The sequence below is a fragment of the Nocardia sp. NBC_00416 genome (assembly GCF_036032445.1).
Taxonomy (GTDB): Bacteria; Actinomycetota; Actinomycetes; order Mycobacteriales; family Mycobacteriaceae; genus Nocardia.
The window spans coordinates 117844-173560 of sequence record NZ_CP107932.1 but is presented as its reverse complement, the minus strand read 5'-3'; the positions used below and the strand labels follow the sequence as shown (position 1 = coordinate 173560).

The 55717-nt window shown below is 68.2% G+C and carries 60 protein-coding genes (1 of these 60 cut by a window edge); 26 read left to right on the top strand and 34 right to left on the bottom strand.

All coding sequences use genetic code 11. The features are described 5' to 3' along the window. Nucleotides 1-19: 19 nt before the first annotated feature. Nucleotides 20-832 (bottom strand): enoyl-CoA hydratase/isomerase family protein, encoded by an 813-nt coding sequence (locus tag OG804_RS00855; RefSeq protein WP_328392813.1) that lies wholly within the window; start codon nt 830-832, stop codon nt 20-22. On the opposite strand from OG804_RS00855, the gene OG804_RS00850 reads away from it, so the two are divergent. The 4 genes from OG804_RS00850 to OG804_RS00835 all read left to right on the top strand — a co-directional run bounded on the left by OG804_RS00850 (nt 714) and on the right by OG804_RS00835 (nt 3401). After that, nucleotides 714-1484, top strand: a complete 771-nt coding sequence (locus OG804_RS00850) for a TetR/AcrR family transcriptional regulator (protein WP_328392811.1) — start codon at nt 714-716, stop codon at nt 1482-1484. The genes OG804_RS00855 and OG804_RS00850 overlap by 119 nt on opposite strands. Nucleotides 1485-1786: 302 nt before the next feature. After that, nucleotides 1787-2254, top strand: a complete 468-nt coding sequence (locus tag OG804_RS00845) for an ester cyclase (protein WP_328392809.1) — start codon at nt 1787-1789, stop codon at nt 2252-2254. Then, nucleotides 2251-2745 carry a DUF3237 domain-containing protein gene (locus OG804_RS00840; protein ID WP_328392807.1) on the top strand — a complete coding sequence of 165 codons (495 nt, stop codon included), beginning with the start codon at nt 2251-2253 and terminating at the stop codon, nt 2743-2745. Before OG804_RS00845 ends, OG804_RS00840 begins: the two co-directional genes overlap by 4 nt. Beyond that, nucleotides 2745-3401, top strand: coding sequence for a TetR/AcrR family transcriptional regulator (locus OG804_RS00835; protein WP_328392805.1), 657 nt, complete (start codon nt 2745-2747; stop codon nt 3399-3401). The genes OG804_RS00840 and OG804_RS00835 overlap by 1 nt, the downstream gene beginning before the upstream one ends. Before the next feature lie 16 nt (nt 3402-3417). Here OG804_RS00835 and OG804_RS00830 read toward each other — a convergent pair whose 3' ends face one another. The 6 genes from OG804_RS00830 to OG804_RS00805 all read right to left on the bottom strand — a co-directional run bounded on the left by OG804_RS00830 (nt 3418) and on the right by OG804_RS00805 (nt 9671). Continuing rightward, nucleotides 3418-4524, bottom strand: a complete 1107-nt coding sequence (locus tag OG804_RS00830; protein ID WP_328392803.1) for an acyl-CoA dehydrogenase family protein — start codon at nt 4522-4524, stop codon at nt 3418-3420. Next, entirely contained in the window at nt 4524-5720 is a 1197-nt protein-coding gene (locus OG804_RS00825) for an acyl-CoA dehydrogenase family protein (protein ID WP_328392801.1), read from the bottom strand. Before OG804_RS00825 ends, OG804_RS00830 begins: the two co-directional genes overlap by 1 nt. A gap of 82 nt (nt 5721-5802) precedes the next feature. Continuing rightward, nucleotides 5803-6582, bottom strand: coding sequence for an enoyl-CoA hydratase/isomerase family protein (locus tag OG804_RS00820; RefSeq protein ID WP_328392799.1), 780 nt, complete (start codon nt 6580-6582; stop codon nt 5803-5805). 6 nt (nt 6583-6588) lie between these two features. Beyond that, entirely contained in the window at nt 6589-7533 is a 945-nt protein-coding gene (locus OG804_RS00815) for an acyl-CoA dehydrogenase family protein (RefSeq protein ID WP_328398182.1), read from the bottom strand. A gap of 154 nt (nt 7534-7687) precedes the next feature. After that, nucleotides 7688-8923, bottom strand: coding sequence for an acyl-CoA dehydrogenase family protein (locus tag OG804_RS00810; RefSeq protein ID WP_328392797.1), 1236 nt, complete (start codon nt 8921-8923; stop codon nt 7688-7690). Between the two features lie 82 nt (nt 8924-9005). Beyond that, nucleotides 9006-9671: a TetR/AcrR family transcriptional regulator gene (locus OG804_RS00805; RefSeq protein ID WP_328392795.1), complete on the bottom strand. Its 666-nt coding sequence runs from the start codon at nt 9669-9671 to the stop codon at nt 9006-9008. Nucleotides 9672-9707: 36 nt separating this feature from the next. Here OG804_RS00805 and OG804_RS00800 point away from each other — a divergent pair, with 36 nt between their 5' ends. The 4 genes from OG804_RS00800 to OG804_RS00785 all read left to right on the top strand — a co-directional run bounded on the left by OG804_RS00800 (nt 9708) and on the right by OG804_RS00785 (nt 13850). Then, nucleotides 9708-11009: an acyl-CoA dehydrogenase family protein gene (locus OG804_RS00800; protein WP_328392793.1), complete on the top strand. Its 1302-nt coding sequence runs from the start codon at nt 9708-9710 to the stop codon at nt 11007-11009. Nucleotides 11010-11035: 26 nt separating this feature from the next. Then, nucleotides 11036-12028 (top strand): phosphotransferase family protein, encoded by a 993-nt coding sequence (locus OG804_RS00795; protein WP_328398180.1) that lies wholly within the window; start codon nt 11036-11038, stop codon nt 12026-12028. Between the two features lie 71 nt (nt 12029-12099). Further along, entirely contained in the window at nt 12100-12876 is a 777-nt protein-coding gene (locus OG804_RS00790) for an enoyl-CoA hydratase-related protein (RefSeq protein WP_328392791.1), read from the top strand. Between the two features lie 5 nt (nt 12877-12881). Then, entirely contained in the window at nt 12882-13850 is a 969-nt protein-coding gene (locus OG804_RS00785; RefSeq protein ID WP_328398178.1) for an NADPH:quinone oxidoreductase family protein, read from the top strand. Nucleotides 13851-13901: 51 nt separating this feature from the next. Here OG804_RS00785 and OG804_RS00780 read toward each other — a convergent pair whose 3' ends face one another. Further along, complete coding sequence (locus tag OG804_RS00780) at nt 13902-14297, bottom strand: nuclear transport factor 2 family protein (protein ID WP_328392789.1); 396 nt, start codon at nt 14295-14297, stop codon at nt 13902-13904. A gap of 83 nt (nt 14298-14380) precedes the next feature. Between OG804_RS00780 and OG804_RS00775 the strand changes: the two genes are divergently transcribed. Both OG804_RS00775 and OG804_RS00770 read left to right on the top strand, forming a co-directional pair. Beyond that, entirely contained in the window at nt 14381-14911 is a 531-nt protein-coding gene (locus tag OG804_RS00775; protein WP_328392787.1) for a TetR/AcrR family transcriptional regulator, read from the top strand. Nucleotides 14912-15148: 237 nt separating this feature from the next. Further along, complete coding sequence (locus tag OG804_RS00770; RefSeq protein WP_328392784.1) at nt 15149-16009, top strand: TIGR03619 family F420-dependent LLM class oxidoreductase; 861 nt, start codon at nt 15149-15151, stop codon at nt 16007-16009. 22 nt (nt 16010-16031) lie between these two features. Here the strand turns inward: OG804_RS00770 and OG804_RS00765 are convergent, their stop codons facing one another. The 12 genes from OG804_RS00765 to OG804_RS00710 all read right to left on the bottom strand — a co-directional run bounded on the left by OG804_RS00765 (nt 16032) and on the right by OG804_RS00710 (nt 28575). Beyond that, nucleotides 16032-16661, bottom strand: a complete 630-nt coding sequence (locus tag OG804_RS00765; RefSeq protein ID WP_328392782.1) for a hypothetical protein — start codon at nt 16659-16661, stop codon at nt 16032-16034. Between the two features lie 94 nt (nt 16662-16755). Further along, the gene (locus OG804_RS00760; RefSeq protein WP_328392780.1) at nt 16756-17904 is read right to left on the bottom strand and encodes an acyl-CoA dehydrogenase family protein; all 1149 of its coding nucleotides are present in this window, start codon (nt 17902-17904) and stop codon (nt 16756-16758) included. Between the two features lie 7 nt (nt 17905-17911). Beyond that, nucleotides 17912-19075, bottom strand: a complete 1164-nt coding sequence (locus OG804_RS00755; protein ID WP_328392778.1) for a thiolase family protein — start codon at nt 19073-19075, stop codon at nt 17912-17914. Further along, entirely contained in the window at nt 19076-19927 is an 852-nt protein-coding gene (locus OG804_RS00750) for an enoyl-CoA hydratase/isomerase family protein (RefSeq protein WP_328392776.1), read from the bottom strand. Beyond that, the gene (locus tag OG804_RS00745) at nt 19924-21141 is read right to left on the bottom strand and encodes a CaiB/BaiF CoA transferase family protein (RefSeq protein ID WP_328392774.1); all 1218 of its coding nucleotides are present in this window, start codon (nt 21139-21141) and stop codon (nt 19924-19926) included. The genes OG804_RS00750 and OG804_RS00745 overlap by 4 nt, the downstream gene beginning before the upstream one ends. Then, nucleotides 21141-21908 carry an SDR family NAD(P)-dependent oxidoreductase gene (locus OG804_RS00740; RefSeq protein WP_328392772.1) on the bottom strand — a complete coding sequence of 256 codons (768 nt, stop codon included), beginning with the start codon at nt 21906-21908 and terminating at the stop codon, nt 21141-21143. Before OG804_RS00740 ends, OG804_RS00745 begins: the two co-directional genes overlap by 1 nt. Beyond that, a complete protein-coding gene (locus OG804_RS00735; RefSeq protein ID WP_328398176.1) occupies nt 21908-23074 on the bottom strand; it encodes an acyl-CoA dehydrogenase family protein in 1167 nt (388 codons plus the stop codon). The genes OG804_RS00740 and OG804_RS00735 overlap by 1 nt, the downstream gene beginning before the upstream one ends. 225 nt (nt 23075-23299) lie before the next feature. Next, entirely contained in the window at nt 23300-23677 is a 378-nt protein-coding gene (locus OG804_RS00730) for a hypothetical protein (RefSeq protein WP_328392770.1), read from the bottom strand. Then, nucleotides 23674-24381, bottom strand: coding sequence for an ABC transporter ATP-binding protein (locus OG804_RS00725; protein WP_328392768.1), 708 nt, complete (start codon nt 24379-24381; stop codon nt 23674-23676). Before OG804_RS00725 ends, OG804_RS00730 begins: the two co-directional genes overlap by 4 nt. Next, nucleotides 24378-25091: an ABC transporter ATP-binding protein gene (locus OG804_RS00720; RefSeq protein WP_328392766.1), complete on the bottom strand. Its 714-nt coding sequence runs from the start codon at nt 25089-25091 to the stop codon at nt 24378-24380. The genes OG804_RS00725 and OG804_RS00720 overlap by 4 nt, the downstream gene beginning before the upstream one ends. Beyond that, nucleotides 25069-27195, bottom strand: coding sequence for a branched-chain amino acid ABC transporter permease (locus OG804_RS00715; protein ID WP_328392764.1), 2127 nt, complete (start codon nt 27193-27195; stop codon nt 25069-25071). Before OG804_RS00715 ends, OG804_RS00720 begins: the two co-directional genes overlap by 23 nt. Before the next feature lie 6 nt (nt 27196-27201). Next, entirely contained in the window at nt 27202-28575 is a 1374-nt protein-coding gene (locus OG804_RS00710) for an ABC transporter substrate-binding protein (RefSeq protein WP_328392762.1), read from the bottom strand. Nucleotides 28576-28918: 343 nt separating this feature from the next. On the opposite strand from OG804_RS00710, the gene OG804_RS00705 reads away from it, so the two are divergent. The 7 genes from OG804_RS00705 to OG804_RS00675 all read left to right on the top strand — a co-directional run bounded on the left by OG804_RS00705 (nt 28919) and on the right by OG804_RS00675 (nt 34729). After that, a complete protein-coding gene (locus tag OG804_RS00705; RefSeq protein WP_328392760.1) occupies nt 28919-29449 on the top strand; it encodes a carboxymuconolactone decarboxylase family protein in 531 nt (176 codons plus the stop codon). Nucleotides 29450-29453: 4 nt separating this feature from the next. Further along, the gene (locus OG804_RS00700) at nt 29454-30716 is read left to right on the top strand and encodes an aromatic ring-hydroxylating oxygenase subunit alpha (RefSeq protein WP_328392758.1); all 1263 of its coding nucleotides are present in this window, start codon (nt 29454-29456) and stop codon (nt 30714-30716) included. Further along, entirely contained in the window at nt 30706-31041 is a 336-nt protein-coding gene (locus OG804_RS00695) for a hypothetical protein (protein WP_328392756.1), read from the top strand. The genes OG804_RS00700 and OG804_RS00695 overlap by 11 nt, the downstream gene beginning before the upstream one ends. Before the next feature lie 2 nt (nt 31042-31043). Next, nucleotides 31044-32279, top strand: a complete 1236-nt coding sequence (locus tag OG804_RS00690) for a metal-dependent hydrolase family protein (RefSeq protein WP_328392754.1) — start codon at nt 31044-31046, stop codon at nt 32277-32279. Further along, complete coding sequence (locus OG804_RS00685) at nt 32263-32679, top strand: nuclear transport factor 2 family protein (RefSeq protein WP_328392752.1); 417 nt, start codon at nt 32263-32265, stop codon at nt 32677-32679. Before OG804_RS00690 ends, OG804_RS00685 begins: the two co-directional genes overlap by 17 nt. A 70-nt stretch (nt 32680-32749) precedes the next feature. Next, on the top strand, nt 32750-33853 hold the full coding sequence (locus OG804_RS00680) for an acyl-CoA dehydrogenase family protein (protein ID WP_328392750.1): 1104 nt from the start codon (nt 32750-32752) through the stop codon (nt 33851-33853). A 3-nt stretch (nt 33854-33856) separates the two neighbouring features. Further along, the gene (locus tag OG804_RS00675) at nt 33857-34729 is read left to right on the top strand and encodes an acyl-CoA dehydrogenase family protein (RefSeq protein WP_328392748.1); all 873 of its coding nucleotides are present in this window, start codon (nt 33857-33859) and stop codon (nt 34727-34729) included. A gap of 60 nt (nt 34730-34789) precedes the next feature. On the opposite strand, the gene OG804_RS00670 is transcribed toward OG804_RS00675, so the two are convergent. The 4 genes from OG804_RS00670 to OG804_RS00655 form a co-directional block, all read right to left on the bottom strand. Next, the gene (locus OG804_RS00670) at nt 34790-35341 is read right to left on the bottom strand and encodes a hypothetical protein (protein WP_328392746.1); all 552 of its coding nucleotides are present in this window, start codon (nt 35339-35341) and stop codon (nt 34790-34792) included. Nucleotides 35342-35675: 334 nt separating this feature from the next. Next, nucleotides 35676-36185, bottom strand: coding sequence for a hypothetical protein (locus OG804_RS00665; protein WP_328392744.1), 510 nt, complete (start codon nt 36183-36185; stop codon nt 35676-35678). Between the two features lie 197 nt (nt 36186-36382). Beyond that, the gene (locus OG804_RS00660; protein WP_328392743.1) at nt 36383-37171 is read right to left on the bottom strand and encodes an enoyl-CoA hydratase; all 789 of its coding nucleotides are present in this window, start codon (nt 37169-37171) and stop codon (nt 36383-36385) included. Between the two features lie 123 nt (nt 37172-37294). After that, entirely contained in the window at nt 37295-38293 is a 999-nt protein-coding gene (locus OG804_RS00655) for an acyl-CoA dehydrogenase family protein (protein ID WP_328392741.1), read from the bottom strand. Nucleotides 38294-38476: 183 nt separating this feature from the next. On the opposite strand from OG804_RS00655, the gene OG804_RS00650 reads away from it, so the two are divergent. The 4 genes from OG804_RS00650 to OG804_RS00635 are packed head-to-tail and all read left to right on the top strand — an operon-like array spanning nt 38477 to nt 41561. Then, entirely contained in the window at nt 38477-39133 is a 657-nt protein-coding gene (locus OG804_RS00650) for a TetR/AcrR family transcriptional regulator (RefSeq protein WP_328392739.1), read from the top strand. Between the two features lie 48 nt (nt 39134-39181). Further along, nucleotides 39182-40036: an acyl-CoA thioesterase gene (locus OG804_RS00645; RefSeq protein WP_328392737.1), complete on the top strand. Its 855-nt coding sequence runs from the start codon at nt 39182-39184 to the stop codon at nt 40034-40036. Between the two features lie 32 nt (nt 40037-40068). Beyond that, nucleotides 40069-41145 (top strand): NAD(P)H-dependent amine dehydrogenase family protein, encoded by a 1077-nt coding sequence (locus OG804_RS00640; RefSeq protein ID WP_328392735.1) that lies wholly within the window; start codon nt 40069-40071, stop codon nt 41143-41145. A gap of 2 nt (nt 41146-41147) precedes the next feature. Continuing rightward, a complete protein-coding gene (locus tag OG804_RS00635) occupies nt 41148-41561 on the top strand; it encodes a nuclear transport factor 2 family protein (RefSeq protein WP_328392733.1) in 414 nt (137 codons plus the stop codon). 56 nt (nt 41562-41617) lie between these two features. Here OG804_RS00635 and OG804_RS00630 read toward each other — a convergent pair whose 3' ends face one another. Then, nucleotides 41618-42568 (bottom strand): ArgK/MeaB family GTPase, encoded by a 951-nt coding sequence (locus OG804_RS00630; protein WP_328392731.1) that lies wholly within the window; start codon nt 42566-42568, stop codon nt 41618-41620. Beyond that, nucleotides 42565-43713, bottom strand: a complete 1149-nt coding sequence (locus OG804_RS00625; protein WP_328392729.1) for a thiolase family protein — start codon at nt 43711-43713, stop codon at nt 42565-42567. The genes OG804_RS00630 and OG804_RS00625 overlap by 4 nt, the downstream gene beginning before the upstream one ends. A gap of 101 nt (nt 43714-43814) precedes the next feature. On the opposite strand from OG804_RS00625, the gene OG804_RS00620 reads away from it, so the two are divergent. Together OG804_RS00620 and OG804_RS00615 are read left to right on the top strand one after the other, a co-directional pair. Then, a complete protein-coding gene (locus OG804_RS00620) occupies nt 43815-44579 on the top strand; it encodes an SDR family NAD(P)-dependent oxidoreductase (protein ID WP_328392727.1) in 765 nt (254 codons plus the stop codon). Continuing rightward, nucleotides 44576-45439 (top strand): SDR family NAD(P)-dependent oxidoreductase, encoded by an 864-nt coding sequence (locus tag OG804_RS00615; RefSeq protein ID WP_328392725.1) that lies wholly within the window; start codon nt 44576-44578, stop codon nt 45437-45439. The genes OG804_RS00620 and OG804_RS00615 overlap by 4 nt, the downstream gene beginning before the upstream one ends. 101 nt (nt 45440-45540) lie before the next feature. Here OG804_RS00615 and OG804_RS00610 read toward each other — a convergent pair whose 3' ends face one another. From OG804_RS00610 to OG804_RS00590, 5 genes are read right to left on the bottom strand one after another with little or no spacing between them, the layout of a single operon-like run. After that, entirely contained in the window at nt 45541-46128 is a 588-nt protein-coding gene (locus tag OG804_RS00610) for an NAD-dependent epimerase/dehydratase family protein (RefSeq protein ID WP_328392723.1), read from the bottom strand. A gap of 57 nt (nt 46129-46185) precedes the next feature. Next, a complete protein-coding gene (locus tag OG804_RS00605; RefSeq protein ID WP_328392721.1) occupies nt 46186-46953 on the bottom strand; it encodes an enoyl-CoA hydratase/isomerase family protein in 768 nt (255 codons plus the stop codon). Between the two features lies 1 nt (nt 46954). Continuing rightward, nucleotides 46955-48043 carry an acyl-CoA dehydrogenase family protein gene (locus OG804_RS00600; RefSeq protein WP_328392719.1) on the bottom strand — a complete coding sequence of 363 codons (1089 nt, stop codon included), beginning with the start codon at nt 48041-48043 and terminating at the stop codon, nt 46955-46957. Beyond that, a complete protein-coding gene (locus OG804_RS00595; protein ID WP_328392717.1) occupies nt 48030-48935 on the bottom strand; it encodes an acyl-CoA dehydrogenase family protein in 906 nt (301 codons plus the stop codon). The genes OG804_RS00600 and OG804_RS00595 overlap by 14 nt, the downstream gene beginning before the upstream one ends. Continuing rightward, complete coding sequence (locus OG804_RS00590; RefSeq protein ID WP_328392715.1) at nt 48913-50316, bottom strand: class I adenylate-forming enzyme family protein; 1404 nt, start codon at nt 50314-50316, stop codon at nt 48913-48915. Before OG804_RS00590 ends, OG804_RS00595 begins: the two co-directional genes overlap by 23 nt. Nucleotides 50317-50416: 100 nt before the next feature. Between OG804_RS00590 and OG804_RS00585 the strand changes: the two genes are divergently transcribed. Continuing rightward, complete coding sequence (locus tag OG804_RS00585) at nt 50417-51505, top strand: ferredoxin--NADP reductase (RefSeq protein WP_328392713.1); 1089 nt, start codon at nt 50417-50419, stop codon at nt 51503-51505. 104 nt (nt 51506-51609) lie between these two features. On the opposite strand, the gene OG804_RS00580 is transcribed toward OG804_RS00585, so the two are convergent. Both OG804_RS00580 and OG804_RS00575 read right to left on the bottom strand, forming a co-directional pair. After that, a complete protein-coding gene (locus OG804_RS00580) occupies nt 51610-52122 on the bottom strand; it encodes an anthrone oxygenase family protein (RefSeq protein ID WP_328392711.1) in 513 nt (170 codons plus the stop codon). Nucleotides 52123-52457: 335 nt separating this feature from the next. After that, nucleotides 52458-52937 (bottom strand): winged helix-turn-helix transcriptional regulator, encoded by a 480-nt coding sequence (locus OG804_RS00575; protein ID WP_328392709.1) that lies wholly within the window; start codon nt 52935-52937, stop codon nt 52458-52460. 85 nt (nt 52938-53022) lie between these two features. On the opposite strand from OG804_RS00575, the gene OG804_RS00570 reads away from it, so the two are divergent. Both OG804_RS00570 and OG804_RS00565 read left to right on the top strand, forming a co-directional pair. Beyond that, nucleotides 53023-54393 carry an MFS transporter gene (locus OG804_RS00570; RefSeq protein WP_328392707.1) on the top strand — a complete coding sequence of 457 codons (1371 nt, stop codon included), beginning with the start codon at nt 53023-53025 and terminating at the stop codon, nt 54391-54393. 28 nt (nt 54394-54421) lie between these two features. Then, nucleotides 54422-54886, top strand: coding sequence for a hypothetical protein (locus OG804_RS00565; RefSeq protein WP_328392705.1), 465 nt, complete (start codon nt 54422-54424; stop codon nt 54884-54886). Between the two features lie 322 nt (nt 54887-55208). On the opposite strand, the gene OG804_RS00560 is transcribed toward OG804_RS00565, so the two are convergent. Beyond that, nucleotides 55209-55717: the final stretch of a CaiB/BaiF CoA transferase family protein gene (locus OG804_RS00560; RefSeq protein ID WP_328392703.1), read on the bottom strand. Its footprint extends 538 nt past the window's final position; 509 of the gene's 1047 nt are visible here — the last part of the coding sequence; its start codon lies beyond the right edge, outside the window; it ends in the stop codon at nt 55209-55211.

The following is a 55717-nucleotide window of genomic DNA, read 5'->3' as shown; positions in this document are numbered from 1 at the left end:
GTAGTTCGCGTGTCGGATCCTAGACCTCGTGTGTGGTCATGCTCAGCAGTTGATGTGCGTAGTGGTCACGCAACTCGGTGACGAGGCGGCGCTGCCAGGCACGGGTCATCACCGCATGCGTGAGACGGCGAGCCGTGCGTGGCGCGGCCGCGATCTCGGCGGCCAGATCCAGTGCCCGAGTCAGTAACTCGGAGCGAGGAAGTACCTCGTTCACCAGACCGAGCCGGAGTGCTTCCTCGGCGCGAATGCGCTGCCCGGCGTAGACGATGTGGTTGGCGCGTTTGACACCGACGAGATCGCGCAACACCAGATACATGCCGTCGCCGGGGACCGAGCCGGCACGGAAGTTGCCGTCACCGAACGACACATCCGGTGTGCAGAGGGTCAGATCGCACAGCAGCGGCAGCTCCAGCCGCATCCCGGGCCCGTTGATCGCCGCGATGGTGGGGACATCGAGGTCGAAGACGAGCCTTTCCAGGATTCTGATGCCATCGTTGTACTGCTCGTGAACAAGGTCGGCACCCCATTGCGATAGCGGTTGGGCGAACGATTCGGCGTCGACTCCGCCGAGCCAGTCATCACCAGTGCCGGTGATGACCACGACCTCGTTGTCACGGTCGGCGCCGACCACCCCCAGCAGTAGATTCCACGCATTCAACAGGCCCCGGGACCAGCTGGCCGGCCCGTCGTGGTTGTGCATACGGACGACGAGGATGCCGTCGTGGCGCTCGAGCCGGAAATGCGGCGCGAATCGCGCTCGATATTCCTCGAACGATGTCGCGGGGATGAAGTCCCCCAGCCTGCGATCTCGTTCGGCGATCGCTTCGGACATGACAGCTCCTCGTTCCCGGATGGAACCCCATCCCTTAAGTGGGGTACTACCCCATTTATTCTGGAGAGAATATCAGGGAGGTGCTGTGGTGACAGACCGGCAACGTCGCGTTCGTTCGGACTCCAGAGCCAACCGAGATCGAATCGTGGACACGGCTACGCGCTTATTCGGGCAGCGTGGGGTGGACGTGCCCCTCGACGAGATCGCCGCCGCCGCGAACGTCGGCTCGGCGACACTGCATCGACACTTCCAGGGCCGAGTGGAATTGGTCCACGCCGTGCTGAATACCAGGGCCGACCGGCTCGTCGCACACTCGGGCCGGCTACTGGCGTCGTCCCCCACGGCGCAAACCGCACTGTGGGAATGGCTGCTGGAGTTGATCGGGTTCACCACATCGTTCCGAGGGCTCGCTGTCCTGCTCGCCAACCATGACGCCGACACCACACTCGAGGACCGGCATCGCGCAGTCACCTCAGCCTGCGCCCGGCTACTGACCGCCGCCCAAGCCGAGGGATATATACGGCCTGACATAGTTGCCGGTGATCTACTCAAACTCGCTCACGGCATCGCCGTGGCAGCGGCCGGGTCCTCGGCCGCTGCCGCACGCCTGCTCGATCTCCTCGCCGACGGACTGCGAATTCCAACCGCCTGACACCGCTACCAGGACCACCGGCGTGGATCGCCGAACGCTTCGCGCAGTGGACCGATCCCCGCACTTCGCCGCAATGGAGGTACAGGACCTGCTCGCGGCGGACGTGCGCGGTTTCTTCCTGTCGCTGAACTGATCACGGTTCGGTGCAGTGATCAGTACTTCCAGAATCTTCATCGTTCCCCGCGCACGATAACCGGTCGCGTACCGGGCACCGGCATTGATATTACATACGATCGTATGTAATGTTTGTCAGGCCGGGTCCTCATCCCACCGGCACGCACACCGATCGGAGGATGCCCACGATGGACGGTCACCGGATGTTCGAGCTGGCACAGGCCCTGGCGGTAGCGAAGAGCAACCAGGATCTACCCACGGCGTTACGCCTGCTGCACCCCGAGATGGTGCTGGAGGCCCCGGCGTTGGGGACCGCCGCCCGCGGGCGGATGGAGAACGAACGAGCCCTCACCCGGTTCTTCGCGACATTCCCGGACTATCACGTGGACCTGGCCGGGCACGCTGACGACGGCGCGACCCTGATCTGCTGGGGCATCGCGCGAATGACCATGACCGGCAACCGCTTCGGAGTCGAGCCGAACGGCCTCCGCGCCGCGGTGCCGGTGTTCATCGCCTTCACCTTCGCGGACGGCCTGATCGCGAGCGAACAATTCTTCTTCGATCTGGCGGACCTGTGCGCACAGTCGGGCGTATCCGCGGATACGGTGCGGGACAGACTGTTCGGGCAGGCGAGCACGGCGGGAGAACGGCGATGACGGTGGATGCGCGGGTGCGGCCGGTCGAGGGGATCAGGACGGCGCCGCTGTTCGATATGGTCGTGGAGCTGAACCCGCGACTCGACTTCGGCACCGACGGGCCACTCGGCCGAAGAGTTCTGTACGGAGCGGCGGGCGGATGGTTCGACGGGCCGGGACTGCGCGGCGAGGTGGTGGCCGGGGGCGGCGACTGGGCTCTGTACCGCCCCGACGGGACCATGCTGCTCGACGTCCGGCTGACCCTGCGCGCCGAGGACGAACTGGTGCACATGACATACCGGGGCCGCTGGGTGATCCCACCGGAGGCGCGGGCCGAGATGGCCGATCCGGCCACCCGGGGGCGAGTCGACCCGGGCCGCTATTACTTCCGGACCACCCCGCTGTTCGAGACCGGGTCGGCGCGCTACGCCTGGCTCAACGATATCGTCGCCGTCGGTACGGGTTATCCCGTCGAGGGCGGCGTGGCCTACCACGTGGAACGGGTACTGTGATGCCCGTATCCGGGCGCGATGCGCCCGATCACGACACCGCCCGGGCCGGTACCGCGCAATCGGGCGATCGGCGCCGGGAGCGCGGAACTCGCTCACGCCGGATCATCTCGCGGCACGCCGTCGATATCGCCTCGCTGGACGGCTTGGACGGCCTCAGCTTCGGCCGCCTCGCCGACGACCTCGACATCAGCAAGGCGGGTATCCAGACATTGTTCCGCACCAAAGAAGCCCTGCAGCTGGCCACGGTGGAGGCCGCGGGCGAGGCGTTCGCCGAAGCGGTGGTCGCTCCGGTCCGGTCCGTTCCCGAAGGCGCGCCCAGGATCCGCGCGCTGGTCGAACAGTGGATCGCCTATGCCGCACAACCACTGTTCCCCGGCGGCTGCTTCTGGGGCGCCAACCTGCCCGAGTTCGACAGTCGGCCCGGACCCGTCCGTGACGCGCTACAGCGGCAACGCGACGTCTGGCTCGGCACTCTCACGCGGCAATTCGAGCGCGCGGCCGCCGACCGGCGATTCGACGACGACGAGATCGACCTGGCCGTCTTCCAAATCGACGCCGTCCTCAACGCGGCCAATATCGCCTTGCGGCTCGGTGATTCGGAAAGCACCCGGAAAGTGCACCGGGTTGTCGACGGTCTCCTGAAATCGGAATCTTGACGCGGCCGCCGACCGGTCAACCGGCCCGGTAGCGGTCGGCGAGGACTCGGCGATGATCGGCGGGGGCACCGAACAGCGCACGATTGAGGGTCGCCCGTTTCAGGTAGCGGTGGATCCCGCTCTCCCAGGTGTAGCCGATGCCGCCGTGCAACTGCATGGCCTTGCCGGCGATCCGCACCCCGGCCTCACCGGTGAAGGACTTCGCCGCCGAGACGGCTCGGCTGCGGTCCGCCGTACCGTCCGCCGCCAGCGCGCCCGACACCAGCCGGCGCGCGATGGTCAGTTCCACGAACATATCGGCGCAGGCGTGCTTCACCGCTTGGAAGGAACCGATCGGCCGGTCGAATTGCGTACGGACCCGGGCATATTCGACAGTGGCGTCCAGCATGGACGCGGCGATTCCCAGACTGTCACACGCCACCGCCAGTGCGGCGCGGTCGTAGAGTACGCGCAAACCGTCGCGAATATCGGACCGGAAGGGCCGGATCGACTCCGCTGCCACGGATACCTCGTGCGCCTCCACCCGGCCGAGCGAACGGGTCGCGTCCACGACTTGTCGTTCGGCGATCCGCAGCCCGCCCGCACCCGGCTCCACGAACACCAGGCGAACGGACCCGCCGGGCGCCCGGGCGGGTATGAGCAGGGTGGTCGCGACCGGGGCGTCCGGGACGAAATCGGCCGATCCCGACAATCGAAAACCCTCGATGGTTTCGGTCAGCAGAAATGTGGGTACTATGCCTCCGGTGCCGGCACAAGCCGTTTCGCCGCCGGCCGCCGGCACCATATCTCCACCGAGTACCGCGACAGGGATCGTGGTACCCGCAACGGTTTCACGCAGGACCGTGTCCCGGCGGGCGTCGGGCTCCAGCGCACTGAGCGCACCGACGCCCGCCGCGACACTCGGGTACGCGGTACGCGCGGCCGCCCGGCCGATCTCCTCGAGCAGGATCGCGACCTCGGTGAACGTGGCCGCCGTCCCCTCGTATTCTTCCGGAACCTCGAGACCCGTCCAGCCGGCACGAACCAAGAGCGGCCAGTCGACGCCGTCCGCACCGGTCTTGCCGAGCAGGTCCCGGGCCACCGTGCGCAGTTCGTCGTGGAACTCGCCGAATTCGCCGCTCATCACGCGCCCGCCGGTTCTCGGGGCAGCCCCAGTCCACGTTCGCCGATGATGGTGCGCTGGATCTCACTGCTGCCGCCGGGCACGGTCCACTCCCACGATCCGACGAAATCCAGCACCCAGGCGCCGGATTCCCAGCCGCCCGACATCGGCTTACGCAGGACGGCCTGGCCCGGCAGACCACAGACCTCGACCCCGAAATCGGTCATCCGCTGGAGGAGTTCGCTGTAGTAGAGCTTCACCACGGACGCGTCGGCCGGGCCGACGGCGCCGGCATCGTGTCGTTCGACCAGATCGCGGCACAGCGCGCGAAGTCCGGCCAGTTCGATCTCGAGCCGGGCCAGCCGATCCGCGATCTGGGCATCGTCGACGGGCCGCTGCCCGAGCGGTCCGGGTTTGCGGCACTCCTCGACCAGCCACCGGAAACCCGCGTTGCCCAGCCGTTCGGCCAGTTCCAGCATGGTCAGGCCGCGTTCGGCGCCCAATGTCTGCTGCGCGAGCTGCCAGCCCCGATTCTCGGCGCCGATCAGATTCGCGGCGGGTATCCGCACCTCGTCGAGGAAGATCTCACAGAAATGCGACTCCCCCGTCGCCTGGCGGATGGGTCGCACTTCTATCCCCGGACTGCGCATATCCATGAGGAAATAGGAGATGCCCTTGCGCTTGGGGACGTCCGGGTCGGTACGCGCCAGCAGCAGACACCAGTCGGCGTACTGGGCGCCGCTCGCCCACACCTTCTGCCCGGTGACCACGTAGTCGCCGCCGTCGCGCCGCGCGGCGGTGCGCAGCGCGGCCAGATCGGATCCCGCGTCCGGCTCCGAGAAGCCCTGCACCCACAGTTCACCGTCGAGAATCGCCGGGAGATGCCGTTGCTTCTGTTCGTCGGTGCCGGCGGCCAGCAGGGTGGCGGCGGCGTGATGGATCGCCACGAACGCCAGCACCAGCCGCGGTGCGTCGTGCGCGGCGAGTTCCTGATACAGCACGATCTGCTCGGGAATCGGTATGCCGCCGCCGTATTCGCGGGGCCAGTGCGGCACCGCGTACCCGGTGGCGCGCAACTGCTGGAACCAATCCCGCTGGAATGCCACGAATTCCGCGTCGGTCGCGCCGGTCTGGGTCGTCCGCCACTCCGCGGGTACGTGCGCGCGGCACCATCGCCGCACGGTGTCCCGGAATTCGGCGAGGTCACTGCCGGACATCAGCGTCTCCCGTCATCACGCGCGGGCGCACCTGCGCCGACCGGATGCGAGCACCTGCGCCGACCGGATGCGCGCATCGGTGTCATCGCGGGGCACGCCCACGCAACGCCGCCAACTTCTTCCGGTGATCGGCTGACTGCATGGTCGTCACCTCGGCGGCGAAACCGGCTTGCAGGGGCCCGGCCACCGCCTGCGAAAGATACATGTTCACCACACGTTTGGTACTGCTCAGCGCCTGTGGCGGCAATGCGGCCAACCGTTCCGCCAGCGCCCGCGCCGCGGCCGACAATTCCTCCGGCGCGACCGTTCGCGTGGCAAGTCCCAGTTCCACCGCGGTCGGCGCGTCGATCCGGTCGCCGGTGTACAGGTACTCCCGGGACCGCAGAATCGGCGTGAGCAGCGGCCAGAAGGCCGCGCCGCCGTCGCCCGCCACCAACCCGACAGCCACGTGCGGATCGGCCAGATGGGCGCGTTCGGAGATCAGGACGATATCGCAGAGGATCGCGATACTGGCGCCCAGACCTACCGCGGGACCGTTGACCGCCGCGATCACCGGCAGCGGGAATCGCAGCAGTTCCTCGATGATCTCCGCGCCCTCGCGGATGCTCTCGTCCCGGGCCACCGGGTCGTCCAGGAACGAGGTGATCCAGTCCAGGTCGCCGCCCGCGCTGAACGCCCGACCGGCGCCGGTGAGGATCACCACCCGTGCCTCGGTATCGGCCGCCAACTGCCGCCACACCTGGGCCAGCGCCCGGTGCAGGTCGGCGTCCACCGCGTTCAGTTCATCGGGACGATTGATGGTGACGGTGCGCACCGCACCCTCACCGGTGACCGTCAGCGCCCCGGGCAGGTCGTATCGCACAGCGCCTCACACTCCCGCCGGATCGGAGAACAGACCCGCCAGACCGCGACGGCCGATCCGGTCGGTCAGCAGTTCCTCGGTGCGCGCGATCCCGAACGGGAACCGGCGCAGCGGCAGACTGTACCGGGACAGCCACGACAGTGTGGTCTCGTCGCAGAAACCGACGGCGCCGTGCACCTGGTGCGCGATCCGGAACACGATATCGGCGGCCTCCAGCGCCGCCAGTCGCAGCGCCAGCGCGTCCGCGACCGCCTCGGGACGGTTCGTCTGGATACTCCACAGCGCGTACCGGGCCAAGAGGTCGACTCCCCGCCGCTCGACCTCGGCATCGGTGAGCTGGAACTGCACCCCCTGGAACTCCGCCAGCGGCCGGCCGAACTGTTCCCGGACCTGTACATGGGACCGAGCCAGTTCCAGCGCCCGGTCCAGCATGCCCAGGAGCGTCCAGCACGGAAGCGTCAGGGCCAGCGCGAGATCCGCGCCGCCGTCGCCGTCGCGGGGATCGATGTCGAGCCGGGTCACGAATGCCGACTCCCTGGTGGACGCCTCCGAGGCCAGCGGCGTCGCCGACCCGCGCGCGCCGTCCGGTGCCACGGTCGCCCAGTGCAGATCGACCCCGGCCACCGCGCCCGAAGGCTCCGGCCCGGACACCACGATCAGTCCGTCGTAGTCCGCGTCGTCGGATCGCGCCAGCCGCTCCGCGACGGGATAGGGCGCAGCCCAGTAGCCGGCGCCACGGCACAGGGCCGCGGCCGCCTCCAACTCGACCGGGTCCCGCCGCGGGGCGAGTTCCCACGCCCCGAGGCCGGCCAGTACCGGCTCGATCAGCCGCTGTCGGCCCGCCGGTTCTTGTTCGGCCCGCTGGACCAGTTCGTCTCCGCCGGCCGCGCGCAGTGCGCGCACGATCTCCCGGCCGAATTCCTGTGCCTCGTCGGCGAGTTCGATCCGCACCTCGTGGGCGGGCCCGGGCGCCGCGTCCGACGTACTCACACTGTCCTCCTCCGCCGGCCGCGATATCCCCTGCGGTTGTGGGCCGCCCCGCTTTCCGCGCCGGACCCGCCGGCGAATTCTCCCCGGCCGGCGGGGGGCGCGGCGCGTTCGCCGCTCATGACCCGACCTGCCCCGGCAACAGGCGGCCACTCCCCCGCTCCTCGGTCGCGGCGGGCGGCGGCCGGGGCGCGTCACGCTCGGGCCGTGGTGCGCCCAGCAGTTCACGCGCGAGCAGTATGCGCTGCACCTCGATACTCCCGGACGCGACGGTGGCCGCGTTGGCGTACCGCCAGTGGTCGTGGACGGCGCGCCGGAACCGGCGACGCGCGTCGGAATCCGCTGGAACCGACGCCGCGAGTTCCACCAGCACCTCGGCGCTCTCCTGATCCAGCCGGGTCACCGCGATCCGGTAGGCCGCGGCGTCACCCGGCGCGACTGTGCCCGAATTCTGTAGCGACAGCACCTGATACGCGAGCAGTCGGGCACGTCGGCAGCGGGTGAGCAGCCGCGCCCAGCGGCCCCGCAACGCCGCCGGGATCTCGTCCCAGACCTCGCCGAGCACCTCGGGCGCGGCGTGCAGCAACCGGTCGCACCGCGCGTAGCGGGCGATCCCGACGCGCTCGAAGGCCAGCACTTCCTGCACGACCGACCAGCCGTTGTCCACCTCGCCCAGTACGTCGGCTTCGGTCGCGCGGACGCCGTCGAAGAACACTTCGTTGAGATGATGCGGGCCCAGCATCGATCTGATCGGGCGGACGGTGATGCCGGGATCCGACATCGGCAAGAGGAAAACGGTGAGTCCCTGCTGTTTACGTCCGGCATTGGAGGTACGGGCCAGCAGGAAGCACCACTGCGCCATGGACGCGTAGGAAGTCCAGATCTTCTGGCCCGAAATCGACCAGCCGTCACCGTCGCGGCGGGCGCGAGTACGCAGGGAGGCCAGGTCCGAGCCCGCGTCGGGTTCGGAGAAGCCCTGACACCAGACGACTTCGCCGCGCGCTATCGGCTGGAGGTGTTTGCGCTGCTGTTCCGGGGTGCCGTGGCGCATGATGGTCGGACCCACCCAGTTCACGCCCATGTACTGCGCGCCGCGCGGTTCGTGCTGCGCCCACATCTCCTCGCGCACCACGGTCTGCTCCCAGATCGAGGCGCCGCGGCCGCCGAATTCCTCCGGCCAGGCCAGGCAGAGCAGGCCGCGTTCGGCGAGAGTCGCGCAGAAACGCTGAGCGACGGCCAGATCCGCGGGATCATCGGTGAAGGCGCCCAGATAGTCGGCGGGGACCTCATCGGCGATCAACCGGCGTAGCTCCCCGCGGAGCTTCGCGGCGGTCGCACCCATCGTGAAGTCCATGGGCGTACCCTACGTCAATCCTCATAAGGATTGCAATGTTTACTGGTTTGGCGGTCAGTATTCCGCCGCACCCGACCTCGCATCACCCGGGCGGATCGTCGCGCGTCACGGCCGCCGCGGCTGCGGCCAGGCAGAACTCCCCCATTCGCTCGATATCGGCGGCCGTCGGCTCGGTATGCGACCACAGGTACTCCGATAATTTCCCCACCGTCGCATAGGCGACCAGTCCGGCGGCGAGTTCCGGTTCCCGGACCCCGAGTTCGGCGAACGGAGCGTGCAGCAGCACGGCCAACCGCCGCGGAGCCGACCCGACCTGGCCGGTCACCAGGTCCGACCCCAGCGCTCCGGTATGGCACAGCACCGCCCGCGCATCCGCGGCGAGCGGCTCGTCCGCCTGGGCCAGGATGGCCGCCACCCAGCAGCGGACCTGCGCATCGGCCCGCGGTTCCTTCGACATCCGGTGCGCGACATAGTCCGTCAGCCGTTCCGCACCGTCGGCCAGCACCGCCGCCATCAGCGCGTCCTTGGACCGGAAGTGCCGGTAGAACGCATCGTTGGAGAGGCCCGCCGCCGCCACGATATCGGCGACTCGGGGGCGCGCGTCCGGACCGCACCGCCGCACCTGAGCCAGCGCCGCGTCCAGCAATCGGCGGATCTCGTCCGCGTACTCGGCCTCCCGTTCGGCCACCGCCTGCCGCGCGATCCGGCCGACCAGCCCCGACTCTGGAAGAATTGCATTCTTGTTCACAAGAAGTATATTCTCACCACGAGAGAGGAGGCGCAAATGGCATGGGATTTCGAGACCGACCCCGACTTCCAGGCAAAGCTGGACTGGGCCGATGCGTTCGTACGCGACGAGGTCGAGCCGCTGGACCTCATCTGGCCGCATCAGCAGTTCGTCCCACTGGAAGGTCCCCGGCGGGCCGCCGTCGACCCGCTCAAGCAGCGGGTCCGGGAGCAGGGGTTGTGGGCGACCCACCTCGGTCCGGACCTGGGCGGGCAGGGGTACGGGCAGCTGAAACTGGCGCTGCTCAACGAGATCCTCGGTCGCAGCTCCTGGGCGCCCATAGTCTTCGGCTGCCAGGCCCCCGACACCGGTAATGCCGAGATCATCGCGCACTACGGCACCGCGGCCCAGAAAGAGAGATACCTGCGGCCGCTGCTGGAAGGCGAACTCTTCTCCTGCTATTCGATGACCGAACCGCAGGCCGGCGCCGACCCGACCCAGTTCCGCACCCGCGCCGCGCGCGACGGTGACGACTGGGTGATCAACGGCTGGAAATTCTTCTCCTCCAACGCGCGCACCGCGTCGTTCCTGATCGTGATGGCGGTGACGGACCCGGACGTCAGCCCCTACCAAGGGATGTCGATGTTCCTGGTGCCCACCGACACCCCCGGTATCGTGATCGAACGCAATATCGGCCTCGCCGGGGAACCGCTGAACGACGGTTCGCACGCGTTGATCCACTACGACAACGTCCGCGTTCCCGCCGAAGCGCTGCTCGGTGCGGCGGGACAGGCGTTCGTGATCGCGCAGACCCGACTCGGCGGTGGACGCATCCATCACGCCATGCGCACCATCGGACTCGCCCAGAAAGCCCTGGACATGATGTGCGAGCGGGCGTTGAGCCGGGAGACCGCGGGCAGCCGGCTGTCCGACAAGCAGTTCGTGCAGGGCTATATCGCCGACTCCTACGCCCAGCTGAAACAGTTCCGCCTGCTGGTGCTCTACACCGCGTGGGAGATCGACAAGTACAACGACTACAAGAAGGTCCGCAAGGACATCGCCACCGTGAAGGTGGTGATGCCGACGGTGCTGCACGATATCGCCTGGCGCGCCATGCAGGTGCACGGCGCGCTCGGCACCACCAACGAGATGCCCTTCTTCACCATGATCCACGGCGCCGGCGTGATGGGCCTGGCCGACGGTCCCACCGAGGTGCACAAGATGACCGTCGCCAAACAGGTCCTGCGCGACCACCGGCCCAGCGACGATCTCTGGCCGACGGAATGGATACCCCGCAAGCTCGAGTCGGCGCGCCGCAAATACGCCGACTACCTGGAGAACGAGGTGGGCAACCAGTGATCGACTTCGCGCCGCTGGCGAACTGGATGGACGAGGCCGAGCTCCCGGGCAAGGGCGAACCGCTGGAGACACGGTTGCTCTCGGGCGGCACCCAGAACGAGATCTACGAGATCACCCGGGGCGAACATCGCTGTGTGCTCCGGATACCACCGGCCCACGCCCCGGCCGACCGGGACAACGGCATCCTGCGGGAGTGGCGGATCATCGAGGCGCTGGACGGCTCCGAGGTCCCGCACACCGCTGCCGTGGGGGTCTGTACCGACAAATCCGTACTCGGCAGGACGTTCTACCTGATGGGGTTCGTGGACGGCTGGTCGCCGATGGACCACCGCCGGATCTGGCCGGCCCCGTTCGACACCGACCTCACCGCCCGCGCCGGACTGGCCTACCAGCTCACCGAGGGGATCGCACTGCTGTCGAAAGTGGACTGGCGGGAGCGGGGCCTGCACGATCTGGGCCGGCCGGACGGTTTCCACGAACGCCAGGTCGCCCGGTGGACCGGTTTCTTCGAACGGATCAAGGGCCGCGAACTCGACGGCATGGACACCGCCACCCGCTGGCTGCGCGAGCACCGGCCGCTGGACTACATCCCCGGACTCATGCACGGCGACTACCAGTTCGCCAATGTCATGTACCGCGACGGCGATCCGGCCCGGCTGGCCGCCATCGTCGACTGGGAGATGGGCACGGTCGGCGATCCGAAACTCGATCTGGCCTGGATGGTGCAGAGCTGGCCGGCGGACACTTCCGCTCCGGAGGCCGGCGAGTCCGGGTATGTGGATATGCGCGGTATGCCCACGCGCGACCAGGTCGTCGCGCACTACGCCGAAGTGTCCGGGCGCCAGGTAGACGATCTGGACTACTACCTGATCCTCGCCAAATGGAAACTCGCGATCGTGCTGGAACAAGGCTTCCAACGCGCGGGCGACGACGTGAAACTGCAGTCCTTCGGCCCGATCGTGCCCGAACTGATGCGCTCGGCCGCCGAACTCACCGAGACAACGGAGTACACGTCATGAACGAGTCAGGCCCGAAGGCGGCAGCGCAGCGTAACCACGAAGGGCCCTCGTTCGTGACCGATCGACACAGCATGAGCGATGAAGAATTCCTGGTGGACCGCCGCGGTCCGGTCACCGTCCTCACCCTGAACCGTCCGGAGGCCCGCAACGCGCTCAACGGGAACCTGATCGGCGGCATCGGGGCGACCGTCCTGGCGGCCGAATCCGATCCCGCCATCCGCGCCCTGGTGCTCACCGCCGCCGGGGAGCGCGCGTTCTGCTCCGGAATGGATCTGCGCGCGTTCGCCGGCGGCGAGGACGTCGGGTTCAGCGACACCCCGGAGAACCGGGCCTTCCAGCGCCTCACCCGCGGTGCGGTCGAGGTGCCGGTGGTCGGCGCGGCCAACGGCAGCGCGGTGGGCGGCGGTCTGGAACTGCTGCTGGGCTGTGATCTGATCGTCGCCGCCGAGACCGCGAAGTTCGGTCTGCCCGAGGTGCAACGGGGACTCTTCCCCGGGGGCGGCGGTACCTACATCGCCGAACGGATACCGCTGGGCATCGCGCTGCAACTCACCCTCACCGGCGAGCTCTTCACCGCCGCACGCGGTTACGAGATCGGCCTGCTGAATTCGGTGGTACCGGCGGACCAGGTGCTCGAGACCGCGGTCGGTTTCGCCGAACGCATCGCCGCGAACGGGCCGCTGGGGGTCGCCGCCTGCAAGGAACTGGTGCGTCTGTCGGTGACCGATCCCGCGAAGGCCGCCGAGCGGCAGCGACACTGGCAAGGCGTGGTATTCGCCAGCGCGGACGCCAAGGAGGGCGCGACGGCGTTCATGGAGAAGCGCGCCCCGGTGTGGCGGGGCGAATGACCTCGATACGGGCGGTGGTCTGCCCCGAATTCGGTACGCCGGAAGTGCTCCGGGTCGAGCGACGGCCCGCGCCCCGGCCCGGAGAAGCGCAGGTCCGCGTCCGGGTGCACGCGGCCGCCGCGAACTTCCCGGATGTCCTGTTGATCGCCGGCCGGTACCAGATCACCGTGCCGCCGCCGTTCGTCCCGGGCAGCGAATTCGCCGGTGTGATAACAGAGTTGGGCTCCGACTGCACCGGCGTGGCCGTGGGCGACCGCGTCGCCGGCACCGGCTTGTACGGCGCGTTCGCCGAAGAGATCGTGGTCCCCGCGACGAACCTCACCCCGATACCGGAAGGCGTGGACGATCGGACCGCGGCCGCCTTCGGCGTCGCCTACCGCACCGCCTACCACTCACTCCGGTCGGTCGCGCGGATCCGCGCCGGCGAGACCGTGGTCGTGCTCGGTGCGGGCGGCGGGGTCGGGCTGGCGGCGGTGCAGCTGGGTGCCGCACTCGGCGCGGAGGTGGTGGCCGTGGCCTCGTCTGCCGAGAAGCTGGCCGCCGCACGATCCTACGGCGCGACCCGGCTGATCGATCATCGCGCGGGAGAACTTCGGGAAGCCCTGCGGGCGGCGGTGCCGGGCGGCGCGGCGGCCGTCCTCGACCCCGTCGGCGGCGACCTGTCCGAACCGGCGCTGCGCGCACTGGGCCGCGGCGGCCGCTTCGTCACCATCGGATACGCATCCGGAACCGTCCCCCGAATCCCGCTGAACCTGGTGCTGGTCAAGGGCTTACAAGTCCTGGGCTTCCAGTTCCGGGATCTCGACCCGGACGAATTCGAGCGTAACGAAAAGGAACTCGCGGGACTGCTGGCCGACGGCCGGGTCGCGCCGCATATCGGTGCGGTCTTCCCGCTCGAACACACCGCCCGGGCCCTCCGGGAGGTCGCCGCGGGCCGGGCTGTCGGCAAGGTACTCATCGACATGACGGCATAGGCGGACGCCACGTGGACAGCCCCCGCCGGGGGCATCGGCGCGGAGGGCCGGTCAGCCCATGGCCGCGGCCATCGCCGCGTGATTGTGGAAATCGCGCGTGGCCACTATCTTTCCGTCCCGGACCCGCAGCACCTGAATATTGGACACCGCCAGCTCCGCACCACTCGACCGATTACGCAGGGTGTAGTCCCATTCGGCGATGATCACCTCCGGATCCCCGGTCTCGTGGACTACCGGGTTACGCACGGTCATGTCCATCGGCGTGCGCCTGCTGCGTTCGAAATGCGCGGCCAGCGCACTACGGCCGACCAGACGCACGGGCTCCGGCAGCGCGAAGGGCAACTCCACCACGCAGTCCTCGGCGTAGAGGTCGGCGAGATCCTCGAACCGCCGCTTCTCGATACCGGACAGCAGACGGGCGAATACTTCACCTGGGGTGACGGACATCTTCGACTCCCTCGTTCTAGAATCGGAGTTCATACTCCGTTTTATATCATACGGAGTGTCGACTCCGTTTGGAAGAGGATGAGATGAGCCCACGCGCCGACGCTGTCCGCAACCGCGCCAAGGTCCTGGCCGCCGCCGCGGAGATCTTCGCCGCGGAAGGCGTAGCGGTCTCGACCGAACAGGTCGCCCGGGCGGCGGGGGTCGGGGTAGGCACGGTCTTCCGCCATTTCCCGACCAAAGAAGATCTGCTCCGCGCCGTACTGGAAGCCCACTTCGACAGCCTCGTCGCCGATGCCGAAAAGACCGCCGCGGCCGACGATCCCGGCGAGGCGGTTTTCGCCTTCCTGCGCCGGGCGGTCGAGCAGTCGCGGGTCAAGACCGTCTACGCGGACGCCGGACTCGGGCTCGACGCGCTCGCCGAAGCCGGCCGGTCCCGGTTCCGGGAGGCGGTCACCGATCTACTCGTCCGCGCCCAGCGGGCCGGCGCCGTGCGCGCCGACCTCACCACGACGCAGTTGCTCGCCGTCCTGGCCGGAGCCGTCCACGCCGACCGCTACGCCGACGGCGACGAAACGCCGAGCATGGTTGTCTTCGACGGCCTTCGGCCGCGCTGAACGCCTCGGCGGTCCTGGTAGAGCGATCGGTTTCGGATATCCGAGGCTCGACGTGACCCACTCCGGCCGAGCCCTGGCGATCACGGTCCCCAGCCCGGCACCGCGACGGGAATTTTCGCGATAACGAGGGAAGGTTCCTTTCCCAGGAGCCGCTGGTACCGATGCGGCCGTGCGGCCCCGGATCCGGGCGCACACACGCCGCCCGACGGCACGGGCGGCGCACCGGAAGGAAACGGTATGAAGTTCGCGGTCAGCTACAGCACCGCCCATTTCGGGACCGACCCGGATCGCCTGGTCGATTACGCGAGGCATGCCGAGTCCTGCGGGTTCGAGGGCCTGTACCTACCCGAACATCTGGTGCTGTATCCCGGCGCGCAACTGCACACGTTCGAAGTGCCGCCCACCCTGCCCTTCGTCGATCCGCTCGACACGCTCGCCTTCATCGCCGCGGCCACCGATCGACTCCTGCTCGGGACCGGCGTACTCCTGCTGCCCTACCGCCACCCCGTCGTATTGGCCAAGCAACTGGCGACGATCGATGTGCTCTCCAAAGGCCGGATGCGGTTGCTGACCGTGGGACTGGGCGCCCTGCCCGCCGAGGCCGCGGCCGCGAATGTCGATTTCCGCACCCGCGGCCGACGGGCCGACGAGGCGATCGATGTACTGCGACTGCTGTGGGAGGGCGACGACGCGGGCGTCGGATTCCACGGCGAGTTCTTCTCTTTCGACAACCTCGTCCAGTTCCCCAAACCGTATCGGGCCACGACGCTGCCCATTCATATCGGCGGATCGAGCCGGGCCGCCGCCCGCCGCACGGGCCTGCGCGGCGACGGCTACTTCGCGGGCGGCGCGCTTCTACCCGACGAGCGGACCGCGCAGTGGGAGCTGGCGAGGTCGACTGCCGAAGCGGCGGGGCGAGATCCCGGCCGCCTCGAGTACACGCGCTGGAGCGGACTCGATATGACCGACGAGCGGCTCGCGGCCTTCGCGGCGCAGGGGGTGGATCGCGTCGTCGTCAGCGCCACGGCCACCGACCCGGCCGAACAGCAGGACGAACTCTCGCAGTTCGCCCAGCGGTTCCTGACCGGGCACTCGTGACCGGGTACCGGCCGGAGCCGGCTCACACCGCGCGCACCAGGTCCTGCCGACCGCGCAGGTCGGCGAGCAGCACCTCGCCGCTGTGGAAAACCTCGATATCCTCACGCGCCTGTTCCGGCACACCCGCCGCGCCGAGAGCGCACCGCTTGAACGCGCGCGCCGCCGAACTCAGCCGGTGATGCGCCGAAAGAACGCGGCGGGCGAGTTCGACCGGAAGATCGTCGCCCCAGACAGCGAGTTCGGCCAGACCGTTGTCCAGACAGTCGATGGCGCCCTTGCGGACCCATTCGTTCGAGACGAAGACGTCCGGCGCGAGCAACACGCTCTCCGGCCAGGTGTCGTGCACCGGGGAGGCCATGGCGGTGGTGAGGTCCAGGACGGTCGCGCCGAGTATCTCCAGCGGGCGTACGTCGTCGTGTTCGGTGAGCACGGCCACCACCTCCCAGCCGCCCATCATGCGGTCGAAGATGAAACCACCGGCGTACCGCACCGCGTCCACGGTGTTGGGCGCGACGATGGCGAGCCGATGCCGCAGCGGGTGGCGCCGGGCGTGTGCGCGCATGGTGTCGACCGGGAGTAGGCCCGCGCCGACCACGTTGTCGGCGTCGAGCAGGCAATCAGCCGCACCGTCTCCATCCCGTGAACCGATCACCGGGCACTCCGTTCGATAAACCAACTGCTGAAACAGTAGGTTCGAACAGCACTCTGTGACCTACATCTCACCGAAATATTAAATGTGCGATACATCACAAACCCAGATCTTTGGCAATGATAACTTTCATGACCTCACTGGTCCCCGCGTAGATACGGGCTACCCGGGCATCGGTATAGAGCCTGGCTATCGGATACTCCATCATGTAGCCGTAGCCGCCGAACAGCTGCAGGCAGCGGTCCACCACCCGGGCCTGGGTCTCGGTGGCGAACAATTTCACGCGCGCGGCATCCGCGCCGGAGAGCTGCCCGTCCACGAGATCCCGTACCGCCCGATCGGCCATCGTCTGCGCCGCCTCGATCTCCGCGGAGATGGCGGCCAATTCGAACTTGGTGTTCTGGAACGACGCCACCGGGGTGCCGAACGCCTTGCGCTCCCGCACGTAGTCGATGGTCGCCGCCAGCGCGGCCCGCGCCTGGGCCACCGACCCCACCGCCACCGTCATCCGCTCCTGGGGCAGGTTGTGACCGAGGTACCCGAAGGCGGCGCCCTCGTCCCCGAGGCGGTTGGCCACCGGGACCCGCACATCGGTGAACGACAACTCCACGGTGTCCTGGACCTTGCACCCCATCTTGTCCAGTACCCGGCCGCGTTCGAAGCCGGCCATCCCGTTCTCCACCACCAGCAGCGTCAATCCGGCCCGCCGGTTGTCCGGGTCCGTGGCGGTGCGGGCCACCACGATCACCAGATCGGCGAGCAACCCGCCGGTGATGAAGGTCTTCGCGCCGTTGAGCACATAGTGGTCGCCGTCGCGCACGGCCGTGGTGCGGATACCGGCGAGATCGGATCCGGTACCCGGTTCGGTCATCGCGATCGCGGAGAGCAGGGAACCGTCCGCGAGACCGGGGAACCAGCGTTGCCGCTGCGCCCCGTCGGCGTACTCGAGGAAATACGGCAGGATCACGTCGAGCTGGGTGCGGACGGTACTGAGCGTCACCAACGCCCGCTGGGCCTCTTCCTGCAGCACCACGTTGTACCGGTAGTCCCGTACGCCCAGCCCGCCGTATTCCTCCGGGATAGCGGTACCGAGCAATCCGAGCTCACCGAGCCGCCGGAACACCGCACGCGGCAGCTGCCCTTGTTTCTCCCATTCGGGATAGTTCGGGACGATCTCCTTCTCGATGAATTCGCGCGCCAGATCCCGGAACGCTTCGTGGTCGGGGGTGAACAGATCGCGACGCATATTCTTCCTAGGAGAGCAGTTCGACGACGGTGGCGTTGGCGGTACCGCCGCCCTCGCACATGGTTTGCAGCCCGTACCGGATCCCGTTGTCCCGCATGTGGTGGATCATCCGAGTCATGAGCACGGCGCCGGAACCGCCGAGCGGATGCCCCAGCGCGATGGCGCCACCCAGTGGATTGAGCAGTTTCGGGTCGGCGCCGGTTTCGGCGAGCCAGGCCAGCGGCACCGGCGCGAACGCCTCGTTCACCTCGAAAACCCCGATATCCGATATCGCCAGACCGGTTTTGCGCAGCACCTTCGCGGTCGCGGGGATCGGTCCGGTGAGCATGAGTACAGGGTCGGCGCCGGTCACCGCGCCCGCGCGATAGCGCACGAGCGGCGTCAGACCCAGTTCGGCCGCCTTCTCCGGTGTGGTGACCAGCAGCGCGGCGGCGCCGTCGGAGATCTGGGAGGAGTTGCCGGCGTGAATGACTCCGTCGTCCTGGAACGCCGGTTTCAGATTCGCGAGTTTCTCCGCGGTGGTACCGCGCCGGATGCCCTCGTCCGTGTCGACCGTGCCACCCGCGGTGGTCTCCCCGGCCGGCGCGTCGACCGCGACGATCTGCGCGTCGAAAGCCCCCCGATCCTGCGCCGCGGCGGCCAGTTCGTGTGAACGGGCCGAGAACTCGTCGAGATCGGTCCGGGAGAATCCCCATTTGCCGGCGATGAGTTCCGCCGAAATACCCTGGTTGAACGAGAAGTCGTCGTACCGGGCCAATACTTGCGGGCCGTAGGGCCGACCGGTCGCGCGGGCGGCGCCCAGCGGTACCCGGCTCATCACCTCGACACCACCGGCCACGACCACATCCTGCTGTCCCGAGAGCACCGCCTGCGCCGCGAAGTCCAAGGCCTGCTGGCTGGATCCGCAAGCCCGGTTCACAGTGGTGCCCGGAATGGATTCGGGCCAGCCCGCGGCCAGCACCGCATAGCGACCGATATTGCTCGACTGGTCACCCACCTGGGATACGCAGCCCCACACCACATCGTCGACCAGCGCCGGATCCAGACCGGTGCGTTCGGCCAGCGCCCGCAGCACCACCGCGGACAGGTCCGCGGCATGCATCGCGGACAGGCCGCCCTTACGTTTGCCGACCGGTGTGCGCACCGCGCCGGCGATCACAGCTTCCCGCATCTACCCGCTCCCTTTCTCGCCGCCGGCCGGAGGCAGCGACCATGCGCCGGTGAACCGCGGGGTGCGCTTCCCGGCGAAGGCCGCATACGCCTCCGGCGCATCGGCTGTGGCGAAATTGACTCCCTGGGCCCGGGCCTCGCCGGCCAGAGCCTCTCGTAATGTATGGTCGGCGCCTTCGTTGAGAAGCGCTTTCGTCTGCGCCAACGCCACCGGGGGTCCGGCGGCGAGCCGATCCGCGAGATCGTCGGTGAACGCGTCGATCTCGTCGGCCGCGATCACCCAGGTCACCAGGCCGAGCGACTCGGCGTGTCCCGCGTCGACCGTCTCGGCCAACATCGCCAGGCGTTTCGCCTGCTGCAACCCGACCAGTTTCGGCAGCAGCCAGGAGCCGCCCAGATCCAGCGACAGACCGCGGCGCGCGAAGATCTGCGCGAAGGTCGCGTCCGGGGTCGCCACCACCAGGTCACAGCCCAGTGCCAGGTTCCAGCCCGCGCCGACGGCCACCCCGGTCACCTTCGCGACGGTCGGGATCGGCAGTTCGTGCAGGTGCAGAGCCAGATCGGTGAAGATACGCATCTTGTCCATCGGATGCCGGGCGTCGGGCACCGAGATATCGGCGCCGGAGCAGAACGCGCGACCGGCGCCGGTGAGCACCAGCGCCCGGACGGTGCGGTCACCGCCGGTATCGCGCAGGACATCGGCCAACGCACGCCACATCGCCCAGGTCATCGCGTTCTTACGGTGCGGCCGGTTCAGAGTCACCGTCCGCACTCCGTCCCGATCGGACACGATCAGTTCGGGCTCTCCGGTCGGCACGGCGTCGAGATCGGCCGGGCCGGGCCCGGCGCTCACGCCCGCTCCCCGTAGGCCGGACCGATCACCGCGGCGGCGCGCAGTTCGGCGATCTCCGCGGGAGTGCGGCCCAGTTCCCGCAATACGGCGTCGGTGTGCTCACCCAGACCCGGTACCGCACCCATCGGCGGCTCGAAACCGCTGATCACGGCCGGCGGCAACAGGGCGGGCACCGGCCCGCCCGGGCTGCCGACCTCGCGCCAGCGGTCCCGGGCCGCGAGCTGCGGATGGTCCAACAGTTCGGCGGTGGTGTTGTACCGCGAGTTCCCGATACCGGCTTCGTCGGCGGCCTTCTGTATCTCGGCCAGCGTGTGCCGCGCACACCAGCCCCCGATGGCTTCGTCGAGGGCCGCGCGGTGTCGCACCCGATCGGAATTCGAGGCGAACCGGGCGTCGTCGGCCAGATCCGTCCGGCCGAGGATCTCGCGGGCCAGCCGCTGCCATTCCCGGTCGTTGGTGGTCCCGAGTACCACGGTCTGCCCGTCGCCGGTTCCGTAGGAGCCGTACGGGGCGACCGCCGGTGAGCTCATACCCAGCGGCTGCTGCTCGACGCCGGAATGACGGGTGTAGTTCAGGTGGTAGCCCATCATCTCGGCCATGGTGTCGAAGAGGCTGAGACTGATCGAGCCGCCGCCGGAACCGATATCGCGGTAGCGCCCGCACAGCGTCGCCAGAATCGACAGCGCCGCATACAGCCCCGTCGTCACATCGGCGACCGCCGGGCCGGGCTTGGCCGGTTCCCCGGGCCGCCCGGTCACCGAGCACACACCGGACTCCGCCTGGACGAGCAGGTCGTAGGCACGTTTGTGGGACAGCGGCCCGCCCGCGCCGAACCCGTCGATCTCCAATGCGATCAGCCCCGGATAGCGCTCGGCCAGGTCCGCGGGCGCCAGTCCCAGCCGGGTGGTCGCCCCCGGCGCCAGATTCGACACCAGGACATCCGCACCGGCCAGCAGTTCGTGCAGGACCGCGATCCCCTGTTCGGATTTGAGGTCGAGGGTCACCGATTCCTTACCCCGGTTGACCCAGACGAAATGCGCCGCCTGCCCCGCCACTACCTCGTCATAGTGGCGGGCGAAATCACCGCCGGCCGGGTTCTCCACCTTGATCACCCGCGCACCGAAATCGGCGAGGGTGCGGGTGCACATGGGCGCCGAAACCGCTTGCTCCAGCGCCACCACCAGCACTCCCGCCAGCGGACCGGTAGCGGTCATCACATCACCATGCCGCCGTCGACCGGCAGCACCTGACCCGTCACGAACGAGGCGGCGTCGGAGGCCAGGAAGACGAACGCGCCGGCGACCTCGTCGGGTTCGGCCCACCGGCGCAGCGGGATACGGTTGAGCATCTGCTCGGCGAATTTCTCGTCGGTGCGGATGGTCTCGGTCATGGTCGTCGCCGCCAGCGGCGCGAGCGCGTTCACCAGGATGTTCTTCCGGGCGAGTTCGCGGGCCAGCGATTTCGTGACGCCGATGATCCCGGCCTTGGCCGCGGAATAGTTGACCTGCCCCAGCGTTCCGGTCAGGCCCGCGGACGAGGTCACGTTGATGATGCGGCCGGTGCCGTCGGTCGCCAGATACGGCAGTGCGGCCTGGCTGCAGTGGAAAGTCCCCAGCACGTGCACGTCGAAGATCTTGCGCATCGACTCCGGCGTGGTCTTCGAGAACATCGCCGGGGCGGTGATCCCGGCATTGTTCACCACGATATTGATGGTCCCGCCGCCCAATTCGGCGGCCTGCCGTGCCGCGGCCACCGCGGAATCGGCATCGGCCACGTTCAGCGCGGCGGCCTGCGCCGTCCCGCCGTCCGCGGTGATCTTCTCGGCGACCGCCGTGGCGGCGCCGCCGTCGAGGTCGGTGACCAGAACCGCCGCCCCCTGGGCGGCCAGCGCCCGGGCCACGGCCGAGCCGATACCCCCGGCGGCGCCGGTGACCAGGGCCGTGCGGCCGGTCAGATCGAACAGATCGTTCTTCGCTGCCATCAGTAGCTCCTCGGCATTCCCAATGTGTGCGACCCCAGATAGTTGAGGATCATTTCCTGACTGATCGGCGCGATCTTCATCACCCGTGCCTCCCGGAAATACCGGGACACGTGATATTCCTCCGAATACCCCATACCGCCGTGCGTCTGCATCGCCCGGTCCGCGGCCTCGAAACCGGCTTCCGCGCACAGATATTTGGCGGTATTGGCCTCGCGGCCACAGGGTTTGCCCTGGTCGTACAACCAGGTTGCTTTACGCAGCACCAATTCGGCCGCGTCGAGCCGGGTCAGCGAATCGGCCAGCGGGAACTGGATGCCCTGGTTCTTGCCGATCGGCCGCCCGAAGACTTCCCGCTCACAGGCGTATTTGACCGCGCGATCCAGTGCCACCCGGCCCAGACCGAGCGCTTCGGCCGCGATCAGCATCCGCTCGGGATTCAGGCCGTCGAGCAGATATTCGAAGCCGCGCCCTTCCTCGCCCACCCGGTCCGCCACCGGGATCCGCAGATCGTCGATGAACACCTCGTTGGAGGAGACCGCGTTGCGGCCCATCTTCGGAATGGGCCGGATATCGATGTGATCGCGGTCGATATCGGTGAGGAACAGCGTCATACCGCTGGTCTTCTTCTCGACCTCGTCGTACTTCTGTGTGCGGGTCAGCAGCAGGATCTTCTCCGACTCCAGCGCCTTGGAGATCCATACCTTGCGACCGTTCACCACATAGTGGTCGCCGTCGCGGCGGGCGAAAGTGGTGATACGACTGGTGTCCAGGCCCGCCCCCGGTTCGGTGACGCCGAAGCAGACGTGCAGATCACCGCGGGCGACCCGCGGCAGCGTGCGCTGTTTCAGTTCCTCCGAGCCGTGCACCACCACCGGCTGCATCCCGAAGATGGACATGTGGATCGAGGTGGCGGCGTTCATCCCGCCACCCGACCGGGACACCTGCTCGGCCAGGATGGAGGCCTCGGTGATCCCGAGGCCGTGCCCGCCGTACTCCTCGGGAATGGTGATGCCCAGCCAGCCGCCGTCGGCGATCGCGCGGTAGAACTCGGTGGGGAACTGATGTTCCCGGTCCTTCTCCATCCAGTACTGGTCGTCGAACTTACGGGCCAGCTCGGCCACGGAGTCCCGGATCAGCCGCTGATCCTCGGACAGCTCGAAACTCATACCGTCGGACATGTCGAACTCCTCTCGTCATCGCCGCCCCTCGGCCGGCTCGTCACCGCGAACAATCAGCGGCTCACCACTGTCCGGCCGGGCGGCCGCGCCGTCCGGCGCCGCACCGATACATCTCGAACGGTTCACCGGCATCCATTCGAGCGGGTCACCGTTGTCCTGACGCACGGATCACCACTGCGCGCGGAGCAGCCCGCCGCTGTGGACCGGAACGGCTCACCGCTGTGGGACCCCGACCTCGTCGTATTCCTCGCCGGCGCGATCGGGCAGCCGGTCGGCCAGCAGGGCCAGGTCGTAGGACTGCCGTGCCATCCAGTACCGCAGCACGCCGGTCAAGGAATACCGCAGGAACAGCGCCGCACCCACGATGCTCAGCGCGACCCCGGCCAGCGCGATGGTGAGCGCGTCGCGCTGTACCAGGGCGTCGGAGGTGTTGTGCGACATCAGATAGGCCAGCACCGCGACCACCGGGCCGAGGACGAGCAGGGTCACCCCGGCGCGCAACCACAGCGCACCGTGCCCGGCGGCGGGGTCGGGGATCTTCAGGTCCGCGAGCTCCTGGACGAAACGGTCCGCACGTGATGATTCGGTCATGAGGAACTTCCTAGATAGAGAGTGGCCAATTCGTTGCGCAGCCCGGAGTCGGGCGGGCCCTGATGTTCGACCCGGCCGCGGACCAGCACGGCGGCGGAGTCGGCGATATCCAGTACCGCGGCGGCGAATTGTTCGACGATCAGCACCGCGACCCCCTGCCGGGCGATCTCGGCCACCTGCTCGTAGAGTCGCCCCACCACCAAAGGCGCCAGACCCATGGATAATTCGTCGAGCATGAGCACCGCCGGATCGGTGGCCAGGCCACGCGCCAGCGCCAGCATCTGCTGTTCGCCGCCGGACAGCGTGCCCGCCGTTTGATCGGCCCGCTGGGCCAGAATCGGGAACCGGGCGAACGCGATCTCCTCGATCTGTGCCTTCGGCGTCCCGGTGAAGGTCATCATGAGCAGGTTGTCGCGCACCGTGAGATTCGGGAAGATCCCCCGGCCCTCCGGGATCAGGCACACCCCGGCTCGGGCGAGACCGCGGGGATCGACCCCGTTCACCGTGCGGCCGCCGAAACGCAGTTCGCCGTCCGCGATCGGATGCACTCCGGCGGCGACCGCGAGCGTGGTGGTCTTGCCCGCGCCGTTGGGCCCGAGCAGCGCCACCACCTCACCCGCCCGCACACTCAGATCGACACCGTGCAGCACGGTGATCGCACCGTAGGCCGCGCGGATACCGCGTAGTTCGAGCATGGTGGTCATGCGGCCCCCAGATACGCGGCGAGCACCTGTTCGTTCGCCCGGATCACATCCGGGGGTCCGTCGGCGATCACCGTGCCGAGATCCAGGACGTACATGTGATCGCAGACGCTCATCACCAGCCCCATATCGTGTTCCACCAGGACTACGGCGGTGCCGTCGGCGGCGACCGAGCGCAACAGGTCGGCGAAGCGATCCGTTTCCGTACTGTCCTGGCCGGCGGCGGGCTCGTCGAGCAGCAGCAAGGTCGGCCGCACCGCCAGCGCCCGCCCGACTTCCACCAGCCGGGCCAGGCCGGTGGGCAGCGCGTCGGCGAGATCCCCGGCTCGGGAGCCGAGTTCCAGGCGATCGATGATCTCGTCGGCGATCCTTTTCGCCTGCCGCGGCTGCGGCCCCAGTTCGGCCGCGACCAGCAGGTTGTCCCGGACCGAGAGCCGTCCGAACAGTTCGAGCCGCTGGAAGGTCCGCGCCATCCCCTGCCGGGCCCGACGCGCCGGGGCCAGCCGGGTGATATCGCGCTCCCCCAGGTGGATCCGGCCCGATGCCGGTCGCCGCAACCCGCAGATCACGTCGAACAGGGTGGACTTGCCCGCCCCGTTCGGCCCGATCAGTCCGGTCACCTGTCCCGCTTCGGCCCGCAGGCCGGCGCCGTCGAGCGCTCTGCGGCCCCCGAAGGTGACCGTGATATCGCTAACGTGCAGCAGTGATGGCATGCTCGAGCACCTCCTTGTCCGCGGCCCGCCACGGTCGTTTCACACCCCACCACTCGACCGGTACGTCCGACTCCGACGCCGCCGCGCGCTGTTCCCGGTTGTTCGCCCAGATCCGCACCGCGAAGACACCGATCGCCGAACCCCAGAACAGGATCCAGCCGTCGATCACACCGGCGAGGCGCAGCAACCACAGCACCACCGGGATGCCGGCCATCGTCGCCAGCGCGACCCGATTGCGGATCGCCGGCTCGAAACCCTCCCGGATCCGTGCCACGGCGCCGTGACTCACCACGCCGCCGCCGAAGGCGATACCGGCCAGTGCCGGGATGACGTGGATGAAGTTCTCGGTGGACGGGAAGAGCACCGGCACCGCCAGCAGCGGCCCGTAGAGCGCGACGCCGACGAACAGGCCGTTGCCCAGCGCACCGAGCCCGGCGAACACCGCCACCAGGAAGATCGGCATACCGGCGACGAAGTTGAACTGTTCCGGGGTCACCGACCCCATCTGCATCCCGTAGAGGGCGCCGCCGAGACCGGCCAGCCCCGCGCTGAGCGCGAAGACCGCGACCTTGGCCAGCAACAGGTTCCCGCCCAGCGTGGCGTAGGCGGCCTCGCTGTCGCGCAGGGCGATCAGTCGCCGGCCGAACCGCCCGCGCCGCAGTGCCGCGACCCCGAGGGTGGCCACCGCCAGGCAGACCGCCGCGAACACGGTGATCCCCGCGGCCGTGTCCAGCTCGAGCCCGAAGAATGTCACCCCGGCCACTTCGACCGATCCCTGGTCGAAGAACGAGATCCGTACCCCGGCTATCTCGAACGCGGGCAGGGTGAAGATCCAGCGGTCCAGGATCACCGCGAACGCGGCGGTGCCCAGGGCCAGGTACACACCCGACAATCGCAGTGCCGGTATCGCGACCAGCGCACCGGCGATCGCGGCGATCAGCACCGCCCCGATCAACCCCCACCACTGGCCGTCCGGGGCCAGATGCGCGTAGGCGACCGCCCCGATGCCCGCCATGCTCAGCTGGGCCAGCGAGATCTGCCCCGCGTATCCGGACAGCGGTACGAACGACAACGCGATCACCCCGAACGCGAACATCGGCCCGTAGGCGATCAGATCGCTTTCGCCCAGTGTGGTGGCGACCATGAGACCGAGCACCACGATCACCGCGGCGAAGAACACCGCACCGCTGCGCGACGGAGTGGGTACCGGACTGAGTTTGCGGTCCCTGCCGCGCAGTCGGCCGTGCGGGAACAGCAGCAGCGCGGCCAGCAACAGCAGTGCCGGCGCCGCCAGCCGCAGACCCGGAAGGTACTCGTTCTGCGGCAGATATCCGGTCAGGTAGCTCTCCATCAGACCCACCACGACGGCGCCGAAGAAGGTCATGGGCAGGCTGCGCAACCGCCCGAAGATCGCCGCGGTGTAGGCGCTGACGATCAGCAGCGACAGTGTGGCAGCGTCCAGCGACACCGTCGGCGCGATGAGAATCCCGCCCACCGCGGCCAATTCGATGCCCAGAATCCAGGCGACCCGGTTCGCTCGGACCGGGTCCGCGCCGGTGAGCCCGGCCAGCGCCCGATCGTCCACGGTGGCCCGCATCTCCGCACCGGTGCGGGTGTTGAACAGCAGTACCCGCAGCGCCACCGCCACCGCGACGGCCACCAGCATGGTGAGCGCCTGATGCCAGGTGACCGTCGCCGCGCCGAGCCGGAGCGGTTCGGCGTCGGGGAAGAAGGTGGGCAGCGTACGCGCTCGCATCGGATCCCAGATCCAGCGCGCGGTCGCGATGAGGCCGCTCAGCAGCGCGACCGTCATCACCAGTTTCTCCGCGTCACCGAGCCCCTGGACAGCCCGCAGTGCCCGTTCCACGAGCAGACCGGACAGCGGCGCCAGCACCAGCAGTACGACCGCCAGCGCGATCGGTACCGGCACTCCCCACCCGGCGGTGAGCTGCCAGTAGGAGAAGGCCGCCATCATTCCGGCGGCGCCGTGCGCGAAGTTGAAGATCCCGGTCGTCGTATGGGTGAGCACCAGACCGCTGCCGATGACGGCGTAGACGGCCGCGGTGCTCAGCCCGACGATCCCGAAGGCGAGGAATTGATCCATGACGGGTTACTTGACGTCTGCCATGGTCTTGCCGACATCGGCGAGCGTCAGCGGCTCACCGTAGTTGCCGGTGTAACGGTAGGGCGGGGTGTTGCACCGAAACAGGCCGTTGTCGGCGGCGAATTCCGGGGCCTTCCAGCCCTCCGGCGTGGCCCGCATGACATTGAAGCAGGTCGGCGGGGCGTCCCGGTTCGTCAGATCGTTCGGGCTGTGCAGCCCGCCGCCGCTCCAGGCGGCTTCCTGCTGAGCAGCTTGGATCAAGCAGGTCCGGGTCAGTTCGGCACCGCAGCTGCTCGCGGACTTCGCGAACAGCAGCCAGGCCGAGAAGGCGCGCACAGCCGGGAGGGTGATCACCGCATCGGGCGCGTACTTCTTGTACAGATCCTGGAGCTGCCGCATCGCCGGAGACTGGTCGGCCAGCTGCGGCGGCACCACTCCGCCCAGGTCGACGAGATTGTTCTGGAAGCTCGCCGAGCGACCGAGCAGGTCGACATAGTCGGGCCTGAAGGCGTTGTTGTTCGGATCGATCCAGTCGAGCTTGTAGTCCATCGAGGTCAGCTTCTCCTCGAGTTTGGTCAGCGGCCCGTCCTCGCCGTACCAGACCAGCCCGCGCACTCCACTGTTCTTGATGGCCTGCGCGTAGGGTGTCCAGTCGGTCACCCCGCCCACCGGGTACAGCTGGTTGTAGATCACCTTGGCGCCCATCGCGTTCAGCGATTCGACGGCCTTGTCACCGAGGACCTTGGTGACCGGGGAGTCACCGTTGATGATGCCGACGGCACCGGCGGATTGCGGGTAGGCCTCTTTGGTCAGCCACTGCCGGAACGCGTTGTAGGGGTCCCAGTGGGCGTAGGTGCTCGGCGAGGGAATCACCTGCAGATCGGTGCCCAGGTTGGGCTGCTGCGACACCTGCGCCGGGATATCGGGCAGCGTGCATTCGAGGCGTTCCTTCGTACCGAGGCCGTCCAGTCCGGCGCCGCCGCCGACCAGCGCGAAATCGGTGCGGCAGGCCTCCACCATCTTCTGGCGGACCGCCATCACCTTCGAATCGTGGGTCTGTGTCGTGATCTTGCGGCCGTTGATTCCGCCCGCCGCGTTGCACCAGGACGTGAAGACCTCGGCGGCATCGATGAATTCGGGGTTCTTCGAGTAGCCGACGTCGGAGAAGACGCCGACGGTGATCTCGCTGTCGGTGACGCCCTGGGTCGGGGCGCCCGCGGCGTCGCCGCCCTTGCAGACACCGGTCAGATCACCGAAATCGGCGACCACTGTTTCTTCCGAGGAGGAGTTCTCGGTTTCACTACCGGTACGGCCTCCACAACCCGCAGTGGCGAGCAACGCCACTGCGAGCAGGCCGGCGGCTATGCGCTTCGGTCTCACGACGGTCCTTTCTGCGCTGGGCCCCATCGGCCAGCCGATCGTCATCGGGCGAGAAATATGGCCCGCCCGTACACCGAGCTCCGCCTCGGACCTCCCGGCGGACCGGATCGTTTCCCGAGCTCTCGGTGAATGAAAACTAGCTTCTCACTTATCGAGAATCAATATCCTATTTTTCGAGTACCCCGACCCGCGCGGAGCGCGATCCGCCGGCGGAACACTTCCGCGTCACCGAGTCGGCACAGGCCCGCGACCTGTCGATAAGCCTCCACGTTGACTAACGGCTCGCCGCATGGAAACCTGTTATCCGTAAACGAGAATACCATTCTCATCGAGAGGAGGCCCGATGCGTGTTCCGCCGCTCCCCGCGGACCAGTGGGACGAGGAAGTCGACGCCGCGCTGCGGGTGATGCTTCCGCGCCGGCTGCGCAATCCGGAATCCGCGAGCAACGCCCTGTCGACCCTGGTCCGGCATCCGGCGCTGACCAAGGCGTTCCTCACCCTGAACGTCCATCTGCTGTTCGAGTCCGCGCTTCCGGCCCGGCTGCGCGAGCTCGCCATTCTGCGGGTCGCGCATCTGCGCGACTGTGTCTACGAGTGGAATCACCACCGAGAAGCAGCTCTGAAAGAAGGGATCACCGAGCCGGAGATCGACGCGGTCCGCCGCGGCGAGGCCGCCGGCGATCTCGATCAGCTGATCCTGCGCGCGGTCGACGAACTCGACGAGAAAGCCAACCTGTCCGACGCCACCTGGGACGCGCTGTGCGCACAGCTCGACGAACACCAGCGGATGGATCTCATCTTCACCGTCGGCACCTACAACACGCTCGCCGCGGCTTTCAACACCTTCGGCGTCCGATCCGAGTACGAGAGGTAGTCCCTTGGCACACTTCAACAAACCGGCAGCGGGTAGCTGGACCGAGCATTACCCGGACCTGGGCACCGAACCGGTCGATTACTCCGACTCCATCGATCCCCAGTTCTACGAGGACGAGCGCGAGGCGATCTTCAAGCGCACCTGGCTCAATGTCGGCCGGGTGGAACGGCTACCGCGCAAGGGCAGCTACTTCACCAAGGAACTCCCCTCGGCGGGCACCTCGCTGATCATCGTCCGCGGTAACGACAACGAGATCCACGCCTATCACAACGTCTGCCGCCACCGGGGCAACAAACTCGTCTGGGACGATTTCCCCAACGAGGAGACCTCGGGCTTCTGCAAACAGTTCACCTGCAAATACCACGCCTGGCGCTACAGCCTCGAAGGCGAACTGACCTTCGTCCAGCAGGAGAAGGAATTCTTCGGCCTGGACCGCGCCGACTACGGACTCAAAGATGTGCGCTGCGAGGTGTGGGAGGGGTTCATCTTCGTCAACCTCGACCATGACGCGGAACCGCTGACGACCTTCCTCGGTCCGATGATCAAGGGGCTGGAGGGTTATCCGTTCCATGAGATGACCGAGGTGTTCAGCTACAAGGCCGAGGTCGGCAGCAACTGGAAGCTGTTCATCGACGCCTTCGCCGAGTTCTACCACGCACCGATCCTGCACATGAAGCAGGCGGTCAAGGACGAGGCGGACAAACTCGCCGGCTACGGCTACGAGGCGCTGCACTACGACCTGCAGCCGCCGCATTCGATGATCTCGTCCTGGGGCGGGATGGCGCCGCCCAAGGATCTGAACATGGTCAAGCCGATCGAGCGCATCCTGCGCAGCGGCCTGTTCGGGCCGTGGGACCGGCCCGATATCGAAGGCCTGGATCCACTGCCCGTGGGCATCAATCCGGCCGGTCACAAAGCCTGGGGCGTGGACGAATTCGAGATCTGGCCCAATTTCTCGCTGCTGTTCTGGGCGCCCGGCTGGTACCTCACCTACCACTACTGGCCGACCGCGGTGAACAAACACATCTTCGAGGCGAACCTGTATTTCGTGCCCGCGAAGAACGCTCGGGAACGGCTGGCCCAGGAGCTGGCGGGAGTGACCTTCAAGGAATACGCGCTGCAGGACGCCAACACCCTCGAGGCCACCCAGACGATGATCGCGACCCGCACAGTCACCGATTTCCCGCTCAACGATCAGGAGATCCTGCTGCGCCACCTGCACAAGACCGCCCAGGACAAGGTCAAGGAGTACCGCAATGGCAACTGAGTCGAAACTGCCCGCCGAATTCGCCGATCTGGCGAGGTTCGAGGACTGGATCCTGGCGACCGAGCCCGAGCGCTACACCAAACGCCTCGCCTCGACCATGCCGGAGATGCAGGACTTCTACGACGCCGGTATGGCGCGGCTCGAGGACGCCATCGCCTACTGCGACCGGTTCGACCTCGACGACCTCCCCGACGACGCGCGCAACCTCTTCCACCTGATGCAATCCCTGGTGATGGCCTCGTTCCCGGTGGAGGTCTGGAAGCAGCCCCGAGTGCCCGACAGCGGCGCGGCGTACCTGGACATCGTGCGGGAGCCGGTGGTGTGAGCATGCTGACTCTGCGAGCCGCCGGGCTCCTCGACGTGGACACCGGCGAGATCATCCGGCCCGGCATCCTGCGCATCGAGGGCGATCGGATCGTCGGAGTCGGCGAGGGAGGCGCCGGAGCGGCGGCGGGAGAATCCGACGAGGTCCTGGACCTGGGCGATCTCATCCTGCTCCCGGGGTTCATGGATATGGAGGTCAACCTGCTGATGGGTGGGCGAGGCGAAACCGGCCTCGTCTCCTCGGTGCAGGACGACCCACCACTGCGCATGTTGCGCGCGGTGGGCAATGCCCGGCGCACCCTGCGCGCCGGGTTCACCACCGTGCGCAACCTCGGACTGTTCGTCAAGACCGGCGGCTACCTCCTGGATGTGGCGCTGGGTAAAGCGATCGACGCGGGCTGGATCGACGGGCCGCGAATCGTGCCGGCCGGCCACGCCATCACCCCGACCGGGGGGCATCTGGATCCCACGATGTTCGCCGCGTTCGCACCGAATGTCCTGCAGCTGACATTGGAGGAGGGCATCGCCAACGGTGTCGACGAGGTACGCAAAGCGGTCCGGTACCAGATCAAGCACGGCGCTCAGCTGATCAAGATCTGCGTGTCCGGCGGAGTGATGTCGTTGACGGGCGCTCCTGGTGCACAGCACTATTCGACCGAGGAACTACGCGCGATCGTGGACGAGGCACACCGGCGCGGTCTGCGTGTCGCCGCGCACACCCACGGCGCGGAGGCGGTCAAGGAGGCGGTCCGGGCCGGGATCGACTGTATCGAGCACGGCTTCCTGGTGGACGACGAAGCCATCGACATGATGGTGCGGGCCGGCACCTATCTGGTGCCGACCACCCGGCTCGCCGACGCCATGGACGTATCCAAGGCCGCCCCCGAGTTGCAGGCCAAGGCCGCCGAGATGTTCCCGAAGGCACGCACTTCGGTGAAGGCGGCCTTCGACGCCGGGGTCAAGATCGCGGTGGGTACCGACGCGCCGGCCATTCCGCACGGCCGCAATGCCGACGAACTCGTGGCATTGGTGGAACGCGGCCTGGACCCGCTGTCGGTATTGCGCGCGGCCACGGTCGTCGCGGCCGATCTGATCCAGGTGAACGATCGCGGCCGGTTGGCCGAAGGACTGCTCGCGGATGTGATCGGGGTACCCGGCGATCCGCTGGCCGATATCACCGTCACCCAGCAGGTGCGGTTCGTCATGAAAGGCGGAAAGGTCTATGGCGGCAATCGATGACCTGATCGAGATCCAGCAGTTGCTCGCCCGCTACGCGGTGACCATCACCAAGGGCGATATCGACGGCTTGATCGGTGTGTTCACCCCCGACGGCACCTACAGCGCGTTCGGCGATATCTACACCCTCGAGGTATTCCCCGAACTAGTGGACGCCGCCCCCAGAGGACTGTTCCTCACCGGGACTCCGCTCATCGAACTGGACGGCGATACCGGCACCGGCACCCAGCCGCTGTGCTTCGTCGAGCAGTCCAGCCACGATATGCGGATCGGCTACTACAGCGATACCTATCTGCGCACCGAGCAGGGCTGGCGGTTGCGCACCCGCGCCATGACCTTCATCCGGCGCAGCGGTATCCACGATTCCGGTATCCCGCACGCCTTCGAGCGGCCCACGGTATGAGCGGTCAGGCCCGAAGGCGGAAGCGAAGCGTGACCACGCAGGGCCCTCGCTCATACCCCATGGACACGGTATGAGCGGGTCAGGTCCGGAGGTCGAGGAATTCCGGTCGAGACTGCGTGCCTGGCTCGACGAGCACGACCTCTCCCCCGGACCCGAGCCCGGCTTCGACGCGCAGGTCGCGCAGCTGGCCCGGGTCCGGCGGGCGCTGTTCGACGGTGACTGGATGCGTTACGGCTGGCCCGAGTCCGTCGGCGGGCTCGGCGGCGAACCGCTGCTGCGGGCCGTGCTCGGTGAGGAGGTCGCGACCCGCGGCCTGGCCGAACCGGGTATCTATTCCATGGTCGAGGTGCTCGCCCCCACCATGATCTCCTACGCGCGCCCGGAACTGGCCGCGCGGATGGTGCCCCGCCTGCTCGACGGCAGCGAACAGTGGTGCCAGGGCTTCTCCGAGCCGGGCTCCGGCTCGGACCTGGCCTCGTTGCGGACCCGTGCCGAACAACGCGGATCGGACTGGGTGATCAACGGCCAGAAGGTGTGGACCAGCCTGGCGCAGTTCGCCTCCCGCTGTGTACTGCTGACCAGGACCGGTCCGGGCCACGACGGCATCACGGCGTTCTTCGTCGATATGGACGCGCCGGGGATCACCGTACGTCCGCTGCGCACCATGCACGGTGTGGACGAATTCGCGGAGGTGTATTTCGATGATGTCGTCGTCGGCGCCGATCGGATGCTCGGCCGGCCCGGAGACGGCTGGCGGGTCGCGATGGATCTGCTGCCCTACGAGCGGTCCACCTGCTTCTGGCATCGGATCGCGCATCTGTTCACCCGGCTCGACCGCGTGCTCGACCAGACCGCCGACGGAGACGACGCCGAACTCGGCGCCGCCTATCTGGCGCTGCACACCGTCCGCTGCCGGTCCCGGGCGACCCAGCGGCGACTGGCCGGCGGCGCCGTGCTCGGGCCCGACACCTCCATCGACAAAGTCCTGCTGGCGACCGCCGAACAACAGCTGTTCGATACCGCCCGCGATCTGTTGCCCGGGGTCGTCGAACTCGCCGACACCGAATGGCGTTCGGAATTCCTGTATTCCCGGGCGGCGACCATCTACGGCGGCACCGCCGAGATCCAGCGCAATATCATCGCCCGGCGCCTGCTCGACCTGGGAAAGGAGTGAGCGGTGGACACCGCCGAACAGACTCTGCTCACCGACGCGCTCCGCAAGACCATGACCACGTCCACCGGCCCGAACCTTTATCCGGCGCTGTGCGCCCTGGGCTGGCACGATCTCCTCACCGGGCCCGCCGACACCGCGGAGATCGCCGTCGCCCTGGTCTTCCGATTGCTCGGCGAGACGGGGGCCCAGGCGCCGCTGATCAACGATGTGGTGGCGCACGCGGCGGGCCGGCCGCTCGGGGAGTCGCTGCCGCTGCCCTTCACCGGGGGCACCTGGGTGCGCTGGAGTCACCGGGACCTCCCGGACACCGAAGACCTGCTCGATCCCGGCCTGCCCCTGCTGCGACTCGGTGACACCACCGAATTGCCCGCCGCGGCGGATCTACCGAAGAACGCGGCTCGGCGCGCGCTCGGCTGGTGGCTGGTGGGGTCGGCGCGCGCGATGCTCGCCCTCGCTCGCACGCATGCCCTCGAGCGGCACCAGTTCGGTAGGCCTGTCGCCGGTTTCCAGGCGATCCGGCACCGCCTCGCCGAGACGCTGGTCGCCATCGAGGGCGCGGAGGCCGCTCTCACGGTCTCGCCGGGCGATGCCCACCAGCCGGCTCACCCCGATACCGGCAGCCCCCGGCCGGAGGAGTCCGAGGCGCTGAGCGCCCTGCTGGCCAAGGCCGCGGCGGGTCGCGCGGCGCTCGTGACGGCACGGAACTGCCAGCAGGTATTGGGCGGCACAGGTTTCACGTCCGAACACGAATTCCACCGCCATTACAAGCGGGCCCTGATGCTGGACGGACTATTGGGCAGTTCCCGGGAACTCACCCGGGAGGCCGGTGCGACACTGCGGAATCTCGGCTACGCCCCGCGACTCGCGCATCTGTGACGGAACTGCCGTCTCGCCCTGGCCGGCGCGCCAGGGCGGTGGCTCGATACCCCCGGTGAATCAGGCGCAGGCCTGCGATACGCCGCCGGAGATGGCGACCAGACCGCACATGGTGGACGCGGCGATCTTCCAGCCGTCCGCTTCCCGGACCGCGTGGCCCAATTGACCGTCCACGACCGTATTTCCGGAGATATTCAGGGTGAAGCGCAATTCGGCCTCCCCCGGTTCGGTCAGCACCACATCCGCGACCTCCACCGTGGTGAGTGCGGTCCGGATGTGATTCGCCATGCCCGAGATCTCGGCTTCGAATTCCGCACCGCGTTCGACCAGGGCGACCCGATCGGAGGTCGAGGTGGCGGGGTCGAAGAATGCCTCGTAGACGCCCATGATCGCGGCGCTCGCGGCGATCGGGGAATCCGTGGATGCGACGCCCGCTTCGGCGCCCACTGGCGCGGCGTCGTTTTCGACCGTGGCGCCCGGCGTCGCCCCGGGGGTGGGTAGTACATAACAGTTGTCCGGGCCGAAGAAGTTACCGCAACCGGTGATCGCGGTCAGCGCGACCGCGATCCCGCCCGCGGCGGCAATACGAGCTACCCGGCATCTTCGTGACATCGATTCGTCTTTCTGCAGAGTGATGATGCGCAGCTCCGGAAACACAGTTACCGCAGGTGCCGCCGGAAGTTTAGCCCGGGACATTGTGGGGTAAAGGCGAATTCGGTGCAATTGAACGGATAGCTATCCTATAAACAACGGTGCGCACCGGCCATGGCCGGTGCGCACCGTTGCACTGCACCATCCCCACTCGCCGGCACCCGGCCCGGCCGGGTGTCCTACCGATCCTGCGCAACCGGTACGAGACGTCCGGGGGGCGGACCGCCTGTCGCACGGAGATGCCCGCGCGACGGGTGCGCAAGACGAAATGAGACGGATATTCGGCGAATCGTGATCAGCTACAGGCGGGAATGGCCTGACCGCTCCCCTGGACGGCGAGCAACGCGCAGAACGTCATCGCCGCCACCTTCCAGGTGTCGCCTTCCTTGATCGCCTGCCCGGACTGATCCGGCAGCACCGGATTGCCACCCAGCAGCAGCGTGTAGGTGACGTCGGCGGTCTTGTCGTCGACGACCTGAACACCGGACACGGTCACACTGGTTCCCGAGGCGCGCGGGTCGGAGGCCATTCCCTCGAGGAAGGGCTTGAAGGCATCGCCCTTCTCCACCAGCCCCGCCCGGGTCGCGGGTGGAGCGGTCCCGTCGAAGAAGGTGACGAACGCGTCGGTGATCTCCTTCTGGACCTCCGGGGACGCCGCGGCGGCGGCCGCCGAACTGGTGGCGGCCGGAGCCGAGGTGGCAGCGGCGGCGTCGTCTTCGGAATCACCGCAGCCGACGACGGCCGCGGCCGTCAGGGTGAGCATCGCGAACAATGCGGCGGAACGCCGGGTTCTACTGAGGCGCATGGCGGAAACCTTTCCGATGGACACTGTCGAATCGATGCCCATCCGGGAAATTCGGAAACAGGGTTCCGGGCTGTCGTAATTCGGTTACGCTACCCGTGTCAGAAGAATCCCTGATCGCCGGTTTCCATTCGGTGGCCGGCACTTTCCGATATCGGGGGATCGATTCCGCGCGAACGGGTCGGTCCCCCGATTCGTATCTATTTGATGTTCGTTTTCATTTGTTCGAGATCCACCAGGATCGGGTACCCGCTCACACTCAGCGCGTTTCCGTGACCGGTCGAATGGATATCGAAAACCGATTGCACGGCGGCGTAGAAACCCTGGACGTCGAGCGTCTGGTTCACCGCCCGCTTGGCCTGCCGCAACCCGAACGGCGGCATCTGCGCGATCCGGCCGGCCAGCTCCGCCGTCTTCCCGGGAAGTTCCTCCAGCGGCACCACCATGTTCACCATGCCGGTCTGCTCGGCCTCCTGCGCGGTGACGGCCCGCCCGGTGAACAGGATCTCCTTGGCCTTGCGGTGTCCGAGTTCCCAGGTGTGCCCGTGGTACTCGACCCCGCCGATGCCCATCATCGCGACCGGATCGGAGAACAGCGCGTTATCGGCGGCAATGATGAGATCGCACGGCCAGCACAGCATGAGCCCGCCGGCGATACACCGGCCCTGGACCGCCGCGATCGAGGGTTTGGGCACATTCCGCCACCGCAGGGTGTACTCCAGATAGCGGCGGCTCTCGGTCTGATAGATCCAGTCGAGCGTGATCTTGTCCGGTTTGGGCCAGCTGTCGTCCTTGAGGTCGTGCCCGGCCGAGAAATGTTTCCCCGCCGCGTTCAGCACGATCACCACGACATCGTCGTCGGTGGCCGCCCGGGTCCAGGCCGCGTCCAATTCGTCCAATAATGCCGAATTCTGCGCATTGGCGGCCTCGGGCCGGTTCAGGGTTATCGTCGCGATCTTGTCGGCGACCTCGTAGTCGATATACGACAAAACAATGCTCCTCGGTTCCGGGGAACACCAGGTGCGGACCCGGCGCTCGCATTCCGTTTGTTGCGCCGACCCGGCGCCGGTCCGCCCGGCCGCCGGGAGGGCCTTATCCCCTCGTGTCGCCGATCACCGCGCGGTCGCGAGGTATTCCGCGGCGACCACCGCGCGATGGTGCGCCGCGCCGCCGAACAACAGTTCGCCGGCCTTGGCGCGTTTGATCGCGAACTGCAGGTCGTTCTCCCAGGTGAATCCCATGGCGCCGAACAACTGCACACCGTGGCGGAACACCGTCGACTGGCATTCCCCTGCCGATGCTTTCGCCATCGCGGCCGCAAGTCCGCGGCGCGGATCGTCCTCGGCCAGGCACAGGGCGGCGAAGTACGCGAGCGCGCGCGCCCGCTCGACGGCCGTGTGCATATCGGCGGCCTTGTGCTGTACCGCCTGGAAGGCGCCGATAGCGGTGCCGAACTGATGTCGCGTCCGCACATGGTCCAGGACCAGATCGAGTATTCGCTGGCAGGCGCCCACCGTGGTCAGCGCCAGGCCCGTCACCGCCAGCTGCCGGGCGCGTTCCGGGTCCGCGTCGGTGCGGTCGCCGTCGGTGACCCGGACCGCGTCGAAGGTGACCTCGGCCAGGTGCAGCACCGGATCGAATGCGGCGGTACGCCGAGTGGTCACGGCATGGGCGGGCACCACGAACACACCGGCGTCGGTGACCACGGCCAGGCGATCGCAGCGGTCACCGTCCAGCACCGGCGCGGCGGTGCCGCTCAGCAGCCAGCCGTCACCGTCACGGGTGGCGACAACCCCCTCGAACACGGCGGCACCGGCTCCGTCGGGAGTGCCCGAACCCGCCGCCAGCGGCGCGAACTGGGTCATCGTGGCCAGATAGGGCGTCGGGTCGGTCGCCCGGCCCAAACCCTCGAGGACGATGGCCAGTTCCACCGTTTCGGACGGTTCGACGAGTTCGGTCCACCCGAGATCGACATAGGTCTTCCAGACCCGGCCCGGGTCCGCGCCGGCGTCGACGATCTCGCGGATCACCGCGGGCGGGCACTCTTTCGCGGTGACTTCTCGCACCGTATCGCGCAGCAGCCGCTGATCGGCATCGAACTCGAAGAGCATCCGGGCTGCCTCCTGTGGCGGGGTTGCGTTACGTTCAGGAGAATAGCATTCTCTTGAGATGAAATTAATAGTCTCCTCAAGGCACCGAACATGGGACGTGCCTGCCCAGACATGGGACGTTCTCCGGTACAGTGCACTCATGTTCTCCACAGACGGGATCGATGGGATCGGACGGGACGCCCGGTGACCAGCCCAAGCGAAGAGCCGGCCTGGAAGCAGCGCGCCGTCGAGCGCTCCATCCGCACCGCGAAACTGCGCGCCGAACAGCGGGTCCAGCGCTTTCTCGATGCCGCCCAGGCGATCATCACCGAAAAGGGCACCACCGATTTCACGGTCCAGGAGGTCGTGGATCGGTCGAAACAGTCCCTGCGCAGCTTCTACCTGCAGTTCGACGGTAAGCACGAACTGCTGCTGGCACTGTTCGAGGATGCGCTGAGCCGCACCGCGGAGCAGATCCGCGCGGCCGCCGCGGGCAAGAACAGCGCCCTGGATCGCCTGCAACTGGCCGTGGAACTCCTGTACGAACTGTGCCGGCCCGATCCGACCGCACAGCGCCCGCTGTTCACCGATTTCGCACCGCAACTGCTGGTCAGCCACCCGGCTCAGGTGAAGGTCGCGCACACACCGCTGCTCGCGCTGTTCACCGAACTCATGATCGACGCCGACGAGGCCGGACTGCTGCGCACCGAGGTCAATCCCCGGCGCATGGCGGCCATGGTGATGCAGACGGTCATGTTCACCGCGCAGTCCAACGGCGGCATCGACGACGAGACCGCGTACCCCATCTCGGCCGAGGAGATCTGGGAGTTCTGCGCCCGGGGATTCGCGCACGCGGATTAGGTGAGAATACCGTTCTCAAATTAGGAGATACGGGTTTACACTCGCTGTATGCCCGATCTCTGGACCGATCTCCTCGCGTGTATGGATCTGCGCCTGCGGCCGACCGCGCCGCAGGGTGCCGACGAGGCCGCCGCGCCCGCCCCCGACCCGCAGGCCACCCTGTCGGTATTCGAGGGCCCCAACCAGCAGCTGGAGTACCACCGCCTGTTCGGCGGCCAACTGCTCGCCCAGTTCCTGCGCGCGGCCGTCTTCGCCTGTCCCGACAAGACGGTGAAGTCCGTGCACGTGATCTTCGCGCGCGAAGGCAAGAGCGACGCCCCGGTGTACTACGTGGTCCAGCCGCAGCATCGCGGCCGTTCCTTCGCCACGCTGACCATCGTCGCCCGGCAGAAGGGTGACGTGATCGCCACCGCGCTGCTGTCCATGACCGCGATGGAAGAGGGCCGGGAGAACCAGGAGATCGACGCGGTACCGCCGCTGCCGGGGCCCGATCAGCGGATCGAGATCGGGCTGATCCCCTGGGAGACACGCTCGCTCGCCGATCTCACCGACAAGTCGGCGGGCCCGGCCGAATACGACCTGTGGATGCGCACTCCCGAGGTCGGCGCCGAACTGGCGCCCGGCCTGGTGGCCTACGCCTCCGATCTCAATGTGATCGGCACGGTCCTGCGGCCGGTCGAGGGGTTCGATCACAGCGGCAACGGCACCGAGTTCACCTCGGCCACCACCTCGCACACGCTCTGGTTCCACCGCCCCTTCCGCTGCGACGACTGGCTGCTGCTGCGGCACAGCGGCCCGGTCATGGCCCACGGGCGTGCCTACGGTCGCGGCGACGTGATCACCGCCGACGGCGCCCTGGTGGCCTCTTTCGCCCAAGAGGCACTGCTGCGTTTCCGCCCCTGACCGGCCGGTATCGCCTACGGACAGAGAACAGTATGGAACCGAAACCCCGCACCTCCCCGGCCGGCCGGTATGCCGGCGGCCCGTACCGGGTGGCCCAATGGTCCACCGGGACGATCGGCCGCCGAGCCCTGCGCGCGGTCGTCTCCCACCCGAATCTCACCCTGGCCGGCGTCTACTCGCACAGCGCGGACAAACACGGGCGCGACGCCGCCGAACTCTGCGACCTGAACACCCCCACCGGCATCCGCGCGACCGGCGATATCGACGAGATCCTGGGCCACGAACCGGATTGCGTGCTCTATATGCCGCAGGCTTGGGATATCGACGAGGTCTGCGCAATCCTGGCCGCAGGCGCGAACATCGTCACCACCTGCGGCGTCTTCCATCACCCGCCGAGCATGGATCCCGAGATCCGGGCCCGGGTGGCGGCGGCCTGTTCGGCGGGTGACACCTCGATCCACAGCACCGGCAGCAGCCCGGGTTTCATCACCGAAGCGGTGCCGCTGGTCCTCACCTCGATCCAGCGCCGGTTGGATTCGCTGATCATCGAGGAATACGCGGACCTGTCCCAGCGGAACTCACCGGGAATCCTGTTCGATGTGATGGGATTCGGCAGTCCTCCCACGGATTTCGCGCGAGCGCGACTCGACCACCTGCGCGACAGTTTCGGCCCGTCCCTGCGCTTGCTCGCCGACGGGATCGGTCTGCCCCTGGACACGGTCACCGCGACCGGTGAGGTCGCGACCGCGGGCCACACCTTCACGATCGCGGCCGGCACCATCGAACAGGGCACGGTGGCGGCCCAGCGCATCACGATCTCCGGAGAGCACCAGGGCCGCACCGTGGCACGCTTCCGGGCCATCTGGCACTGCGGAGCGGACGCGGAGACCGGCTGGGATATCCGGCCCACCGGCTGGCATCTGTCGGTTCTGGGTGACGCTCCCCTCGAGATCGATATGGTGTTCCCGTTCCCGCTCGAGGAGATGGCCGAACACTCCCCGTCCTATACGGCCAACCGCGCTGTCAACGCCGTCGGGTACGTCTGCGCGGCGCCACCGGGTATCCGGACGGTGCTGGACCTGCCCCCGATCACCGCGACATTGGGATGAACATGGACGACTACGAGGCCATTCGCGCACTGAAGGCGCGCTACTTCCGCTTGATGGACACCAAGGACTGGTCCGGGTTCCGGCAGCTGTTCTGCGATGACGTGGTCATCGATGTATCCGGGTCGGGCGGTGAGGTGATCACCGGCGCCGACGTGTTCGTCGATTTCCTCACCGATCGGATCGGCCCGGCGGTGACGATCCACCACGGCCACACTCCCGAGATCGAACTGCTCACGCCGACCACCGCACAGGGCATCTGGGCGATGGAGGACCGGTTGACCTGGCCGGACGGCACCCGGGTGCACGGATTCGGGCACTACCACGAGAACTACGAGAAGGTCGACGGCAGCTGGCGCATCCGGTCACAGCGGCTGACCCGGCTGCACACCGACTTTCAGCCCGGGGACAGTTCCTGAGCCGAACTGCCGGAGGGATACTGCCCACAGGCTCGAATACCCTGCGTACGCGGTCGTCACCGCCGGACGGCGTCGGCGGGCGGGTCGGCCGAGGGGGCGACCGCGGCCGACAGCCCACCGACTCGCGGGGCCAGCAGCTCCGCGGCCGTGTAGGGGTCGCACCGGCCTGCCGCGACCGCGCCGGCCAGGGCATCGAGTTCAGGATGCGCGCGCAACCGGCTATAGGCCAGGGACAGAATCTGCGTCCGGGCACGCGCGGCCCTGCGCGCGACGGTGTCGGCGCGATGATGGGCGTCGATGGCCGCCACCAGCTCCGGGATACCGGTACCGTCCGCGGCGACCGCGGTCAGGATCGGGACATCGGATTCAGCACGCAGTTCGCGCACTGTCCGGTCGGCGCCCGCCCGGTCGGCCTTGTTCACCACCAGCAGATCGGCCACCTCGAGCAGACCGGCCTTCGCGGCCTGAACTGCGTCGCCCGCTCCCGGGGTGAGCACCACGACGGTCGGATCCGCCACCGCCGCGATCTCGATCTCCGACTGCCCGACCCCCACCGATTCGATGACCACCAGGTCATAGGCAAGTGCGGCCAGCAGCCGGATCGCCGCGGGCACCGCCGCCGACAGTCCGCCCAGATGCCCGCGGGTCGCCATCGAGCGGATCAAGACCTGCGGATCGTCGATATGGGCGGCCATCCGGATGCGGTCGCCGAGCAGCGCGCCGCCGCTGTACGGCGAGGAAGGGTCGACGGCCAGCACGGCCACCCGCAGACCTTGTGACCGGTAAGCACTCACCACGGCCGCGATGGTGGTCGACTTGCCCGCGCCGGGTGGCCCGGTGAGACCGACGACGCGAATGGTCGCGGGTTCGAGCAGCCGCAGCACCTCGTCGCGCCGGGAACCCTCGATCGCGGTGAGCAACCGCCCCGCCGCGCGCACCGAACCGGCACGCGCGGCGGCGATCAGGTCCGCCGGCGACCGGGCGCCGGCGATACCGTCTCCGCTCACGGCGCAGCGACCTCGAGCACCGTCGCCGATCCCATGCCGCCACCGGCGCACATGGCCACGACCGCCAGACCGCCACCGCGGCGGCGCAATTCGTGGATCGTGGTCACGATCATCCGGGCGCCGGTGGCCGCCACCGGATGCCCGAGCGAGCAGCCGCTGCCGTTCACGTTCACCAGGTCCGGGTCGAGATCCAGTGCCCGCACGGCCGCTATCGGGACCGATGCGAACGCCTCGTTGATCTCGAACAGCTGCACATCGCCGAGCGAGACGCCCGCCTTGCGCACCGCTTTGGTGATCGCCTCGATGGGCGCCAGGCCGGTGTCGGCGGGATCCACTCCCACCGAGGCCCAGGCCCGGACCGTGGCCAGCGCCGGTAGGCCCAGGTCGCCACTGGCGACCGTGAGCAGCGCGGCGCCGTCATTGGCTCCCGCGGCGTTGCCCGCGGTGATCGAGAAACCCTCGATCTCGGGGTGCAGGACCTTCAGTGACGCCAGCTTCTCGAGGGTGGTCGTCCGGCGCGGATGTTCGTCCACCGCGAACTGCCCGAACGGCGTATCGATCGGCACGATCTCGTCGTCGAACCGGCCCTCGTCGATCGCCGCGATCGCGTTGCGATGCGACCGCAGCGCCCAGGCGTCGAGGTCCGCGCGGGAGATCCCCGATTTCACCGCGGCGTTCCAGCCCACGGTGATCGACATGTCCAGGTTCGGCGCGTCCGGCCGGTCCGGATGCGACGGGGAGGTCCACGGATCGACCCATTCGTCGGGGCCGACCCGGAACCGCGCCTTGGGGGCGGTGGAGTCGGCGTTCACCCCGCCCGCGAGCACCAGCCGGTCCATCCCGGCCCGGATACCGGCCGCGGCGGTCTGCACGGCCGCCATTCCCGCCGCGCAGTGGCGGTTGTGCGCGAGACCGGGCACACCGGTCAGTCCGGCGGTGATCGCCGCGTGCCGGGCGATCACACCACCGCCGTACCGGCCTTCGCCGAGGACCAGGTCGTCGATGGGCACATCTGTCTGCAACTGCTTGGTCGTCGCCTCGACCACGTGCTGGGCCAGGTCGAAGGCGGTGGTTTCGCGCAGAGTTCCCTTGACGGCGGTCCCGATCGGGGTGCGCAGCGCGGATACGATGACGGCTTCAGGCATCAGTTCTCTCCAGTTTCCCCCACGTCGACGATCTTGCCGATATACATGAGAATAGTATTCTCTCAATCTGAGAGCGAGAATCGCAAGAGAGGTAAGACGTTATGCAGATCGAGGGAAGTTCAGCGCTGGTCGTCGGCGGCACCGGTGGACTCGGCGAAGCCACGGTCCGGCGTCTGCACGCCGCCGGAGCGAAGGTGGTCGTCGCCGATGTCGCCGACGACAAGGGCAAGGAACTGTCCGCCGAGCTCGGCGTCCGCTATGTGCACACGGATGCGACCAGCGAGGAGTCGGTGCGCGCGGCGGTCGAGGAGGCGCAGTCCCTGGGCCCGCTGCGTATCTCGGTCGATACCCACGGTGGCCCCGCCGCCGGTGGACGACTGGTGGGCAAGGACGGCTCCCCGCTGCCGCTCGACGGATTCCGCACCACCATCGAGTTCTATCTGATCGCGGTGTTCAACGTGATGCGCCTGTCCGCCGCGGCCATCGCCGAATCCGAACCCACCGAGGAGGGCGGGCGCGGGGTGATCGTCAATACGGCCTCGGTCGCCGGATACGAGGGCCAGATCGGACAGCTGCCCTACTCCGCCGCCAAGGGCGGGGTGATCGGGATGACGCTGGTCGCCGCGCGCGACCTGTCCCCACTGGGCATCCGAGTGGTCACCATCGCCCCGGGCACATTCAACACCCCCGCCTACGGCAAGGCCGCCGATCAGCTCGAGCAGTACTGGTCGCCACAGATCCCGTTCCCGAAACGAATGGGCCGCTCCCCCGAGTACGGACAGCTGGTGCAGTCGATCGTCGAGAACGACTACCTCAACGGCGAGGTCATCCGCCTCGACGGCGCCCTGCGCTTCCCGCCGAAATGAGCGGATCCGCCGACCCGGCCCGCACCACGGGAGCCGGACCGGCCGCCCGGACCGGCGCGCCCGGACCGGGCGGCGGCACCGGAACGCCGGCGGCCACACCCGCCCCGGACACCGCACGGTCGCTGGCGGGGAAGGTCGCCTTCGTCGCCGGGGCCAGCCGGGGTATCGGCGCCGCGATCGCGGTGGCCCTCGCCGAGCAGGGCGCGACCGTCGCGGTCGCCGCGCGCTCCGAACACACCGGACGAGTGCCGGGGACGATCCACGAGGTGGCCGGACGGATCGAAACGGTCGGGGGACATGCCCTTCCGGTGCACTGCGATGTGACCAGCGAAGAGTCGGTGGCCGACGCGGTGACGACCGCCGTCGCCGAACTCGGCGGGATCGACGTCCTGGTCGCCAATGCGGGCGTGCTCTGGCTGGGCCCGGTCGAGACCACCCCGCTCAAACGCTGGCAGCTGTGCCTGGACGTGAACCTCACCGGGGTGTTCCTGGTGACCCGGGCGGTGATCCCGCATATCCGGGCCCGCGGCGGCGGGTCCCTCGTCGCCGTGACGACCACCGGGGTGGGGATGACGGACCGGGGCTCCAATGCGTACTGGGTGTCCAAGGCCGCGGTGGAACGCCTCTATCTCGGCCTGGCCACCGATCTGCGGCCGGACAATATCGCGGTGAACTGCCTGAGCCCGTCCCGCGTCGTGCTCACCGAGGGCTGGCAGGCGGCGGGCGGGCGCGAGATCCCACCCGAGATGGTGGAACCACCGGAGACGATGGGCGCGGCGGCGGCCCTGCTCGCCGCACAGGACGGCACCGGCACCACCGGAACGATCCAACGCTCGGAATCCCTGCTCATCGCACCATGATCGCAGCCGGTTACCGGGTACGGTCCCGCACGACGCGGCCGCACCCGGTCACGGGCCGGATCGTCGGCGATGAGTTTCCGGCGCTCGACGCCACAGATCGATCAGGTGCCCGGTTCGTCGGCGAGTACGACCACACCGCTCGGCGCCTCCAGCAGCGGCACGGTGCGGGCGACGGCGTCGTCGATGGCTATCCGCGGGTGGCCGGGCATCTCGTCGGGATAGTACGTACCCGGCCCGTAGAACTGCCCATACCGGATCACCACGCCGCCGATCGCCAGCACAGCCTGTTCGTGCGCTGCGACGACGTCACCCCGGCCGGGCGGATCCCAGGCGATGCTCTGGGCCAGGAAGTGTTTCGCCCCCGCCGCCTTCGCCGCCGCGATCAGATTGCTCGTACCCTCCGTGCGGATGCGGTCGTTGGCGGCGACCCGCTCTGGTATCCGGGCCGCGTCATCGGGCAGGTCGGTCAGCTGGTGCAGCACGACATCGGGCCGGAAACCCACGATCGCGGCGGTGAGGCCGGCGGCGTCGTACACATCGCAGACGACCGGCTCCCCGCCCGCGGCACGGATGGACTCGGCACGCTGCGGCGACCGGGTCGTCCCCGCCACCTGATGCCCGGCGGCCACCAGCAGCGGTAGCAGCCGACTCCCGACGACTCCGGTCGCACCGGCCAGGAAAATTCGCATCGGCCCAGCCTATGCCACCGATTCGGCAGCGCCACGGCGCCGGTCCCGCGGATGGGCCTATTTCTTGCCGGAGGTCAGCCGGGTGATCGTGGCGTGGAAATCGTCGGTCTGGAACGACTGGTACTCCGCTGTGGTGGCGTAGTCGAGGGTGGTGAGCACCGCCTTCTCCAGCTGCATGTTCAGAACCCGTTTGGTCGCCTCGACCGCTTGGCGCGGCATCTCGGCGATCCGTTTCGCGCAGGCCAGTGCCTCGGCCAGCGGATCGGCCACGATGTGATTCGCCAAGCCGATCTCGCGCGCGCGTTCGGCGGAGATCCGCGCACCGGTGAGCGCGTATTCCTTGGCCAGCAGCAGGCTCGTGTGCAGGGGCCAGGTGAGCGGGCCGCCGTCCGCGGCCACCAGTCCCACCTGGACGTGCGGGTCTGCGAGATAGGCGGTTTCGGCCATGTAGACGATATCGCTGAGTGACACCAGGCTGCAGCCGAGCCCGACCGCCGGTCCATTGACCGCCGCCACCACCGGCACCCGGCAGCGAGCCATCCCGAGGACGATATCCCGCCCGTGCGCAATGGTCTTCTCCCGCAAGGCCGTATCGCGTCCCAGCTCTTCGAGGTAGGTGAAATCACCGCCCGCGGAGAACGCCTTCCCGGCGCCGGTGAGGACGGCGGCTCTGGCGTCCTGGTCCTCGGCCAGCCGCGGCCACAGCCGGGCGAGCCCGGTGTGCAGCGCGTCGTCCACGGCGTTGAGGGCGTCGGGCCGGTTGAGGGTCACGATCCGCAAGGAGCCCTCGGCCCGGACGTCGATTTCCGTTGGCATATCGTACATTTCAGGCTCCCAATCCGAGGATGCGCGCGGCGATGATGTTCTTCTGGATCTGCGATGTCCCACCCATGACGCTCTGCGCGCGGCTGTAGAGGTAGGAGCCGAACATCTCCTGGTCGCCGGTGCCCGCCACGGCCAGCGCCGCGTGTCCGACCGACTGGTCGACCCAGGTCATGAGCAGTTTGTCCAGTGATCCCTGCGGCCCGTGGGTGACACCGTCGAGCTGTTCGGACAGCCGCCGCCGCACATGCAGCCGCAGCATCTCGGCCTGCACGGCCGCCCAGGCGAGGTCGTCGGGTATCACCCCTTCGGTCCGGGCGGCCAACTGCCGCACCAGCTTCCCGTAGCGGGCGGCGTAGCCCAGCGTCGACGGTTCGCGTTCGTGCCCGACCACGGTCATGGCGAGCTTCCAGCCTTCGCCGGGCGCGCCCACCATCTGGTCGGCGGGAACCCGGGCGCCGTCGAACAGCACCTGGCCGAATTCGGTGGTGACACCGCTCATCATCTCCAGCGGTCGCTGCTCGACCCCCGGTTGCTTCATCGACAGGACGAACGCGGAGATCCCCTTGTGCCGGGGCGCCTCCGGATCGGTCCGCGCCAGCACCAGGCACCAATCGGCCACATCGGAATAGCTGGTCCAGATCTTGTGCCCGTGGATCACGTAGTCGTCGCCGTCAGGGGTGGCGGTGGTGGTGAGCGAGGCCAGGTCCGATCCGGCGCCCGGTTCGCTGAACCCCTGGCACCAGCGCTGGCTGCCGTCGATCATCCCGGGAAGGAATCGGCGGCACAGTTCCGGGCTCGCGTGGTGGCCCAGCCCCTGGATCAGATACCCGAGACTCGGCCGCGGCGGGGAGCCCGCGATCGCCAGTTCTTCGTCCAGGATCACGTCGTAGACCGGCGGCAGCTCCTGGCCGCCGTACTCCTTGGGCCAGGACAGCCCGAAGAACCCGGCCCGATACAGCTCGGCATGCCATTCGCCCTGCCGGGCCCAGTACTCGTCGCCGGAGGTGGGGTATTTGCCCGCCACGCCGCCGAGCCAGTCACGCAGGCGTTCCCGGAACGCCGCTTCCTCCGGGGAATCACGAAAGTCCAAGGCCGGCCTCCTCCAGTCGTACGGGGAACAGTTCGGTGGATACCAGCGCCCGCCGCAGGTACACATGGGCCAGGCATTCCCAGGTGTTGCCGATTCCGCCGTGCACCTGGACCGCGGTCTCGCAGACCGTGCGGGCGGCCCGGGCGGTATAGATCTTGGCGATCCGCGCGGCACGCAGCGCCTCGGGCGGATCCAGTTCGTCGACGGCCCAGGCGGCATGCCACAGCACGCTGATGGATCCCTCGATGAGGGCTTCGCTCTCCGCCAGCAGATGCCCGACCGCCTGATAGGAGCCGATCGTGTTTCCGTACTGCGCACGGACTTTCGCGTACTCCACCGCGAGACGCTGCGCACCGCGCGCGACGCCGACCAGATCCGCGCAGGTGGCGGTGAGAGCCAGTGCCCGCCAGCGGTCCCGGTGCCCGTCGGAGATGTCCCCGCGCGATTCCCAGGGCCCGCCGGCCGCCGCCGCGAGGCGGGTGAGGTCGGCACCGGCGACCGCGTCGCCGACCGGGCCCGCGAACAGTTCGGTCCCGTCCAGTCTCAGGACGCGGTCACAACCGGCGGCATCGATCGCTATTCCGGTGTCGGCGACAGTCCACAGCCCGGTGTCACCGTCGAGTCGACCCTGTAGATCGTCGGCGAGCACCGGCCCGAGGAAAGGCACATCCACCAGCCCGCGCGCGAACTCCTGGGCGACCAGAGCCACCTCCACACCGGAGGCGCCGTCGGAGCGCAGTTCGCGGAAACCGGTGCCCGACACCGCGTCTTCCAAACGGGTGCGGCGCTTGGAATCGGCCAGATCCAGTACCGAACCCGGGCCGAGTTCGTCGGCCAGCTTCGCCGCCGCGTCCCGGAGTTGCCGCTGTTCACTCGTCAGCCGAACGTCCATACTGCTCCTTCAGCACTCGCCGCAGCACCTTGCCGGACGGCAGGCGGGGTATCTCGTCCACGAACAGCACCCGGTGCAATCGCTTGTAGCCGGCCAGCCGCTCCCGCACGATCGTCGTCAATTCCTCGGCCGTGACCGGCCCCGACTTCGCGACGGCCGCGACGATCGCCTCCCCGTTGGCACCGTCGGGCACCCCGAACACCGCGCAGTCCGAGACCGCGTCGTGGCCGTGCAGTACGGTCTCGATCTCGGCGGGCGCCACCTGAAATCCGCGCACCTTGATCATTTCCTTGGACCGGTCGGTCAGGCGCAGCCAGCCGTCCTCGTCCAGATTTCCGACGTCGCCGGTGCGATACCAGCCGTCGTCGAAGGCACCGGCGGTCGCCGAATCGGGCAGGTACCCGGCCATCACCGACTCGGCGCGCAACTGGATCTCGCCGTCCACTCCGGGCGCGACCGGTTGTCCGCCGTCCAGCGAGACCACCCGCACCCGCACACCGGGCACCGCCTTGCCCACAGAGTCGAGCCGGGGTGCTTCGATCGGGTTGCAGGCGATCACCGGGAGTTCGCTCGCCCCGTAGGCCGGGAGCCAGGTCACGCCGGTCCGCCGGGTCACGGTTTCGGCGACGCTGGCCGTCACCGGGGTGGCGCCCCACATGATGTACCGCAACGAGGACAGGTCATAGGACTCGAGGCCGGGGTGCTGCGCCATCGCCAGGGCGATCGGCGCGACCGCCATCTCGATGGTGATCTTGTCGGATTCGATGTGCCGCAGCACCCGTTCGAGTTCGAACCTGCGGTGCAGCCGCACCCAGGCCCCGCATTCCAGCGCGGTGACGATATTGAGGATGCCGAGGATATGCGACGGCGGGGTCGCCACTTGGATCCGGTCACCCGGCCCCAACCGCAGCGCGTCGCGCCAGTGCCGCACCGCGACCGCGAACGAACCATGGGTGTGGCGAACCGCTTTCGGCATCCCGGTGGTCCCCGAACTGAACACGAGTACCGCGTCGCTGCCGGGGTCCGGCGCCGCGAATGCACGAGTGGCGGCCGGTACGGGTTCGTCCAGGGAGATCATGTCCATCAGCTCGGCCAGCACCGGCTGATCGCCCAGGGCGTATCGCGCACCGGTGATCTCGAGTGCGTGCGCGACCTCGGCGCGCTTCCACGCGGGGCTCAGCAGCACCACGGCCGCGCCGACCCGCCAGACGGCCAGTACCGCGGTCACGAATTCCGGACGGTTGGAGGACATGAGCGCTACCCGCTGCCCGGACCGGACTCCGCGTTGTTCGAGGACCTCGGCCAGACCGTCGGCCGCCGTATCCAGTTCGGCGCGGGTGTATTCGCGCTCTTCGAAGGCGAGCACTGTGGGGCCGGTCATCCGCGTCCCCCGATCCGGTAGCTCTTCATCGCTGTTCCTATCCGAATTTGAGAATACTATTCTCGCTTGGATAGAATCTTAATACCAGAAGGAGGCGACCATGGCGAGACCACCGTTGTTCCGGCGCGCGAAGGTGACGCGCATCGTGAAGGAGACATCGGACACCCGCACCTTCGTGCTGGAACCGCACGATGGTCCGTTCTCCTACCAGGCCGGACAGTTCTGCACATTCAAGTTCACCGTCGAGGGCACACCGTTCTTCCGGTCGTACTCCATGTCGAGCTGCCCGGAGACCGACACCGAGTTCATGACCACGGTCAAACGGGTCCCGGGCGGCACGGTGTCGAACTGGATGCACGACAACCTCAGCGAAGGCGACGAGGTCGAGCTGACGGTGCCGACCGGCCGATTCTGCCTGCGCGCGGCCGACGTTCCGATGCTCGGCTTCTCCGGCGGCAGCGGCATCACCCCGATCCTGTCCCTCGCCAAGAGCACCCTGGCCACCACCGGCCGCGACGTCCGGCTGCTCTGCGCCGACCGCGACCGCACCTCGGCCATCTTCGAATCCGCTCTCGACGATCTGGTGGACCGCTACCCCGGCCGGCTGACAGTCCTGCGCCATCGCGACGACGAACACGGCTACGTGAACGCGGCGCGGGTCCTGGAGTTCGTGGGTCCGCACGGTATCGGTGACGCCTACATCTGCGGCCCCGAACCCTTCATGGAGCTGATCGAGAACGCGCTACCGGGCCCCGGCCGGATCTTCTCGGAGCGTTTCGGCGCGGCCACACCGCCCCCGGCCACGCCGCCCCCGGCCGCGCCCGCCACCGCTGTCGAGACCACCCCGACCCCGGTGGAGATTCCGGCGGGGACCGTCGCGTCACCCGCCGCACCCGCACAACCCGCTCCCACCGAGGAGGGCACGGTCACGATCTTCCTCAACCGGAAGAAGAAGTCCGTGCCCCGCCGCGCCGGTGAAACTCTCCTGGAGAGTGCCCGCCGGGCGGGGCTCACGCCCCCGTTCTCCTGCGAATCGGGCAACTGCGCCACCTGCATGGCCAAACTCACCGAGGGCAAGGCGACCATGCGGGTCAATGACGCACTCACCGACGACGACCTCGACGAGGGATACATCCTCACCTGCCAAGCCATCCCCGACACCCCCTCGGTGACCGTCCGCTACGAATGACCGGTAACACGCGCGCTGCCCACCCGTTCGGATTCGGTGACCGAATTCCCTGGAAGCGGGGGCTGTCAGGTGTGCCGCCGCGGTGCTGAACAGACCCGGCGGGCTCAGGCGGAAGCCTGGACCCGGCCCCACTGCACCAACGCCCACGCCAGCAGCACGAAGGCCACCCCGCTGGTCGCCGCGCGCACAATGTTCCAGGCCACCCATCGCGCCTCGGCGAACGCCGCCCGGACGGCGGCCGGATCCGTGAGTCCGGACGGATCGCCCGCCGCCTTCAAGGCGTCGTTGAGCGGCAGATGCACCGCGACCGTGATCACGACCGCCACCAGGTAGAGCACAGCGCCCGCGGCCGCCCAGAGCAACACGGACCGGTGCCCCTCGCCGAGGTTCAGCAGGGCGGCCACGACGGACAGCACCAATGCGCCCATGAATGTCAGCAGGAAGACCGGATTGACGATCGCGCGATCGATCGCCTGGAACGATCCGATGAACGTACGGTCGTCGGTCGACCGCAGTCCCGGCATGATCGCCAGCGCGTAGATCCCGAATACACCGGCCATCAGACCCGTCGCCACGGTCGCCGCCATCAGCACGGTCGCGCGCACTCCGTCGAGCATTACCCACCTCGTTCGAATAGTCCCGACTGCCCGGCCCGGTCCCGCACCTCGCGGAACCGCCGCCGAACCCCGGTCAACCTACCCAGCCGCACAGCCCACCACCAGCAATGGAGACGCGGCCGGACCCATCGGCGGTCGCGGCAGGGAAGCGGAATTACGCCGGGTACATCGAACCCGGCTGTAAGGCAATGATGTTGGAGTTCTCGGGACAGCGCCCCCACGACATCGCTCGAGGTCGGGCGCCCCGCGCTGCGGGAGCGAAAGCCGAAACCGTCCGGCCCAGCGCGATCGTGCGAGTGGGCGGGATAGTGATCACCGCCTTCCCGGACAGCCGATCACCCGTTTGTCATCGAGGCATCGTGGTCACCCACCTTGCGAACCCGAGTGGTCGCCGCGGTGACCAGTTCGCCGGCGCGGTCTTCTGTGCGCAGTGGCGCGACGGGACTGTCGTCGCGGTCGACGAGCACCGAACGGGGTTCGGTGCCGGTGAAAGCGTGGCGTTCTCCCCATTGGCGCAACGCCACGACGACGGTGAAGAGGTCTCGCCCGGCTTCGGTGAGTTCGTAGCTGCGCCGTTTGCCGCCGGGAGCGGTGCTCGTGGCGAGGATCCCGTGGTCGACGAGCCTGCGCAGGCGGTCGGCGAGGATGTTCCGGGCGATCCCGAGCCGCTGCTGGAATTCGGTGAAGGTCACCGCGCCGTCCATGGCGTCACGCACGATCAGCAGGCTCCACCGGTCGCCCACCAAGTCGATTGTTCGCGCGACCGGGCAGGTGGGATCGGTCCACTCGCGGCCGGACCCGAGCGACGTAGTCATGAGCGCCTCCGCAATCAGTTGCAATTCGAAACCATTATGCCCTATCTTCAAACAGTTGCATTTTGCTACTTATTCGGGAGGTGCGGTGACAACAGGAGTCACCAGGTCGCAGCGATTCGTCCTGGCGCTGGTATGCGCGGTGGCGGTGTCCACGATCTACGCGATCCAGCCGGTGCTGGAGGTGGCCGGCACCGACCTGGGATCGGCGCGCGAGTCACTCGGCGGGCTGGTCGCCGCCGGGCAACTCGGCTACTTCGCCGGTCTGGTCCTACTGGTCCCGCTCGGCGACGTCATGGACCGTCGCCGGCTCATCACCGTGCATCTGGTCCTCACCGCGGGCGGGGCCGCGGTAGCGGCCGCCGCCCCGAACAGCACCGTCGCGGTGGTGGGGCTGGCAGCCGCGGGCTTGTTCGCGGTCGTGGTTCAGGTGACCGTCGCCTACGTCGCCGCCGCATCCGCGCCGGGCGAGCGGGGCCGCAATATCGGCGCGGTCACCTCCGGAGTGGTGATCGGCATCCTCGGCGTCCGCGTCCTCGCCGGAGCGCTCGGCGACACGGTCGGGTGGCGTGCCGTCTACGCGCTGCTCGCCGTGCTGTGCGTGGCCCTGGCCGGCGCCGTCCGCGTCACACTCGCCCCGGACCGCAGGACTCCCGGTACGCGGTACGGGCAGGTGCTGACATCCATGGGGCGCCTCGTCCGCACGGATCGCCTGTTCCTGACCCGGGGCCTGATCACCTTCTTCCTCTTCGCGTCCTTCGGAACTCTCTGGAGCGGCCTCGCCCTCCCTCTCGGCGCCGAGCCCTGGAACTTCGGCACCACACAGATCGGCCTGTTCGGCGCGGCCGGGCTGGCCGGAGCGCTCGGCGCCGCCCGCGCGGGACGATGGGCGGACTCCGGTCACGCACAGGCCATCACCGGATTCTCGCTGGTTCTGCTCAGCGCATCCTGGCTGCTCATCGACCGAACCGAAACGACCCTGTGGCCGCTCATCGCCGGCATCGTCCTGCTCGACTTCGCCGTCCAAGCCGTACACGTCAGCAGCCAGCACCTGCTGACCGCGGCCCACCCGGACCGCACCAGCAGCGTCATCGGCGCCTACATGGCCTTCTATTCGCTGGGATCCGCGCTGGGCGCGCTCACGACCACCTGGACATACAGCACCTGGGGATGGGCGGGTTGCTGCCGGATCGGCGCGGCGTACGCGCTCTCCGCGCTGGCGCTGTGGGGGCTGACCCAGGTCACGGGCATCACGCGGCATCGCGCCGGCAGTCCTCCGCCGACGACCGCAGCGTCGCGACACGACTCGCTCGCACTGCCGGCCCGCAGCCGGTATCGGCGCGGCCTCGGGCGGCGGTCCGGACCCCCTGTCGGCGCTGCCCGTTGCGACCTCCCGTTCGATACGAGTAACGGTGTGACCGAGAGTCCCGATATCGCAGTGCGACAACGCGATTACTGATTACTCATAGAAGAGTTGGGGAGCAGGCGTGAAGAAGTTTCAGGTGGCCCGGGTGAGTCTCTGCGCGGCGGCGGTTGCGGTGATAGCGGCGTCGACGACATCGGCGGCGGCAGCCGACGACCCTTTCCTGATCGTGTCGGGGACTGTGCACTGCGTCGACAACACGTACACGCTCACAGTCCCGGCGAAGAAGATCCAATCGGGCACTTCGTCCTACTACTTCCTGGACGGCGCGAGTCCGACAGAGGCCACCCGGATAGGCAGTGAACAGCCGCTGCAGCCGGGCCAGGACGCCACCGCCGACTGGACTCCGACGACCAGCGGCACGCACAGGCTCTGGATGCGCGGCAACCAGAGCGGCGGCGCCGCCATTGTCATCGGCCCGCAAGCGGTCGAGGTGGTGGATACGGCTCCGGCCGGCGCCGACTGCGCCGCCGACAGCACCGGTGGCGCCGGAAACGGCAGTCCGATCGGCAGCATCTCGGCCGGCTGATACCAGCCGAACAGTATGTCGAAGGTTTCGTTCGGCCGCCCCGCCGACGGCGAACTCGGTTTCGGATGGCACGGAGCCACGGCGTCCAACGCCCAACAGGCCGTGCGATGCCGTGCAGGTCACATCCGGCGGGTGGAATAGGGCGCGGACCTCGTCGGTTGAATCGACTGTCGACGTCCGGACAGCCCCGGGCCTCACCCCATCAGTCGCTACGAGCGACCACCCGCCGAGAGGCGCTTGTGGGACGTCGACTTTCCGGCTCCCGACGCCGGAAGACTCGACGCCGCCAGGTACCACCTGGCGGCGTCTCCTTTTTCCGGCGCTACGCGGCCGTGCCGTCGTGTTCGCCGAGCTTCGGCGGCGGCCGGTAAGCGGGGGTCCAGCCCACCACCCGGACCGGGGAGCCGACGAGCCGGTGCTCGCCGGCGCGGACGACCATCTCGGGGGTCGCGTCGAGGGCCTGCGACAGGGTGCGCACCGCCGCCGCCGGAACACCGAGGGGCCGCAAGCGCGCCTCCCAGGACTGCGCGGTATCGGTGGCAAGGGCGGCCGTCACCAGACCCAGGACGGCCTCGCGACTGCTCACCCGCTCGGCCATCGTCTCGAATCCGGCCAGTCCCGCCTCACCCGCGAAGAGCTTCCAGAAGCCGTCGTGGGTGATGAACAGGGCCAGATATCCCTGAGCCGTCGGAAATAGTTGTGCAGGAACGTAATACGAGTGCGCGCCGTGGGGCCGGCGCTGCGGTTCGACACCGTTGTCGAGATACGCGGCCGCGTGATAATTCAGCTGGGACAGCATCACGTCACGCAGCGAGACGTCGATCTGACCAC

Excerpts from the sequence above, each read along its gene's own strand:
- OG804_RS00760 (WP_328392780.1), bottom strand. The coding sequence starts at position 17,904 with ATGCGTCGCGATCTGTTCACCCCCGACCACGAAGCGTTCCGGGATCTG.
- OG804_RS00770 (WP_328392784.1), top strand. The coding sequence starts at position 15,149 with ATGAAGTTCGCGGTCAGCTACAGCACCGCCCATTTCGGGACCGACCCG.
- OG804_RS00595 (WP_328392717.1), bottom strand. The coding sequence starts at position 48,935 with ATGGACGTTCGGCTGACGAGTGAACAGCGGCAACTCCGGGACGCGGCG.
- OG804_RS00590 (WP_328392715.1), bottom strand. The coding sequence starts at position 50,316 with ATGACCGGCCCCACAGTGCTCGCCTTCGAAGAGCGCGAATACACCCGC.
- OG804_RS00830 (WP_328392803.1), bottom strand. The coding sequence starts at position 4,524 with ATGAGCGGCGAATTCGGCGAGTTCCACGACGAACTGCGCACGGTGGCC.
- OG804_RS00775 (WP_328392787.1), top strand. The coding sequence starts at position 14,381 with ATGAGCCCACGCGCCGACGCTGTCCGCAACCGCGCCAAGGTCCTGGCC.
- OG804_RS00730 (WP_328392770.1), bottom strand. The coding sequence starts at position 23,677 with ATGACCGAATCATCACGTGCGGACCGTTTCGTCCAGGAGCTCGCGGAC.
- OG804_RS00705 (WP_328392760.1), top strand. The coding sequence starts at position 28,919 with ATGCGTGTTCCGCCGCTCCCCGCGGACCAGTGGGACGAGGAAGTCGAC.
- OG804_RS00695 (WP_328392756.1), top strand. The coding sequence starts at position 30,706 with ATGGCAACTGAGTCGAAACTGCCCGCCGAATTCGCCGATCTGGCGAGG.
- OG804_RS00605 (WP_328392721.1), bottom strand. The coding sequence starts at position 46,953 with ATGTACGATATGCCAACGGAAATCGACGTCCGGGCCGAGGGCTCCTTG.
- OG804_RS00725 (WP_328392768.1), bottom strand. The coding sequence starts at position 24,381 with ATGACCACCATGCTCGAACTACGCGGTATCCGCGCGGCCTACGGTGCG.
- OG804_RS00850 (WP_328392811.1), top strand. The coding sequence starts at position 714 with ATGCCGTCGTGGCGCTCGAGCCGGAAATGCGGCGCGAATCGCGCTCGA.
- OG804_RS00575 (WP_328392709.1), bottom strand. The coding sequence starts at position 52,937 with ATGACTACGTCGCTCGGGTCCGGCCGCGAGTGGACCGATCCCACCTGC.
- OG804_RS00780 (WP_328392789.1), bottom strand. The coding sequence starts at position 14,297 with ATGTCCGTCACCCCAGGTGAAGTATTCGCCCGTCTGCTGTCCGGTATC.
- OG804_RS00635 (WP_328392733.1), top strand. The coding sequence starts at position 41,148 with ATGGACGACTACGAGGCCATTCGCGCACTGAAGGCGCGCTACTTCCGC.
- OG804_RS00580 (WP_328392711.1), bottom strand. The coding sequence starts at position 52,122 with ATGCTCGACGGAGTGCGCGCGACCGTGCTGATGGCGGCGACCGTGGCG.
- OG804_RS00665 (WP_328392744.1), bottom strand. The coding sequence starts at position 36,185 with ATGCGCCTCAGTAGAACCCGGCGTTCCGCCGCATTGTTCGCGATGCTC.
- OG804_RS00715 (WP_328392764.1), bottom strand. The coding sequence starts at position 27,195 with ATGGATCAATTCCTCGCCTTCGGGATCGTCGGGCTGAGCACCGCGGCC.
- OG804_RS00640 (WP_328392735.1), top strand. The coding sequence starts at position 40,069 with ATGGAACCGAAACCCCGCACCTCCCCGGCCGGCCGGTATGCCGGCGGC.
- OG804_RS00645 (WP_328392737.1), top strand. The coding sequence starts at position 39,182 with ATGCCCGATCTCTGGACCGATCTCCTCGCGTGTATGGATCTGCGCCTG.
- OG804_RS00615 (WP_328392725.1), top strand. The coding sequence starts at position 44,576 with ATGAGCGGATCCGCCGACCCGGCCCGCACCACGGGAGCCGGACCGGCC.
- OG804_RS00825 (WP_328392801.1), bottom strand. The coding sequence starts at position 5,720 with ATGTCCGGCAGTGACCTCGCCGAATTCCGGGACACCGTGCGGCGATGG.
- OG804_RS00855 (WP_328392813.1), bottom strand. The coding sequence starts at position 832 with ATGTCCGAAGCGATCGCCGAACGAGATCGCAGGCTGGGGGACTTCATC.
- OG804_RS00685 (WP_328392752.1), top strand. The coding sequence starts at position 32,263 with ATGGCGGCAATCGATGACCTGATCGAGATCCAGCAGTTGCTCGCCCGC.
- OG804_RS00690 (WP_328392754.1), top strand. The coding sequence starts at position 31,044 with ATGCTGACTCTGCGAGCCGCCGGGCTCCTCGACGTGGACACCGGCGAG.
- OG804_RS00655 (WP_328392741.1), bottom strand. The coding sequence starts at position 38,293 with ATGCTCTTCGAGTTCGATGCCGATCAGCGGCTGCTGCGCGATACGGTG.
- OG804_RS00610 (WP_328392723.1), bottom strand. The coding sequence starts at position 46,128 with ATGCGAATTTTCCTGGCCGGTGCGACCGGAGTCGTCGGGAGTCGGCTG.
- OG804_RS00620 (WP_328392727.1), top strand. The coding sequence starts at position 43,815 with ATGCAGATCGAGGGAAGTTCAGCGCTGGTCGTCGGCGGCACCGGTGGA.
- OG804_RS00835 (WP_328392805.1), top strand. The coding sequence starts at position 2,745 with ATGCCCGTATCCGGGCGCGATGCGCCCGATCACGACACCGCCCGGGCC.
- OG804_RS00845 (WP_328392809.1), top strand. The coding sequence starts at position 1,787 with ATGGACGGTCACCGGATGTTCGAGCTGGCACAGGCCCTGGCGGTAGCG.
- OG804_RS00735 (WP_328398176.1), bottom strand. The coding sequence starts at position 23,074 with ATGAGTTTCGAGCTGTCCGAGGATCAGCGGCTGATCCGGGACTCCGTG.
- OG804_RS00755 (WP_328392778.1), bottom strand. The coding sequence starts at position 19,075 with ATGCGGGAAGCTGTGATCGCCGGCGCGGTGCGCACACCGGTCGGCAAA.
- OG804_RS00840 (WP_328392807.1), top strand. The coding sequence starts at position 2,251 with ATGACGGTGGATGCGCGGGTGCGGCCGGTCGAGGGGATCAGGACGGCG.
- OG804_RS00670 (WP_328392746.1), bottom strand. The coding sequence starts at position 35,341 with ATGTCACGAAGATGCCGGGTAGCTCGTATTGCCGCCGCGGGCGGGATC.
- OG804_RS00585 (WP_328392713.1), top strand. The coding sequence starts at position 50,417 with ATGGCGAGACCACCGTTGTTCCGGCGCGCGAAGGTGACGCGCATCGTG.
- OG804_RS00625 (WP_328392729.1), bottom strand. The coding sequence starts at position 43,713 with ATGCCTGAAGCCGTCATCGTATCCGCGCTGCGCACCCCGATCGGGACC.
- OG804_RS00680 (WP_328392750.1), top strand. The coding sequence starts at position 32,750 with ATGAGCGGGTCAGGTCCGGAGGTCGAGGAATTCCGGTCGAGACTGCGT.
- OG804_RS00740 (WP_328392772.1), bottom strand. The coding sequence starts at position 21,908 with ATGGCAGCGAAGAACGATCTGTTCGATCTGACCGGCCGCACGGCCCTG.
- OG804_RS00810 (WP_328392797.1), bottom strand. The coding sequence starts at position 8,923 with ATGGACTTCACGATGGGTGCGACCGCCGCGAAGCTCCGCGGGGAGCTA.
- OG804_RS00800 (WP_328392793.1), top strand. The coding sequence starts at position 9,708 with ATGGCATGGGATTTCGAGACCGACCCCGACTTCCAGGCAAAGCTGGAC.
- OG804_RS00745 (WP_328392774.1), bottom strand. The coding sequence starts at position 21,141 with ATGACCGCTACCGGTCCGCTGGCGGGAGTGCTGGTGGTGGCGCTGGAG.
- OG804_RS00795 (WP_328398180.1), top strand. The coding sequence starts at position 11,036 with ATGGACGAGGCCGAGCTCCCGGGCAAGGGCGAACCGCTGGAGACACGG.
- OG804_RS00720 (WP_328392766.1), bottom strand. The coding sequence starts at position 25,091 with ATGCCATCACTGCTGCACGTTAGCGATATCACGGTCACCTTCGGGGGC.
- OG804_RS00790 (WP_328392791.1), top strand. The coding sequence starts at position 12,100 with ATGAGCGATGAAGAATTCCTGGTGGACCGCCGCGGTCCGGTCACCGTC.